This is a genomic window from Streptomyces sp. NPDC026377 (assembly GCF_055567715.1).
Genome location: NZ_JBVHPV010000016.1, coordinates 114,006 through 169,881 on the forward strand (window position 1 = coordinate 114,006; position 55,876 = coordinate 169,881).

Annotated in this window: 43 protein-coding genes (1 of these 43 running past the window's edge); 33 read left to right on the top strand and 10 right to left on the bottom strand. The window is 72.0% G+C overall.

Going from position 1 to position 55,876, the window contains the following annotated elements:
* The 8 genes from ACZ4MU_RS27975 to ACZ4MU_RS28010 all read left to right on the top strand — a co-directional run.
* A protein-coding gene (locus tag ACZ4MU_RS27975; protein ID WP_467881790.1) for an aldehyde dehydrogenase family protein crosses the window boundary here: on the top strand, positions 1 to 1,269 show its 3' portion. 177 nt of this gene lie to the left of the window's left edge; the window shows 1,269 of its 1,446 coding nt (coding positions 178–1,446); its start codon lies off the left edge, out of view; it ends in the stop codon at positions 1,267 to 1,269.
* 182 nt (positions 1,270 to 1,451) lie between these two features.
* Complete coding sequence (locus tag ACZ4MU_RS27980) at positions 1,452 to 3,377, top strand: acyl-CoA dehydrogenase family protein (RefSeq protein ID WP_467881792.1); 1,926 nt, start codon at positions 1,452 to 1,454, stop codon at positions 3,375 to 3,377.
* A 132-nt stretch (positions 3,378 to 3,509) separates the two neighbouring features.
* Positions 3,510 to 4,760 carry a 1-deoxy-D-xylulose-5-phosphate reductoisomerase gene (gene dxr, locus ACZ4MU_RS27985; protein ID WP_467881794.1) on the top strand — a complete coding sequence of 417 codons (1,251 nt, stop codon included), beginning with the start codon at positions 3,510 to 3,512 and terminating at the stop codon, positions 4,758 to 4,760.
* A complete protein-coding gene (locus tag ACZ4MU_RS27990; RefSeq protein ID WP_467881796.1) occupies positions 4,757 to 6,055 on the top strand; it encodes a M50 family metallopeptidase in 1,299 nt (432 codons plus the stop codon). Before dxr ends, ACZ4MU_RS27990 begins: the two co-directional genes overlap by 4 nt.
* 182 nt (positions 6,056 to 6,237) lie before the next feature.
* Positions 6,238 to 7,395, top strand: a complete 1,158-nt coding sequence (ispG, locus tag ACZ4MU_RS27995; protein ID WP_467881797.1) for a flavodoxin-dependent (E)-4-hydroxy-3-methylbut-2-enyl-diphosphate synthase — start codon at positions 6,238 to 6,240, stop codon at positions 7,393 to 7,395.
* Positions 7,396 to 8,103: 708 nt separating this feature from the next.
* A complete protein-coding gene (locus tag ACZ4MU_RS28000; RefSeq protein WP_467881866.1) occupies positions 8,104 to 8,946 on the top strand; it encodes a GNAT family N-acetyltransferase in 843 nt (280 codons plus the stop codon).
* A 39-nt stretch (positions 8,947 to 8,985) separates the two neighbouring features.
* On the top strand, positions 8,986 to 9,552 hold the full coding sequence (locus ACZ4MU_RS28005; RefSeq protein ID WP_467881798.1) for a GNAT family N-acetyltransferase: 567 nt from the start codon (positions 8,986 to 8,988) through the stop codon (positions 9,550 to 9,552).
* 72 nt (positions 9,553 to 9,624) lie between these two features.
* Positions 9,625 to 11,325: a proline--tRNA ligase gene (locus ACZ4MU_RS28010; protein ID WP_467881800.1), complete on the top strand. Its 1,701-nt coding sequence runs from the start codon at positions 9,625 to 9,627 to the stop codon at positions 11,323 to 11,325.
* A gap of 671 nt (positions 11,326 to 11,996) precedes the next feature.
* Here ACZ4MU_RS28010 and ACZ4MU_RS28015 read toward each other — a convergent pair.
* The 3 genes from ACZ4MU_RS28015 to ACZ4MU_RS28025 are packed head-to-tail and all read right to left on the bottom strand — an operon-like array spanning position 11,997 to position 13,864.
* Positions 11,997 to 12,896 carry an aminoglycoside phosphotransferase family protein gene (locus ACZ4MU_RS28015; protein ID WP_467881801.1) on the bottom strand — a complete coding sequence of 300 codons (900 nt, stop codon included), beginning with the start codon at positions 12,894 to 12,896 and terminating at the stop codon, positions 11,997 to 11,999.
* Between the two features lie 18 nt (positions 12,897 to 12,914).
* Positions 12,915 to 13,358: a ferritin-like domain-containing protein gene (locus tag ACZ4MU_RS28020; protein WP_467881803.1), complete on the bottom strand. Its 444-nt coding sequence runs from the start codon at positions 13,356 to 13,358 to the stop codon at positions 12,915 to 12,917.
* On the bottom strand, positions 13,358 to 13,864 hold the full coding sequence (locus ACZ4MU_RS28025) for a hypothetical protein (protein ID WP_467881868.1): 507 nt from the start codon (positions 13,862 to 13,864) through the stop codon (positions 13,358 to 13,360). The genes ACZ4MU_RS28020 and ACZ4MU_RS28025 overlap by 1 nt, the downstream gene beginning before the upstream one ends.
* A 174-nt stretch (positions 13,865 to 14,038) precedes the next feature.
* On the opposite strand from ACZ4MU_RS28025, the gene rimP reads away from it, so the two are divergent.
* The 9 genes from rimP (at position 14,039) to ACZ4MU_RS28070 (ending at position 26,106) form a co-directional block, all read left to right on the top strand.
* Complete coding sequence (gene rimP, locus ACZ4MU_RS28030; protein WP_467881805.1) at positions 14,039 to 14,536, top strand: ribosome maturation factor RimP; 498 nt, start codon at positions 14,039 to 14,041, stop codon at positions 14,534 to 14,536.
* Between the two features lie 2 nt (positions 14,537 to 14,538).
* Complete coding sequence (nusA, locus tag ACZ4MU_RS28035; protein WP_467881807.1) at positions 14,539 to 15,531, top strand: transcription termination factor NusA; 993 nt, start codon at positions 14,539 to 14,541, stop codon at positions 15,529 to 15,531.
* Between the two features lie 130 nt (positions 15,532 to 15,661).
* Complete coding sequence (locus tag ACZ4MU_RS28040; RefSeq protein WP_467881808.1) at positions 15,662 to 15,940, top strand: YlxR family protein; 279 nt, start codon at positions 15,662 to 15,664, stop codon at positions 15,938 to 15,940.
* 148 nt (positions 15,941 to 16,088) lie between these two features.
* Positions 16,089 to 19,208 (top strand): translation initiation factor IF-2, encoded by a 3,120-nt coding sequence (gene infB, locus ACZ4MU_RS28045; protein ID WP_467881809.1) that lies wholly within the window; start codon positions 16,089 to 16,091, stop codon positions 19,206 to 19,208.
* A 139-nt stretch (positions 19,209 to 19,347) separates the two neighbouring features.
* Positions 19,348 to 19,641, top strand: coding sequence for a DUF503 domain-containing protein (locus ACZ4MU_RS28050; protein ID WP_467881810.1), 294 nt, complete (start codon positions 19,348 to 19,350; stop codon positions 19,639 to 19,641).
* 38 nt (positions 19,642 to 19,679) lie between these two features.
* Complete coding sequence (rbfA, locus tag ACZ4MU_RS28055) at positions 19,680 to 20,141, top strand: 30S ribosome-binding factor RbfA (protein ID WP_467881811.1); 462 nt, start codon at positions 19,680 to 19,682, stop codon at positions 20,139 to 20,141.
* Positions 20,138 to 21,043 carry a tRNA pseudouridine(55) synthase TruB gene (gene truB, locus ACZ4MU_RS28060; protein ID WP_467881813.1) on the top strand — a complete coding sequence of 302 codons (906 nt, stop codon included), beginning with the start codon at positions 20,138 to 20,140 and terminating at the stop codon, positions 21,041 to 21,043. The genes rbfA and truB overlap by 4 nt, the downstream gene beginning before the upstream one ends.
* 273 nt (positions 21,044 to 21,316) lie before the next feature.
* Positions 21,317 to 25,087, top strand: a complete 3,771-nt coding sequence (locus ACZ4MU_RS28065) for a trypsin-like peptidase domain-containing protein (RefSeq protein ID WP_467881815.1) — start codon at positions 21,317 to 21,319, stop codon at positions 25,085 to 25,087.
* A 62-nt stretch (positions 25,088 to 25,149) separates the two neighbouring features.
* Entirely contained in the window at positions 25,150 to 26,106 is a 957-nt protein-coding gene (locus ACZ4MU_RS28070) for a bifunctional riboflavin kinase/FAD synthetase (protein ID WP_467881816.1), read from the top strand.
* Positions 26,107 to 26,222: 116 nt separating this feature from the next.
* Here the strand turns inward: ACZ4MU_RS28070 and ACZ4MU_RS28075 are convergent, their stop codons facing one another.
* The 3 genes from ACZ4MU_RS28075 to eccE all read right to left on the bottom strand — a co-directional run bounded on the left by ACZ4MU_RS28075 (position 26,223) and on the right by eccE (position 31,623).
* The gene (locus tag ACZ4MU_RS28075) at positions 26,223 to 29,336 is read right to left on the bottom strand and encodes an SCO5717 family growth-regulating ATPase (RefSeq protein ID WP_467881818.1); all 3,114 of its coding nucleotides are present in this window, start codon (positions 29,334 to 29,336) and stop codon (positions 26,223 to 26,225) included.
* A gap of 245 nt (positions 29,337 to 29,581) precedes the next feature.
* Positions 29,582 to 30,343, bottom strand: a complete 762-nt coding sequence (locus ACZ4MU_RS28080; protein ID WP_467881819.1) for a hypothetical protein — start codon at positions 30,341 to 30,343, stop codon at positions 29,582 to 29,584.
* Positions 30,343 to 31,623, bottom strand: a complete 1,281-nt coding sequence (gene eccE / locus ACZ4MU_RS28085) for a type VII secretion protein EccE (RefSeq protein WP_467881820.1) — start codon at positions 31,621 to 31,623, stop codon at positions 30,343 to 30,345. The genes ACZ4MU_RS28080 and eccE overlap by 1 nt, the downstream gene beginning before the upstream one ends.
* Before the next feature lie 207 nt (positions 31,624 to 31,830).
* Here eccE and eccB point away from each other — a divergent pair, with 207 nt between their 5' ends.
* From eccB to ACZ4MU_RS28120, 7 genes are all read left to right on the top strand, one after another.
* Positions 31,831 to 33,378: a type VII secretion protein EccB gene (gene eccB / locus ACZ4MU_RS28090; RefSeq protein WP_467881822.1), complete on the top strand. Its 1,548-nt coding sequence runs from the start codon at positions 31,831 to 31,833 to the stop codon at positions 33,376 to 33,378.
* 23 nt (positions 33,379 to 33,401) lie between these two features.
* Complete coding sequence (gene mycP / locus ACZ4MU_RS28095) at positions 33,402 to 34,721, top strand: type VII secretion-associated serine protease mycosin (protein WP_467881870.1); 1,320 nt, start codon at positions 33,402 to 33,404, stop codon at positions 34,719 to 34,721.
* A 197-nt stretch (positions 34,722 to 34,918) separates the two neighbouring features.
* Positions 34,919 to 35,422, top strand: a complete 504-nt coding sequence (locus ACZ4MU_RS28100) for a hypothetical protein (protein WP_467881823.1) — start codon at positions 34,919 to 34,921, stop codon at positions 35,420 to 35,422.
* A gap of 13 nt (positions 35,423 to 35,435) precedes the next feature.
* Entirely contained in the window at positions 35,436 to 36,797 is a 1,362-nt protein-coding gene (locus tag ACZ4MU_RS28105) for a WXG100 family type VII secretion target (protein WP_467881825.1), read from the top strand.
* 39 nt (positions 36,798 to 36,836) lie between these two features.
* On the top strand, positions 36,837 to 38,051 hold the full coding sequence (locus ACZ4MU_RS28110) for a S8 family serine peptidase (RefSeq protein ID WP_467881827.1): 1,215 nt from the start codon (positions 36,837 to 36,839) through the stop codon (positions 38,049 to 38,051).
* A gap of 33 nt (positions 38,052 to 38,084) precedes the next feature.
* Positions 38,085 to 38,450 (top strand): WXG100 family type VII secretion target, encoded by a 366-nt coding sequence (locus ACZ4MU_RS28115; protein WP_101390467.1) that lies wholly within the window; start codon positions 38,085 to 38,087, stop codon positions 38,448 to 38,450.
* Positions 38,451 to 38,531: 81 nt separating this feature from the next.
* Positions 38,532 to 38,840: a WXG100 family type VII secretion target gene (locus tag ACZ4MU_RS28120; RefSeq protein WP_467881830.1), complete on the top strand. Its 309-nt coding sequence runs from the start codon at positions 38,532 to 38,534 to the stop codon at positions 38,838 to 38,840.
* A gap of 104 nt (positions 38,841 to 38,944) precedes the next feature.
* Here the strand turns inward: ACZ4MU_RS28120 and ACZ4MU_RS28125 are convergent, their stop codons facing one another.
* The gene (locus ACZ4MU_RS28125; protein WP_358834518.1) at positions 38,945 to 39,178 is read right to left on the bottom strand and encodes a DUF397 domain-containing protein; all 234 of its coding nucleotides are present in this window, start codon (positions 39,176 to 39,178) and stop codon (positions 38,945 to 38,947) included.
* Positions 39,179 to 39,270: 92 nt separating this feature from the next.
* Positions 39,271 to 43,218: a type VII secretion protein EccCa gene (gene eccCa / locus ACZ4MU_RS28130; protein ID WP_467881832.1), complete on the bottom strand. Its 3,948-nt coding sequence runs from the start codon at positions 43,216 to 43,218 to the stop codon at positions 39,271 to 39,273.
* Positions 43,219 to 43,390: 172 nt separating this feature from the next.
* Between eccCa and eccD the strand changes: the two genes are divergently transcribed.
* The 6 genes from eccD to ACZ4MU_RS28160 all read left to right on the top strand — a co-directional run bounded on the left by eccD (position 43,391) and on the right by ACZ4MU_RS28160 (position 50,511).
* A complete protein-coding gene (eccD, locus tag ACZ4MU_RS28135; RefSeq protein WP_467881834.1) occupies positions 43,391 to 44,863 on the top strand; it encodes a type VII secretion integral membrane protein EccD in 1,473 nt (490 codons plus the stop codon).
* 224 nt (positions 44,864 to 45,087) lie between these two features.
* Positions 45,088 to 45,378 (top strand): 30S ribosomal protein S15, encoded by a 291-nt coding sequence (rpsO, locus tag ACZ4MU_RS28140; protein ID WP_344078972.1) that lies wholly within the window; start codon positions 45,088 to 45,090, stop codon positions 45,376 to 45,378.
* Between the two features lie 282 nt (positions 45,379 to 45,660).
* Positions 45,661 to 47,877, top strand: a complete 2,217-nt coding sequence (locus tag ACZ4MU_RS28145; protein ID WP_365111164.1) for a polyribonucleotide nucleotidyltransferase — start codon at positions 45,661 to 45,663, stop codon at positions 47,875 to 47,877.
* Complete coding sequence (locus ACZ4MU_RS28150) at positions 47,874 to 49,253, top strand: M16 family metallopeptidase (RefSeq protein ID WP_467881836.1); 1,380 nt, start codon at positions 47,874 to 47,876, stop codon at positions 49,251 to 49,253. Before ACZ4MU_RS28145 ends, ACZ4MU_RS28150 begins: the two co-directional genes overlap by 4 nt.
* A 49-nt stretch (positions 49,254 to 49,302) precedes the next feature.
* The gene (gene dapB / locus ACZ4MU_RS28155; protein WP_467881838.1) at positions 49,303 to 50,055 is read left to right on the top strand and encodes a 4-hydroxy-tetrahydrodipicolinate reductase; all 753 of its coding nucleotides are present in this window, start codon (positions 49,303 to 49,305) and stop codon (positions 50,053 to 50,055) included.
* 15 nt (positions 50,056 to 50,070) lie between these two features.
* Entirely contained in the window at positions 50,071 to 50,511 is a 441-nt protein-coding gene (locus ACZ4MU_RS28160) for a tetratricopeptide repeat protein (RefSeq protein WP_467881840.1), read from the top strand.
* A 73-nt stretch (positions 50,512 to 50,584) separates the two neighbouring features.
* On the opposite strand, the gene ACZ4MU_RS28165 is transcribed toward ACZ4MU_RS28160, so the two are convergent.
* Entirely contained in the window at positions 50,585 to 51,136 is a 552-nt protein-coding gene (locus tag ACZ4MU_RS28165) for a hypothetical protein (RefSeq protein WP_467881842.1), read from the bottom strand.
* A gap of 126 nt (positions 51,137 to 51,262) precedes the next feature.
* A complete protein-coding gene (locus ACZ4MU_RS28170; RefSeq protein ID WP_467881844.1) occupies positions 51,263 to 51,502 on the bottom strand; it encodes a hypothetical protein in 240 nt (79 codons plus the stop codon).
* Between the two features lie 216 nt (positions 51,503 to 51,718).
* Between ACZ4MU_RS28170 and thyX the strand changes: the two genes are divergently transcribed.
* From thyX to ACZ4MU_RS28185, 3 genes are all read left to right on the top strand, one after another.
* Positions 51,719 to 52,459: an FAD-dependent thymidylate synthase gene (gene thyX, locus ACZ4MU_RS28175; RefSeq protein WP_358836853.1), complete on the top strand. Its 741-nt coding sequence runs from the start codon at positions 51,719 to 51,721 to the stop codon at positions 52,457 to 52,459.
* Positions 52,460 to 52,659: 200 nt separating this feature from the next.
* Positions 52,660 to 53,559: a 4-hydroxy-tetrahydrodipicolinate synthase gene (dapA, locus tag ACZ4MU_RS28180; protein WP_467881846.1), complete on the top strand. Its 900-nt coding sequence runs from the start codon at positions 52,660 to 52,662 to the stop codon at positions 53,557 to 53,559.
* A gap of 133 nt (positions 53,560 to 53,692) precedes the next feature.
* Complete coding sequence (locus ACZ4MU_RS28185) at positions 53,693 to 55,378, top strand: ribonuclease J (RefSeq protein ID WP_467881847.1); 1,686 nt, start codon at positions 53,693 to 53,695, stop codon at positions 55,376 to 55,378.
* Positions 55,379 to 55,876 lie beyond the last annotated feature (498 nt).

Here is a 55,876-nt window from a genome sequence, read left to right on the forward strand (position 1 = left end):
CCCGCGCACGTACGCGCCGCCGCCCTGGACCACGTCTCCAAGCGCCTCACCGAGCGCACCGAGGAGATCGCCCAGCTCATCTCCGCCGAGAACGGCAAGCCCATCAAGTGGGCCCGCGGCGAGGTCGGCCGCGCGGTCTCGGTGTTCCGGTTCGCGGCCGAGGAGGCCCGCCGCTTCAACGGCGGCGAGGCCCAGCGCCTGGACACCGACGCCGGCGGCCAGGGCCGCTTCGCGCTGACCCGCCGCTTCCCCAAGGGCGTCGTCCTCGGCATCGCGCCGTTCAACTTCCCCCTGAACCTGTGCGCCCACAAGGTCGCCCCGGCCATCGCCGTCGGCGCGCCGATCATCCTCAAGCCCGCCCCGGCGACTCCGCTGTCCGGCCTGATCCTCGGCGAGCTGCTCGCCGAGACCGAGCTGCCCGCCGGGTCGTGGAGCGTCCTGCCGGTCGCCAACGACAAGATGCCGGCCCTGGTCCAGGACGAGCGCCTGCCGGTCATCTCCTTCACCGGCTCCGACAAGGTCGGCTACGCGATCATGGATTCGGTGCCGCGCAAGCACTGCACCCTGGAGCTCGGCGGCAACGGCGCGGCCGTCGTCCTCGCCGACTTCGCCTCGGAGGAGGACCTGGACTGGGCGGCGACCCGTATCGCCACCTTCTCCAACTACCAGGGCGGCCAGTCCTGCATCTCCGTGCAGCGCGTGATCGCCGACGCGGCCGTCTACGACCGGCTGCTGCCGAAGATCGTCGCGGCCGTCGAGGCCCAGGTCACCGGTGACCCCTCCGACGCCTCCACCGACGTCGGCCCCCTCGTCAGCGAGGACGCCGCCAAGCGCGTGGAGTCCTGGGTCGACGAGGCCGTCTCGGCCGGCGCCGAGCTGCTCGCGGGCGGCAAGCGCGACGGCGCCTCCTACGCCCCGACCGTCCTCACCGAGGTCCCGGCCGACACCACCCTCGCCTGCGAGGAGGTCTTCGGGCCGGTCCTCACCGTGCAGAAGGTGGACGGCGAGGAGGCGGCCTTCGCGGCCGTCAACTCCTCCAAGTACGGCCTCCAGGCGGGCGTCTTCACGCACAACGTGCAGACCGCCTTCCGCGCCCACCGCGCCCTGGAGGTCGGCGGCGTGATCATCGGCGACGTCCCCTCGTACCGCGCGGACCAGATGCCGTACGGCGGCGCCAAGGCCTCCGGCGTCGGCCGCGAGGGCGTGCGCTACGCCATGGACGACTACACCTACGAGCGCGTGCTGGTCCTCACCGGCCTCGCCCTCTAGGACGTACGCCACCGAGGTCCGCACCTCACCGACACGGCCGGAGCCCATCGGCGGGCTCCGGCCGTTTCGTGTCCCGGGGGTGGCTGGCCCCGCGGGAATCGGGTACATACGGACGAGTAGCACTGTCCGGTAACGGGGTGCGCGTGCGCCCCGCACAACGTCGCGGCGAGGAGAACCCCTCAATGACCGCACCACACGGCACACCCAAGGTCTCGGAGCGCGAGGCGCGCCGGGTCGCCGAAGCCGCGCGCGAGCAGGACTGGCGCAAGCCGAGCTTCGCGAAGGAACTCTTCCTCGGGCGTTTCCGGCTCGACCTCATCCACCCGCATCCCCTGCCCGCGGGCGAGGACGCCGAGCGCGGCGAGGCGTTCCTCGCCAAGCTGCGGGACTTCTGCGAGACGAAGATCGACGGCGCCCTCATCGAGCGCGAGTCGCGCATCCCGGACGAGGTGATCAACGGGCTCAAGGAGCTCGGCGCCCTCGGGATGAAGATCGACACCAAGTACGGCGGCCTCGGCCTCACCCAGGTGTACTACAACAAGGCGCTCGCCCTGGCCGGTTCCGCCAGCCCCGCGATCGGCGCGCTGCTCTCGGCGCACCAGTCGATCGGCGTACCGCAGCCGCTGAAGCTCTTCGGCACCCAGGAGCAGAAGGACACCTTCCTGCCGCGCTGCGCCCGTACCGACATCTCCGCCTTCCTGCTCACCGAGCCCGACGTCGGCTCGGACCCGGCACGGCTGGCCACCTCGGCGGTCCCGGACGGCGACGACGGTTACGTCCTGGACGGCGTGAAGCTGTGGACCACCAACGGCGTCGTCGCGGACCTGCTGGTCGTCATGGCCCGGGTGCCGAAATCCGAGGGGCACAAGGGCGGCATCACCGCCTTCGTGGTCGAGGCGGACTCGCCCGGCGTCACCGTGGAGAACCGCAACGCCTTCATGGGCCTGCGCGGCATCGAGAACGGGGTGACCCGCTTCCACCAGGTCCGCGTCCCCGCCTCGCACCGCATCGGCCCCGAGGGCGCCGGGCTGAAGATCGCTCTGACCACCCTGAACACCGGCCGCCTCTCGCTGCCCGCGATGTGCGTCGGCGCGGGCAAGTGGTGTCTGAAGATCGCCCGGGAGTGGTCGGCGGCGCGGGAGCAGTGGGGCAAGCCGATCGCCCGGCACGAGGCCGTCGGAGCCAAGATCTCCTTCATCGCGGCCACCACCTTCGCCCTGGAGGCGGTGCTCGACCTGTCCTCGCAGATGGCCGACGAGGACCGCAACGACATCCGCATCGAGGCGGCCCTCGCCAAGCTCTACGGCTCCGAGATGGCTTGGCTGATGGCCGACGAGCTGGTCCAGATCCGCGGCGGCCGCGGCTTCGAGACCGCCGACTCGCTGGCCGCCCGGGGCGAGCGGGCCGTACCGGCCGAGCAGATCCTGCGCGATCTGCGCATCAACCGGATCTTCGAGGGCTCCACCGAGATCATGCACCTGCTGATCGCCCGCGAGGCCGTGGACGCCCATCTGTCGGTCGCGGGCGACCTGATCGACCCGGACAAGAAGCTGCCCGACAAGGCCAGGGCGGGCGCGAACGCCGCCGCCTTCTACGCCCGCTGGCTGCCCAAGCTGCTCTCCGGACCCGGCCAACTGCCGAACTCCTACAGCGAGTTCGAGGGGCTGGCGCAGCACCTGCGGTACGTGGAGCGGTCCTCGCGCAAGCTGGCCCGCTCCACGTTCTACGCCATGTCGCGCTGGCAGGGCCGGATGGAGACCAAACAGGGCTTCCTCGGCCGGATCGTGGACATCGGCGCCGAACTGTTCGCGATGAGCGCCGCCTGCGTACGGGCGGAGCTGCTGCGCACCAGCGGCACCCACGGCCGCGAGGCGCACCAGCTGGCCGACGCCTTCTGCCGCCAGGCCCGCATCCGGGTGGACGAGCTCTTCGAGCGGCTGTGGACCAACACCGACGACGTCGACCGCAAGGTCGTCACCGGGGTGCTGGCCGGGTCGTACACCTGGCTGGAGGAGGGCGTCGTCGATCCGTCCGGCGACGGCCCGTGGATCGCCGACGCGACCCCGGGGCCCGCCCGGCGGGACAACGTCCACCGCCCGATCCGCTGACCGCACCGGGCCGTTGGGACACCGAGGGGGCCGCGCTCCCCGGTGTCCCGGCGCCCCCCGGAACACCCCCGCGCGGCCCCCACACGGGGGAGTGCTGTCCCGGCGCGCAGCGGATGCGGCAAGAATGGGGGGATGAGCGACAGCCCAGCCCCCCTCGCCGACCCGCATATCGCCTTCGATCCCGCCGAAGGCCGCCGGGACATCGTCGTCCTCGGCGCCACCGGGTCCATCGGCACCCAGGCCATCGACCTGGTGCTGCGCAACCCCGACCGGTTCCGCGTCACCGCGCTCGCCGCGTCGGGCGGACGGGTCGCGCTCCTGGCCGAGCAGGCGCGCCGGCTGCGGGTCCGCGCGGTCGCGGTCGCCCGGACGGACGCGGTGCCCGCGCTGCGCGAGGCGCTGAAGGAGAGCTACGGCACCGAGCCGCTGCCCGAGATCCTCGCCGGGCCCGAAGCGGCCACCGAGCTCGCCGCCTCCGAGTGCCACACCGTCCTCAACGGCATCACCGGCTCCATCGGCCTCGCGCCCACCCTGGCCGCCCTGGAGGCGGGCCGCACCCTGGCGCTGGCCAACAAGGAGTCGCTGATCGTCGGCGGTCCCCTGGTGAAGGCGCTCGCCAAGCCCGGCCAGATCATCCCGGTCGACTCCGAGCACGCCGCCCTCTTCCAGGCCCTTGCCGCCGGCACCCGCGCCGACGTACGCAAGCTGGTGGTCACCGCCTCGGGCGGCCCCTTCCGCGGCCGTACGCGCGCGGAGCTGGCGGGCGTGACCCCCGAGGACGCCCTCGCGCACCCCACCTGGGCGATGGGCCCGGTGATCACGATCAACTCGGCCACCCTGGTGAACAAGGGCCTGGAGGTCATCGAGGCCCACCTGCTGTACGACATCCCCTTCGAGCGCATCGAGGTCGTCGTGCACCCGCAGTCGTATGTGCACTCCATGGTCGAGTTCACCGACGGCTCCACGCTCGCCCAGGCCACCCCGCCCGATATGCGCGGCCCGATCGCCATCGGCATCGGCTGGCCCGAGCGGGTGCCCGACGCGGCCCCCGCCTTCGACTGGACCACGGCGTCGAGCTGGGAGTTCTTCCCCCTGGACACCGAGGCCTTCCCCTCGGTGGGACTCGCCCGGCACGTCGGGAAGCTGGGGGGCACGGCCCCGGCGGTGTTCAATGCCGCGAACGAGGAGTGCGTGGACGCTTTCCTCGCGGGACGGCTGCCGTTCAACGGAATCATGGATACGGTCACAGAGGTCGTGGCCGAGCACGGCATCCCCGCCGCGGGAACCCCACTCACGGTCTCGGACGTCCTGGAAGCGGAGACCTGGGCACGTGCCCGGGCCCGGGAACTCGCGGTGAAGGCGACAGCGGAGGCGCGCGCATGACGATTCTGATGACGGTTCTCGGCATAGTCGTCTTCGTGGTCGGCCTGCTCGTCTCGATCGCGTGGCACGAACTGGGCCACCTCTCCACGGCCAAGATGTTCGGCATCCGCGTGCCGCAGTACATGGTCGGCTTCGGCCCGACCATCTGGTCGCGCAAGAAGGGCGACACCGAGTACGGCATCAAGGCGGTCCCGCTCGGCGGCTACATCCGCATGATCGGCATGTTCCCGCCCGGTGAGGACGGGCGGATCACCGCGCGCTCCACCTCGCCCTGGCGCGGCATGATCGAGGACGCCCGCTCGGCGGCCTTCGAGGAGCTCCAGCCGGGCGACGAGACGCGGCTGTTCTACACGCGCAAGCCGTGGAAGCGCGTGATCGTGATGTTCGCCGGGCCGTTCATGAACCTGGTCCTCGCCGTGGCGATCTTCTTCGGCGTGATGATGACGTTCGGTGTCAACACCCAGACCACCCAGGTGGGCAAGGTCTCCGACTGCGTGATCTCGCAGAAGGAGCAGCGCGACACCTGCAAGGCCTCCGACCCGGTGGCCCCGGCGAAGCAGGCCGGTCTGAAGGCGGGCGACAAGATCGTCGCGTTCAACGGCGAGAAGGTCGGCGACTGGTCGGCGCTGCAGAAGCACATCCGCGACACGATCGGCCCGGCCACGATCACCGTCCAGCGCGACGGCAAGCCGCTCGACCTGCACGCCAGCCTGATCAAGAACGACGTGGCGAAGATCGACGGCTCCGGCAACTACACCTCCGGCACCACCTCGGCGGGCTTCCTCGGCTTCAGCCCCGCCACCGGCATCGTCCAGCAGTCCTTCGGCGAGTCCGTGGACCGGATGGGCGACATGATGCGCTCCGGGGTGAAGTCGCTGGTCGCGATCCCCTCCAAGGTCCCGGACCTGTGGAACGCGGCCTTCAACGGAGAGGACCGCAAGGCCGACTCCCCGATGGGCGTGGTGGGCGCGGCCCGGGTCGGCGGTGAGGTGTTCACCCTCGACATCCCGCCGGAGAACCAGATCGCGATGATGCTGTTCCTGGTCGCGGGGTTCAACCTCTCCCTGTTCCTCTTCAACATGCTGCCGCTGCTGCCGCTGGACGGCGGGCACATCGCGGGCGCGTTGTGGGAGTCGCTGCGCCGCACGGTCGCGCGCGTCTTCAAGCGCCCCGACCCGGGCCCGTTCGACGTGGCCAAGCTGATGCCGGTGGCGTACGTGGTGGCCGGCATCTTCATCTGCTTCACCCTGCTCGTGCTGGTCGCGGACGTGGTGAACCCGGTGAAGATCTCCTAGCGGTCGTACGGGAGCAGGGGAGTACGCAGTACGGGACGGCCCGGGCGCGCAACGTGCCCGGGCCGTCCCTTTCGGTGAACCGCGGGGCACGGTGTGCTCGTGCGGCCCGGGGTGCCGTAACCTCGAAGGCTGGAGCCCGCCGATCTCGGGACCTTGATCCACACCTTGGGGTTGCACAGCAGATGACTGCGATTTCACTGGGAATGCCGTCCGTTCCGACCAGGCTGGCCGAGCGTCGCAAGAGCCGTCAGATCCAGGTGGGATCCGTGGCGGTCGGCGGTGACGCGCCTGTGTCGGTGCAGTCGATGACGACGACGCGGACGTCGGATGTCGGGGCGACGCTTCAGCAGATCGCGGAGCTGACGGCGTCGGGGTGTCAGATCGTGCGGGTGGCGTGTCCGACGCAGGACGACGCGGACGCGCTGGCGACGATCGCGAAGAAGTCGCAGATTCCGGTGATCGCGGATATTCACTTCCAGCCGAAGTACGTGTTCGCGGCGATCGACGCCGGGTGCGCGGCCGTGCGGGTGAACCCGGGGAACATCAAGCAGTTCGACGACAAGGTGAAGGAGATCGCGCGGGCGGCGAAGGACGCCGGGACGCCGATCCGTATCGGCGTGAACGCGGGTTCGCTGGATGCGCGGCTGCTGAAGAAGTACGGGCGGGCGACGCCGGAGGCTCTGGTGGAGTCGGCTCTGTGGGAGGCGTCGCTGTTCGAGGAGCACGATTTCCGGGACATCAAGATCTCGGTGAAGCACAACGACCCGGTGGTGATGGTCGAGGCCTACCGGCAGCTGGCGGCCCAGTGCGACTATCCGCTGCACCTGGGGGTGACGGAGGCGGGGCCTGCGTTCCAGGGGACGATCAAGTCGGCGGTGGCGTTCGGGGCGCTGCTGAGCCAGGGGATCGGGGACACGATCCGGGTGTCGTTGTCGGCGCCGCCGGCGGAGGAGATCAAGGTCGGGATGCAGATCCTGGAGTCCCTGAATCTGCGCCAGCGCCGCCTGGAGATCGTGTCCTGCCCCTCGTGCGGGCGGGCGCAGGTGGATGTGTACAAGCTGGCTGAGGAGGTCACGGCGGGCCTGGAGGGCATGGAGGTGCCCCTGCGGGTCGCGGTGATGGGGTGTGTGGTGAACGGGCCCGGTGAGGCGCGTGAGGCCGATCTGGGGGTGGCCTCCGGCAATGGCAAGGGGCAGATCTTCGTGAAGGGGGAGGTCATCAAGACGGTCCCGGAGTCGAAGATCGTGGAGACGCTGATCGAGGAAGCGATGAAGATCGCGGAGCAGATGGAGCGGGACGGGGTCGGCTCGGGAGACCCCCAGGTGTCCGTCACGGGGTGAGCCCCTCCCCGCCCGTTCCCTGAACCCTCCGGGAAGGCGCTTTTCCCGGTGGGTACGCCCCCGGCCCCGCAGTGGGGCTCAGCCCCGGCCCCACGGTGGGGCTCACCCCGGCCCCACCGCGGGCCACGCCCTTGCCCCCTGGTGGGACCCGCGGCATCCGCACCCAGCTCCGGGGCTGCGCCCCAGCCCCCGCCCTTCGCCTGCGGACCGTGCTGGGCTGCTCGCGCAGTTCCCCGCGCCCCTGAGCCCGTGTTTGGCTGCGGGGGTGTGAGGGGCTGGTCGCGCAGTTCCCCGCGCCCCCTGAAACCCGCCTTCGGCTGCCGGTCGTGGTGGGTTGCTCGCGCAGTTCCCCGCGCCCCTGAGGCACCCAGGGGCGCGGGGAACTGCGCGAGCAAGCCACCACCGGGGCCGCAGACGAAGACGGGGCCCTTCAGGGGCGCGGGGAACTGCGCGAGCGACCCACCACCGGCCCGCAGACGAAGCCCGGGCCTGCCAGGGGCGCGGGGAAGTGCGCGAGCAACCCCCGCCGGGCCGCAGACGTACCCCGGCCAAGACAGCGCCCCCACCGGGCCGCAGACGTACCCCGGGCCAAGACAGCGCCCCCACCGGCCCGCAGCCGAACCCCGGGCACAAGAGGGCCTCCGCATCAACCCCACCCCTCCGGGTACAGTGCGGAGATCAGCAGACCGTATGGTGAGGCCCCACGTGTTGACGCAGACCACCACCCGGGTCCTCGAACCCGGTGACCTCGGCGCGGCGCTCGCCGTTCTGGAGAGCGAGCCGGTCGCCAACGCCTTCGTGGCCTCGCGCGTCCAGGTCGCCGGCCTCGACCCCTGGCGCCTCGGCGGCGAGATGTGGGGCTGGTACGCCGGCGGCAGACTCCGCTCCCTCTGCTACTCCGGCGCCAACCTCGTCCCCATCTGCGCCACCCCCGAAGCCGTCCGCGCCTTCGCCGACCGCGCCCGCCGCACCGGCCGCCGCTGCTCCTCCATCGTCGGCCCCGCCGAGCCCACCGCCCTGCTCTGGAAGCTCCTGGAGCCGCACTGGGGCCCGGCCCGCGACGTCCGCTCGCACCAGCCGCTGATGGTCACCGAGCGCATGCCGGACGACATGGAGCCCGACCCGTACGTCCGCAGGGTCCGCAAGGACGAGATGGACGTGATCATGCCCGCCTGCGTGGCCATGTTCACCGAGGAGGTCGGCGTCTCCCCGATGGCGGGCGACGGCGGACTCCTCTACCAGGCGCGCGTCGCCGAGCTCGTCGGATCGGGCCGCTCCTTCGCCCGCGTCGAGGACGGCAAGGTCGTCTTCAAGGCCGAGATCGGCGCCGCCACCCCGCGCGCGTGCCAGATCCAGGGCGTCTGGGTCGCCCCCGAGTACCGCGGCCAGGGCCTGTCAGTCACCGGCATGGCCGCCGTCCTGCGCTACGCCCTCGCCGATGTCGCCCCCGTCGTCAGCCTCTATGTGAACGACTTCAACACCGCGGCCCGCGCCTGCTACCGCCGCGTCGGCTTCCGGGAGACCGGGGCTTTCATGAGCGTGCTCTTCTGACACTCTCGCCCGGGAGCCGTCGGACAGTAGGGTGCGGCCATGGCACCTTCCTTTGGAGGCGGCCCCCGGAACCCCGAGGTGACGGTGGCACCCCTCGACCTCGCCACCCGTGTGGACGACGCCCTCGCCGTGCAGGCGGTCGCCTTCGGGCTCAGCCCGGAGGAGGTCGGCGTACGCCGCCACATCGTGCTGCGCCACCTCGCCTGCCCCGGCGCGCGCGCCCTGGGCGCCACCACCCCCGACGGGACGCTGGTGGGGTTCGTGTACGGGATGCCCAACGACCGCGCCCACTGGTGGTCCACGGTCGTCGAACCGTATCTGCGCCACAACGGCGCCGGCGCCTGGCTCGACGACTCCTTCGTGATCACCGAACTCCACGTCCACCCCTCCCACCAGGGCCGGGGCATCGGCCGCGAGCTCATCACCCGCATCACCGACAGCGCCACCGAGCCCCGGTCGATCCTCTCCGCGATCGACACGGAGAGCCCCGCACGGGCGCTCTACCGCGCGCTGGGCTACCTCGACCTCGCCGGGCAGGTCCACTTCCCGAGCGCGTCGCGACCGTACGCCGTGATGGGGGCGCACCTGCCGCTGCGGCGGCCGTAAACCGATTTCCACGCGCGCGTGGGGCGCGGATAACCTCCTGGCACCACCCGTGTACGTACAGGAGAGATCCCCATGGCAGCCGCCCAGGTCCAGCGCATGTCCCGTCTGATGGTCAAGACACTGCGCGACGACCCGGCGGACGCCGAGACGCTCAGCCACAAGCTGCTGGTCCGCGCCGGATACGTACGGCGCAACGCGGCCGGCATCTGGACCTGGCTGCCGCTCGGCAAGAAGGTCCTGGACAACATCTCGGCCATCGTGCGCGAGGAGATGGACGCCATCGGCGCCCAGGAGGTGCTGCTGCCCGCGCTGCTGCCCAAGGAGGCGTACGAGGCGAGCGGCCGCTGGGACGAGTACGGCGATCTGCTGTTCCGCCTCAAGGACCGCAAGGGCGGCGACTATCTGCTCGGGCCCACCCACGAGGAGATCTTCACCCAGACCGTCAAGGACCAGTGCACGTCCTACAAGGACCTGCCGGTGATGCTCTACCAGATCCAGACCAAGTACCGCGACGAGGCGCGGCCCCGCTCCGGCGTGCTGCGCGGGCGCGAGTTCCAGATGAAGGACTCGTACTCGTTCGACACGACGGACGAGGGCCTGGCCGAGTCGTACGCGCTGCACCGTGAGGCGTACCGGAAGATCTTCGCGCGCCTCGGGCTCGACTACCGGATCGTCTCGGCGGTGTCGGGGGCGATGGGCGGCTCGGCGTCGGAGGAGTTCCTGGCTCCGGCCGCCGCCGGGGAGGACACCTTCGTGGACTGCCCGGCGTGCGAGTACGCGGCGAACACCGAGGCGGTGACCTTCGCGGCGGCGCCCGTGGACGCGTCCGGGGTCGGCCCGGTCGAGGAGCTGGACACCCCCGACACCCCCACGATCGAGTCCCTGGCCGCCCACCTCGGCGTGCCCGCCTCGGCCACCCTCAAGAACCTCCTGGTCAAGGTGGACGGCGAGATCGTGGCGGTCGGCGTGCCCGGGGACCGCGAGGTTGACCTCGGCAAGCTCGGCGAGCACCTGGCGCCGGCCGTGGTGGAGCTGGTGACGGCGGAGGACTTCGCGGACCGGTCCGACCTCGTGCGGGGCTATGTCGGCCCGCAGGGGCTGGAGAAGGTCCGCTACATCGCCGACCCCCGGGTGGCGCCGGGGACGGCGTGGGTGACGGGCGCCAACAAGGCGGACACGCACGCCCGCAACGTCGTGTGCGGGCGTGACTTCGAGGTCGACGAGTACCTCGACGTGGTCGTCGTCCAGGAGGGCGACCCGTGCCCCGCGTGCGGCGCGGGGCTGCGGCTGGACCGGGCGATCGAGATCGGGCACATCTTCCAGCTGGGGCGTAAGTACGCGGACACCTTCCAGCTCGACGTCCTCGGCCGGCAGGGCAAGCCGGTGCGGGTGACGATGGGGTCGTACGGGATCGGCATCTCGCGGGCCGTGGCCGCGCTGGCCGAGCAGACCGCCGACGCGCACGGGCTGTGCTGGCCCGCGGAGGTCGCGCCGGCGGACGTCCACGTGGTGGCGGCGGGCAAGGCGCTCCAGACGGAGGTGGCGCTGGACGCGGCGGAGCGGCTGGCGGCGGCGGGGCTGCGGGTCCTGGTCGACGACCGGGCCGGGGTGTCGCCCGGGGTGAAGTTCACGGACGCGGAGCTGCTGGGGGTGCCGAAGATCCTGGTGGCGGGGCGGCGGGCCGGGGAGGGTGTGCTGGAGCTCAAGGACCGGCGGACGGGGGAGAGGGAGGAGATGTCGGTGGAGGACGCGGTGGCACGGCTGCGCGGCTGACCCCCCGCCGGGGCCCGCGTCCCCGACCCCCTCACAGCGGGGCCTGCGCCCGCCGCACCCCGCTGCGTCACCTGCGGGCGGGCGGTGGGCTGCTCGCGCGGTTCCCCGCGCCCCTGTCCGGCCGGGAGTTCGTCTGCGGCCCGGGGGAGGGTTGCTCGCGCCGTTCCCCGCGCCCCTGGGGGTTGGTTGTCTGCGGGTGAGTGGGGGGTGCGCGCGCAGTTCCCCGCGCCCCTTGAGGGGCCGGTGGTTGTCCGGCGGGTTCGGTGGGGGCTGGTCGCGCAGTTCCCCGCGCCCCTGGGGGGTCCGGGGTCGGGGGACCGAGCGCCAGCCCCAGCACCTTCCACGGCCCCGAACTCCCTGCGGCCGGACGGAGACTGGCCGCGCAGTTCCCCGCGCCCCTGATAGGCCGGGGATTCGTCTGCGGGCCGGTGGGGGCTGGTCGCGCAGTTCCCCGCGCCCCTGATAGGCCGGGGCGCGGGGACCGGACGCCAGGCCACAGCGCCCCTCACAGCCCCCCGAACCCCGTCCCCGCCAAGGGGCGCGAGGAACTGCGCGAGCAACCCTCCACCGGCCCGCAGACGAATCCCCGGCCGGACAGGGGCGCGGGGCACTAGGCGAGCAACCCTCCACCGGGCCGCGTGCGAAGTCCCGGGCCGTTCGGTCGCTCGGCCCTACAGCCAGCCCGCGAACTCCAGCAGGACTTCCGCGTCCTGGGTGCGGCCCGCCGCTCGGGCGCGCAGGCCCGACTCCACCGCTCGGAACAGGGTCCACCCGTGCAACCGCACCGGGTCGACATCCAGCGCGTCCGCGAGTTTGTTCACCCGGCGGCGCGCCACCGACGCTCCGCTGGGGGCCGCGATCAGGTCCTCCACCCGGTCGCGCACCAAGCGCGCCAGGTCGTAGGCCCGTTCGCCCACCAGCGGCTCCGGCCCCACCGTCAGCCACGGGGAGCGCTCGGCCGAAAGGACCTTGCTCTGACGGAAGTTGCCGTGCAGGAGCAGCTCCTCCGGCGGGGCGGCGGTCAAGGTGGCGCGGGCGTCCAGGGCCGCCTCCGCCAGCGGCGTGAGCTCGGAGGGCAACTCACCCCGCATCGGCGCCGACTGACGCTCCGTCCGCTCCGCCACCGACTCGAACGCGTGGCCCGCCGGCGGCTCCACCCACAGGCGGCGCAGCGTCCCCGCCGCCTCCAGCAGCGCCTTCGCCTCGGGAAGCGAGCGCAGGGACACCTCGGGGTGCAGACGTTCCAGCAGGAGGGAGTCCTGGTCCGAGTCCGCGTCCAGGAGCTGCGCCGCGCCCCAGCCGCCCCAGTGCCGCAACGCCTCCCGCTCCAGCTCCGGCCGCGCCTCGGCGGGCGCCAGCTTCAGGGCCGCGGGCGTACCGTCCTCGCACCGTACGAGCAGGACCAGGCTGCTGCGGCCACCGGGCGCCTGCACCCGCTCCACCGTCAGCCCGCGCCCCGCCACCGCCGCGTCCGCGAGCTCGGGCAGCCGCCCCAGCCAGCGCGCGGCGACGGCGTCCCCGTACGTCTCGCCGAGCGCGCGCACCAGCCGCTCGGACGGTTCGAAAGCCATACGTGCGTCGTCCCTTGGTCAGCTACCGGTCGGGCCCGGACGTTCGGCGAGCCCCGGAAAGGCTACGCTGCCGCCCCGCCACCGCCCCGCCCGCACCGCCGCCTCCCGCAGCGCGGCCGCCGCCTCCTGGCGCAACGGGCCCTCGGCCGCGCGCACGAGGTCGGAGTAGACCCCGGCCACCCGGTCCTCCAGCTCGGCCGCGAGCCGCACGGCGGCCGCCGCGTCCGGCACCGGGAACGGCAATGCGTACGCGGGCGCCGACGCGACCGGTGTGGCGCCCAGGTCGCGCACGGTCCGGGCGAGCGCGTCGCGCCGGGCGCGGTGGGCGGCGTACGCCTCCCGGGCCTCGGCCCCGCGCGGCTCCTCGACACGGCCGCCGAGCACCCCGTACCCGTACACCGCCGCGTGCTCCGCGGCGAGCGCGGCCTGGGCCGCCTCCAGGGCGGGCATCGAGGCCGGCATCAGGATCCCTCCCGCCGGGTCAGCAGATACGCGTGGACCGCGCCCGCCGCCGCCACCGAGGCCAGCAGCCGGGCGAGTTCGGGCGGCGCCCCGGCGAGCGCCGCCATGTGCTCGTCGGAGACCCGGCGCGCGGTGGCCGCCAGCTCCCCCAGCGCCTCGGCGGGGTCGGCGGGGACGGGCGAGGCGGGTGCGGAGGGGCGCGGGCGGGTGCCCGCGAGCGCCGCCGCGTGCCGCGCCGCCTCCTCGCGCAGCGGGGCGAGCCGGTCCCGTACCGCCGGATGGCGCAGCGACACCGCCTCGTACCGGTCGCGCAGCGCCGCGCTCGCCGCCGCGGTCCGCAGGCGCAGGGCCGCCTCGTTGCGCGCCGCCCGTGCGCGTTCGCGCTCCCGCGCGCTTCGGCCGCCGTCCTGTGCGCCGTCTTCGGAGCAGGCGGACAGCAGCCCGGCCGCGGCGGCCGCGCCGGTCGCCGCGAGGGCGGCTCTGCGGGAGGTCACCGTCCTGCTCACCGGCACGTCTGTCTCCCCTGCGGGCTCCGGGCCCGGGGGCCGCCATGTGATCACCGCAGGCGAGCGTACCCGCGCCCAGCCCCCGGTGGACGGCAACACCCCCCGGGACCGGATACCCTTTGATTCGACACGCGACGAACCCACAACAGCACACGCGGCCGAGGAGTCACCCGGATGAGCACGACCCAGAGCGAGAGGCTGCGCGGACTGCTGGAACCGCTCGTCAGCGCCAAGGACCTCGATCTCGAGGAGATCGAGGTGTCCCGGGCAGGACGGCGCCGTATGCTGCGGATCGTCGTGGACTCCGACGAAGGCGTGGAGCTGGACACCTGTGCCGAGCTGAGCCGCGCCGTCTCCGACGCGCTCGACGAGAGCGACGTGATGGGTGACGAGGAGTACGTCCTCGAAGTCACCTCTCCCGGCGCCGAGCGCCCCCTCTTCGAACCGCGCCACTACGTCCGCGCCACCGGGCGGCTCGCCCGGCTGACGCTGCACGACGGCACCGAGCTGGTCGCGCGCGTCATCAGCGCCGACGAGGAGGGCGTGGACCTGGAGGTCCCGGGTGTGAAGGGCCGCAAGGCCACCGCCCGCCGCCTCGCGTACTCCGAGATCGCCAGGGCGCGTGTCGAAATCGAGTTCAACCGCAAGGACAAGAAGGAAGAGGAGGCGTAGCCATGGACATCGACATGAGTGCCCTGCGGGGTTTGGTACGGGAGAAGGAGATCTCCTTCGACCTGCTGGTCGAGGCCATCGAGTCGGCCCTCCTCATCGCCTACCACCGCACCGAGGGAAGCTTCCGCCGCGCGCGCGTGCAGCTCGACCGCGAGAACGGTCATGTGACCGTGTGGGCGAAGGAAGACCCGGCCGACCTGGAAGAGGGCCAGGAGGCCAAGGAGTTCGACGACACCCCGACCGGTTTCGGCCGGATCGCCGCCACCACCGCCAAGCAGGTCATCCTCCAGCGTCTGCGCGACGCCGAGGACGACATCACCTTCGGTGAGTTCGCCGGGCGCGAGGGCGACGTGATCACCGGTGTCGTCCAGCAGGGCAAGGACCCCAAGAACGTCCTGGTCGACATCGGCAAGATGGAGGCCATGCTCCCCGTGCAGGAGCAGGTCCCGGGCGAGGAGTACGTCCACGGACTGCGCCTTCGTACGTATGTCGTACGGGTGGCGAAGGGCGTGCGCGGTCCCTCGGTGACCCTGTCGCGCACCCACCCCAACCTGGTGAAGAAGCTCTTCGCCCTGGAGGTGCCGGAGATCGCGGACGGCTCGGTGGAGATCACCGCCATCGCCCGCGAGGCCGGCCACCGCACGAAGATCGCCGTCCGTTCGACGCGCTCGGGCATCAACCCGAAGGGCGCCTGCATCGGCCCGATGGGCAGCCGGGTGCGCAATGTCATGGCGGAGCTGCACGGTGAGAAGATCGACATCGTCGACTGGTCGGACGACCCGGCCGAGATGGTGGCGAACGCGCTCTCCCCGGCCCGGGTCTCCCGCGTCGACGTCGTCGACATGGCGGCCCGTTCCGCCCGGGTGACGGTCCCGGACTACCAGCTCTCGCTGGCCATCGGCAAGGAGGGCCAGAACGCCCGCCTCGCCGCGCGGCTCACCGGCTGGCGCATCGACATCCGGCCGGACACGGAGCAGCCGTCCGAGCAGGACTGACCAGACGGCCTCGGGGTCCGGGAACAGACCGGGCCCCGCTGCTGTTGCCCCCATGGTGATCTTTTAGGACAACGACCGTTCGATTTTTGCCCCAAAGGGGTGAGGTCGGTACGGGGAGGTAGACTTAAACGTGTCTGGCCGGACGCCTGCCCGCGCATGCCCCGAACGCACCTGTGTCGGGTGCCGGGAGCGAGCGGCCAAGACCGATTTGCTGCGCATCGTGGAGGTCGAGGGCGCTTGCGTCCCCGATCCTCGCGGTACGCTGCCCGGCCGGGGTGCGTACGTTCACCCCGCCTCGGTCTGTCTGGACCTGGCGGTCCGCCGCCGGGCGCTCTCCCGGGCCTTCAGGGTCAAGGAGCAGCTGGACAGCGAGGCCGTGCGTGAGCACGTCGAGCAGGCAGCACCGTAAGAAGAAGCACGGCACGGAACACCGTGCGGTCAGGTACCTCGCGAGTTGGAAGTAGGTCGAGATTGCGATGAGCACTCGATGAGTACGCGATGAGTACGCCCATGAAGTAGCGACGGTCCGGCGGTAACCCGGACCTAAAAGGAGCGAAGTGGCTAAGGTCCGGGTATACGAACTCGCCAAGGAGTTCGGAGTGGAGAGCAAGGTCGTCATGGCCAAGCTCCAAGAACTCGGTGAATTCGTCCGTTCGGCGTCCTCGACGATCGAGGCCCCCGTTGTACGCAAGCTGACCGACGCTTTGCAGGGACCCGGCGGCAACGCCGGCAAGTCCGCCGCGAAGCCCGGCGCGCCCCGCAAGGCCGCGCCCGCCAAGCCCGCCGCGCCCTCCCCGGCGCAGGCGGCACGTCCCGCTGCCCCCAAGCCCGGCGCCCCGGCCCCCAAGCCGGCCGCCGCCGAGGCCCCCAAGAGCAGCACCCCGTCCACGGCGCCGGCCCCCGGCCCGCGTCCGGGCCCCAAGCCCGCGCCGGCCAAGCCCGCCCCGGCGGCTCCGGTCCCCGCGGCCGAGTTCTCGGCTCCGGCGGCGGCCCAGGCCCCCGCGCCGCAGCAGCAGCAGGCCCCGCGTCCCGCGGGTGCCACTCCCGGCCCGCGTCCGGCCGCCCGTCCCGCCGCCTCCGGCGGTCAGGGCGAGCGTCAGGGCGGCGAGCGCCAGGGCGCCCGTCCGGGTGCCCCGCGTCCGCAGGGCCAGGGCGCCCCGCGTCCGGGCGGTTCCCGTCCGGCCGGCCCGCGTCCCGGCAACAACCCCTTCACCTCCGGCGGCTCCACCGGCATGGCGCGTCCGCAGACGCCCCGTCCCGGCGGCGGCGCTCCGCGACCGGCCGGGGGCCACGGCGGCGCCGGTGCCCCCGGTGGCGCCCCGCGTCCGCAGGGTGGTCCCGGTGGCGCTCCGCGTCCGCAGGGCCAGGGTGCTCCCTCCGGGCGTCCCACCCCGGGCGGCATGCCCCGTCCGCAGGGAGGCGCCCCGCGTCCGGGCGGTGCCCCGGGCGGTAACCGTCCCAACCCCGGCATGATGCCGCAGCGTCCCGCCGCGGGCCCGCGTCCCGGCGGCGGCCCCGGTGGCCGCGGCCCCGGTGGCCCCGGTGGCCGTCCGGGTGGCGCCGGCCGTCCCGCGGGCGGCGGCTTCGCCGGCCGTCCGGCAGGTCCCGGCGGCGGCGGTCGTCCCGGTGGCGGCGGTGGCTTCGGCGGCCGTCCCGGCGGTGGCGGTGGCGCTCCCGGTGGTGGCGGCGGCTTCGGCGGAGGCCGTCCCGGCTTCGCCGGTCGTCCCGGCGGCCCCGGTGGCCGTGGCGGCACGCAGGGTGCCTTCGGCCGTCCCGGCGGGCCCGCCCGTCGCGGTCGCAAGTCCAAGCGTCAGAGGCGCCAGGAGTACGAGGCCATGCAGGCCCCGTCCGTGGGCGGCGTGATGCTGCCTCGCGGCAACGGCGAGACCGTTCGCCTGTCGCGCGGTGCGTCCCTCACCGACTTCGCGGAGAAGATCAACGCCAACCCGGCGTCGCTGGTCGCGGTCATGATGAACCTCGGCGAGATGGTCACTGCCACGCAGTCCGTCTCCGACGAGACCCTCCAGCTCCTCGCGGGCGAGATGAACTACCAGGTTCAGATCGTCAGCCCGGAGGAGGAGGACCGCGAGCTGCTCGAGTCCTTCGACATCGAGTTCGGCGAGGACGAGGGCGGCGAGGAGTACCTCGTGGCGCGTCCGCCGGTCGTCACCGTCATGGGTCACGTCGACCACGGAAAGACCCGACTGCTCGACGCGATCCGCAAGACGAACGTCGTGGCGGGCGAGGCCGGTGGCATCACCCAGCACATCGGTGCCTACCAGGTCGGCACCGAGGTCAACGGTGAAGAGCGCAAGATCACCTTCATCGACACCCCCGGTCACGAGGCGTTCACCGCCATGCGTGCCCGTGGTGCCAAGTCGACCGACATCGCGATCCTCGTGGTCGCGGCCAACGACGGCGTCATGCCGCAGACGATCGAGGCGCTCAACCACGCCAAGGCCGCCGGCGTCCCGATCGTCGTCGCGGTCAACAAGATCGACGTCGAGGGTGCGGACCCGGTCAAGGTCCGCGGTCAGCTGACCGAGTTCGGTCTGGTGGCCGAGGAGTACGGCGGCGACACCATGTTCGTCGACATCTCCGCCAAGCAGGGTCTGCACATCGACTCCCTGCTCGAGGCCGTCGTCCTCACCGCCGACGCCTCGCTCGACCTGCGGGCCAACCCGGAGCAGGACGCGCAGGGCATCGCGATCGAGGCCCACCTCGACCGCGGCCGCGGCGCCGTCGCCACCGTCCTCGTCCAGCGCGGTACCCTCCGCGTCGGCGACACGATGGTCGCCGGTGACGCCTACGGCCGAGTCCGCGCCATGCTCGACGACAAGGGCGAGAACGTGGAAGAGGCGGGTCCCTCGACCCCGGTCCTCGTCCTCGGTCTCACCAACGTCCCGGGCGCCGGCGACAACTTCCTGGTGGTCGACGAGGACCGTACGGCCCGTCAGATCGCCGAGAAGCGGGCCGCCCGCGAGCGCAACGCGGCCTTCGCCAAGCGCACCCGCCGGGTGTCCCTCGAGGACCTCGACAAGGTGCTCAAGGCCGGTCTGGTCCAGGACCTCAACATCATCATCAAGGGCGACGCGTCCGGTGCGGTGGAGGCTCTCGAGTCCTCGCTGCTCCAGCTCGACGTCGGTGAAGAGGTCGACATCCGCGTCCTGCACCGCGGTGTGGGTGCGGTCACCGAGTCCGACATCGACCTGGCGATGGGCTCCGACGCCATCGTCATCGGCTACAACGTCCGTGCGGCCGGCCGTGCCGCGCAGATGGCGGAGCGCGAGGGCGTCGACGTCCGGTACTACTCGGTGATCTACCAGGCCATCGAGGAGATCGAGGCGGCCCTGAAGGGCATGCTGAAGCCGGAGTACGAGGAGGTCGAGCTCGGCACCGCGGAGATCCGCGAGGTCTTCCGCTCGTCCAAGCTCGGCAACATCGCGGGTGTCCTCATCCGCTCCGGCGAGGTCAAGCGGAACACGAAGGCCCGCCTCCTCCGGGACGGCAAGGTCATCGCGGAGAACCTCAACATCGAGGGTCTGCGCCGCTTCAAGGACGACGTCACCGAGATCCGCGAAGGCTTCGAGGGCGGTATCAACCTCGGAAACTTCAACGACATCAAGATCGACGACGTCATCGCGACGTACGAGATGCGCGAGAAGCCGCGCGGCTGATCGTCGCAGGTGAGCCGGGGCCGGTCGGCGGAGCTTATTTCCGTCGATCGGCCCCGGCCGTTGCGTGTACGGTTCTGATGTCCCCGCCAAGTCGTTGGCGGGGCCATCTACCCCGGACCGGCGGGACATCCGGACACACATGTATGTGGGGACACTGTCCTTCGACCTGCTTCTCGGCGACGTACGGTCGTTGAAGGAGAAACGCTCCGTCGTCCGGCCGATCGTGGCCGAGCTCCAGCGCAAGTACGCGGTGAGCGCGGCGGAGACAGGCGACCAGGACCTCCATCGCAGGGCCGAGATCGGCCTGGCGGTGGTCTCCGGTGACACGGGGCACCTGACGGACGTACTGGACCGGTGCGAGCGTCTGGTCGCCGCCCGGCCGGAGGTGGAGCTGCTGTCGGTGCGACGCAGGCTCCACAGTGACGAAGACTGAACACCGAGCCAGAGCACGGCAAAGAAGGAGAAGGACCAGTGGCCGACAACGCGCGGGCGAAGAAGCTGGCGGACCTCATCCGGGAGGTGGTCGCCCAGAAGCTGCAGCGCGGCATCAAGGACCCGCGCCTCGGTACGCACGTGACCATCACGGACACCAGGGTCACCGGCGACCTGCGGGAGGCCACGGTCTTCTACACGGTCTACGGTGACGACGAGGACCGGGCCAGCGCGGCCGCCGGACTGGAGAGCGCCAAGGGCATCCTGCGCTCCGCGGTCGGGGCCGCGGCCGGCACCAAGTTCACGCCGACCCTGACGTTCGTGGCGGACGCCCTCCCGGAGAACGCCAAGACGATCGAGGACCTCCTCGACAAGGCGCGGGCCTCGGACGCCGCGGTGCGCGAGGTCTCCTCGGGCGCCAAGTACGCCGGCGACGCCGACCCGTACAAGAAGCCCGGCGAGGACGACGACGAGGACGACGAGGGTACCGCCGCCGAATGAGCACCGTAGAGAAGACGCCGGACGGCCTTGTCATCGTCGACAAGCCGTCCGGCTTCACTTCGCACGACGTCGTCGCCAAGATGCGCGGGATCGCCAGGACCCGCCGCGTGGGCCACGCGGGCACGCTGGACCCGATGGCGACGGGCGTGCTCGTCCTGGGCGTCGAGCGGGCCACCAAGCTGCTCGGGCACCTCGCCCTGACCGAGAAGGAGTACCTCGGTACGATCCGCCTCGGCCAGGACACCGTCACCGACGACGCCGAGGGTGAGATCACCTCGTCCACCGACGCCTCGAAGGTGACCCGCGAGGGCATCGACGCCGGGGTCGCGGCGCTGACCGGCGCCATCATGCAGGTCCCGTCGAAGGTCTCGGCCATCAAGATCGACGGCAAGCGCTCCTACGCGCGCGTGCGCGGCGGCGAGGAGTTCGAGATCCCGGCCCGGCCGGTGACCGTCTCCTCCTTCACCGTCTACGACGTGCGCGAGGCCGTCGCCGAGGACGGCACCCCCGTGGTCGACCTGGTCGTCTCGGTGGTCTGCTCCTCCGGTACGTACATCCGCGCCCTCGCCCGCGACCTGGGCGCCGGGCTCGGCGTCGGCGGACATCTGACGGCCCTGCGCCGCACCCGGGTCGGCCCCTACGGTCTGGACGCGGCCCGCACGCTCGACCAGCTCCAGGAGGAGCTGACCGTGATGCCGGTCGCCGAGGCGGCGGCCGCCGCGTTCGCCCGCTGGGACGTGGACGAGCGACGCGCCGGGCTGCTGCTGAACGGGGTGCGCCTGGACATGCCCGAGACGTACGTCAGCGGGAAGCCGGTCGCCGTGTACGGGCCGGGCGAGCGGCTGCTGGCGCTGGTGGAGAGCCAGCGGGGCAAGGCGAAGAGCCTGGCGGTGTTCGGCTAGGGCGTGCCGTTCGGGCCCTGCCGGTTCCGGCGCCGGGCGCTCGCGCGTGCGGACCTCCGAGACCGGGCGGGATGCGAAAGTCACGCCCGAGGGGTCCCGGCCACGGCCGGGACCCATCCCGTGTTCCCAAACCCGGGGCGGGCTCCTGAGGAGCCCGCCCCAGGTGTTTTCACCCGGCGGGGCAGGCGCTCGTAGTGAAAGAGGGGAGCACTGGGGGGCGCTTTCGCTCGGCGTTCTTCTCGGGCGGATCATCCCAGAACTACCGTTTCGGACATGCGACGCGGGGACGGTGACGGGGGCCGGGAGACACTGGTACGGATCTGTGATCTGGCGGGACGTACCCGGGGGACGGGCTTCGTCGCCGATGACCGCGGCACCGTGGTCACCAGCCACGAGGTGGTGGACGGGCTCACCCGGGTGGTGCTGCACGCCCCCGGCGAGCGGACCTGCCTCGCCGAGGCCGACGCCGTCACCCCGCTGCCGGAGGCGGGGCTCGCGCTGGTGCGCACCGAGGGACTGGACGTGCGCCCCCTGCCCGTTGCCGCCCGGGAGACGGTCGCGCCGGGCACGTATGTGCGGATCGCCGCGCACGGCTGGCGCGAGGCGCGGGTGCTCGGCGAGTCGCCCGTCACCTACACCGCCACCGACCGCTTCCACCTCCTCGGCTCCGCCCTGGAGCTGGCGATCGGCACCGAGGGCGCCGACGCGCTGCGGCTCGGCGGCGAGGCCGCGGGCGGGCCGGTCCTGGACGCGGCGACCGGTGCGGTGCTCGGGGTGCTCGGGACCGCGCTGCACGCCGCGCACCGGGCGGCCGGGTTCGCGGTGCCGCTGCGGCCCGACGGCGGCCCGCTCCAGGAACTGCTGCGGCGCAACGCCTCGACCGTCCCGGGGTACGGAGAGGACCTCAACCTGGCGGGCGCGCTCCAGCTCACCGCGACCTCCGTGGGCTCGGCCGGCGGCCCCGGCGAACGGCGCGAGCCGGTCGAACGGCGGCTCACCGTACGACACTTCGCCGACTTCGCGGCCGGAACCGCCCGTGTCCTCGGCCTGGTCGGCGACCCCGGCACGGGCCGCACCACCGAACTCGCCGCCCTCGCCGCCCGCCGCGCCCGGGGCGCCGAACCCGCCCCCACGGTGTGGCTGCGCGGCGCCGATCTGCGCGCGGGGGACGCTTCGGTGGCCGACGCGGTGGCACGGGCGCTGCGGCAGGCGGGGCGGATCGTGGCGGCCGCGGGGGCGCCCGGCGACATGGAGTGCGCCACCCCGGAGCGAGTGGCCCGCCTCGCCTCCGACGCCGGACGCCCCCTGCTCGTCCTGCTGGACGGACCCGAGGAGATGCCGCCCGTCCTCGCGCACCGGCTGCCCGAGTGGACGGCCGGGACGGCCGCCTGGCTGGCCGGGACCGGGGCGCGCCTGGTGGTCGCCTGCCGCCCCGAGCACTGGGAGCAGGCCGGGGCGCTCTTCCCGCCCGAGGTGCTGTACCCGGCCGAGGCGCCCCGGCTGCCGCCCGCCGTGCGGATCGGTGACCTCTCCCGCAAGGAGGCGGCCCGGGCCCGGGAGCGGTACGGCATCCCCGACGACGCCCTGGCCGACGGCGCCGGGCGCCATCCGCTGACCCTGCGGCTGCTCGCCGAGGTGCGCGAGGCGCTGCCGGGCGAGGTGCCGGGCCACCCCGGCCGCGAGGACGTCTTCGCCGCCCATCTGGACCTGATGTGCCTGCGCATCGCGGTACGGCTGGCCGCGGCCGGGCGCCCCGCGCCGCGCGGGGCGGCCGTGCGGCGCCTCGCCGCCCGGGTCTCCGGCCGGGTCCACGAGGCGGCCCGGCGGTGCCTGGGCCCCGGCCAGGGCGAACTGGACCGCGAGAACTTCGAGGAGATCTTCCCCTGGCGCACCGGCTGGGCCTCGGCGGTCCTGACCGAGGGCCTGCTGGTCCCGGCGGGCTCCGGCTACCGCTTCGCGCACGAGGAGCTCGCGGACTGGCTCCAGGCCGCCCACCTCGACCTGGGCGCGGCCCTGCACGCCCTGGTCCACCGCTGGTGCGAGGACGCACCCGGCAGCGAGGACCCCGCCCCGGCCCGGCTGCCGTCCCGCCCCGGCACGAGCGGCCCGGGCGACGCGACGCGGTACGTACCGCCCCCGCCCGGATCGCGCGGCGCCCGGGGAGCGGACCCGCAGGATGCCCCGCCCCCGTGGACGCCCCCCGGGCCGCCGTCCCCCGGTGTCGTCCCCGACCAGCGCCGCGCACCGCGCCGGGAGGACGGCGGACGGGGCAGGCGCCCGCGCCAGGGACCGCCGCCGCCCGCGCCCGGCGCGCGCTCTGCGCCGCCGTGCGACGAGCCCCGCACCCTGCCCGTCCCCCGCCACCGCATCGGCCCCGTCCTGCAGGCCCTGCTGCTCCTCGACCGCGAGCAGGGGGCCGACCGGCTCGCCCCGCACCTGGCCGGGCTGGTGGACGCACTCGACCGGCTCGCGGCCGGGGCCGGGACGGCCGCGCCGGACCGGGCGGAGGACGCCGGCTGGTGGGCGGTGCACCTGCTCACCCAGACGCTGCTGCGGGTGCCCGAGCCCCGTTCGTACCTCGGTGTGCTGCGGCTGCTCGCGGACCGGATCAGCGAACGGTCGGTGCGCGAGGGCGGGCCCGGGCGCCTCGGCGGGCTCGGCACGTTCGGGCCGTGGTTCTGGCAGCGGCTGCGCATCGGCGACGACCGCCGGATGGAGCTGATGCGGCGCCTGGTCCCCGCCGACGGGGCGCCGGGCCACGCGCCCGGCTGGGAGCGGTACCTCGACGCCGTGGACCGGCGCCTGGCGGCTGAGCCCCGGAGCGTACAGCCGCTGCTGTGCCGGTGGTTCACCGACGAGCGGCCGCTGCCCGCGCCGCCGGGCGCCGAGCTGCGCCCGACCGTCGCCGCGGCCGCACAGGCCCTGCTCTACGCCCGCCGCTCACTCGCCGTCGACGACCTCACCGAGGCGCTGGTGGCCACGGCGCACCCGCGCGCCGACGAACTCCTGGCCGCGCTCGCCGAGGACGAGCCGTCCGCGCTCTGCCGGGCCGTGGACCGCTGGGCCCACGACGACCGGCCCGAACGACGGGTGGCCGCCGCCGCGTACGGGCCGCGCGTCGCGCCGTACGCCACCACCGGCGCCGACCGCGACCTGCTGCGCTACGCGGCGCTCGCCCTGCTCGCCAGGCCCGCCGACACCCCGCTGCACGGCGCCGCGCTCGGCCTGCTCGTCCGCGACCCGTGCACCCGCGCGCACCACCTCGACACCGCGCTCGCCCGGTACACGGACGGCGACCTGGGACTGCCCTCCTCCGCGCTCCTGGCCGCCCTCGCCACCCACCCCGAGCCGGTCCTCGCCGCCTTCCAGACGCGTCTGGACCAGCGGGGTGACGCCGCCGCCGAGGTGCTGGCGGCGCTCGCCGAGATCAACACGCCCGCGCTCGCCCGCCGCGCGGCCGCCCTCGTCCGGCACTACGTGGACCGCCACCCCGAGGGCGCGGCCCACACCGCCGCCTTTGTGGAGCGGCGCCTCGAGTACGGCCCGGCGGCGCGCGCCGTGCTCTTCCCGCTGGTCACCTCGGTACTGCGGGGCTGTTCCCCGCATGTGCGGCAGGCGCTGGCGCCGGTGCTCGCCGCGCCCGGCAGCCGCACCTCGCGCCCCCTGCGGGCCGAACTCCTGGACGTCCTGCTCGAATACGAGCGGTACGAGTCGCGGGACCCGGCGGTGCTGCACGCCCTGCTGCGGGCCGCCGCCCTCGGCGCGCCCGAGCGGCCCGAGGCACGCACCCGCGACCTGGTCCACCGCACGGGGCTGCTCCTGGTACGGACCCCCGAGGGCGCCTGCTGCTTCGACCGGCGCGTGGTGGAGCTGGCCAGGGAGGTGCCGGAATTCGCCGTTCAGGTCGCGGGCTGGCTCGACCAGGCACCCCACGAGTGGTCGGCCGTGATCGGGCCGAGCGCCCGCCGTATGGTCGAAGGGCTTGCGGTGCCCATGCCGATGAGGGCCGAACACGCCGGGCATGGCAGTCTTAGACCTGTGTGAGAGGACACCTCTCACGTACACGGGTTCGGATTCGGGCGAGTTTCGGGCGAGGAGCGGTCACAGTGCAGCGCTGGCGTGGCTTGGAGGACATTCCCCAGGACTGGGGACGCAGCGTCGTCACCATCGGCTCCTACGACGGGGTGCACCGCGGGCATCAGGTGATCATCGGGCGGGCCGTGGCGCGCGCCCGCGAGCTGGGCATTCCCTCCGTCGTGGTGACCTTCGACCCGCACCCCAGCGAGGTGGTGCGCCCCGGCAGCCACCCGCCGCTGCTCGCCCCGCACCACCGGCGCGCCGAGCTGATGGCGGACCTGGGCGTGGACGCGCTGTTGATCCTCCCCTTCACCAGCGAGTTCTCGAAGCTGTCACCGGCCGAGTTCGTGGTGAAGGCGCTCGTGGACAAGCTGCACGCGCGCGTGGTCGTCGAGGGCCCCAACTTCCGCTTCGGCCACAAGGCGGCCGGCAACGTGGACTTCCTGGCCGAGCTGGGCGAGACGTACGACTACGAGGTGGACGTCATCGACCTCTTCGTCAGCGGCGAGGCGGGCGGCGGGCAGCCGTTCTCCTCGACCCTGACCCGGCGCCTGGTCGCCGAGGGCGACGTGGCGGGCGCTGCCGAGATCCTGGGCCGCCCGCACCGGGTCGAGGGCGTCGTGGTGCGCGGCGCGCAGCGCGGCCGCGAGCTGGGCTACCCGACGGCGAACGTGGAGACACTGCCGCACACCGCGATCCCCGCGGACGGGGTCTACGCGGGCTGGCTCACCGCCAACGGCGAGCGGATGCCCGCCGCGATCTCGGTCGGCACCAACCCGCAGTTCGACGGCACCGAGCGCACGGTCGAGGCGTACGCGATCGACCGCGTCGGCCTCGACCTGTACGGGCTGCACGTCGCCGTCGACTTCCTCGCCTATGTGCGCGGCCAGGAGAAGTTCGTGTCGATCGAGGCGCTGCTGGAGGCGATCGGGCGCGATGTGAAGCGCTCGACGGAGCTGATCGAGGCGCACGAGGCACAGGCGTAACCACCGGCAGGGCCCCGGCCCGCCGGTGCCGGGCGCGGCCGCGCGTCCCGCCGTACCGCACACCGAAGGGCCCGTACCGTCGCCAAGACGGTACGGGCCCTTCGGTGTTGCCGCTCCTACTGCTGAGGCGGCTGCTGCTGCCAGCCCTGCGGCGGCTGCTGGCCGCCGTACGGCTGGGGCGGCTGCGGCTGCTGGGGGGCATACGGCTGCGGCTGGGCCTGCCCGGGGAAGGGCTGGCCGGGTGCGGGCTGCCCCGGGGCCTGCTGGCCGGGGGTCTGCTGGCCCGGGATGTGCGGCTGGCCGGGGACGGGCTGGCCGGGCTGCGGCGCGTACTGGCCCGGCATCGGCGGAGCCATGTGCGGCGGCGGGTTGACCCCGTCCCCGGTCCAGAGCCCCTGCTGCTGCTGGGCCCGGACGAAGTCCTCGGCCACCAGCGCCGACAGGTGGAAGTACGCCTCGCGCGTCTTCGGCCGCATCATGTCGAGGTCGACCTCGGCGCCCGCCGCCAGATGCTCGTCGAACGGGACCACCACGACCCCGCGGCAGCGCGTCTGGAAGTGCTGGACGATGTCGTCCACCTTGATCATCTTGCCGGTCTCGCGGACCCCGGAGATGACGGTGAGCGAGCGCTGGACCAGGTCCGCGTAGCCGTGCGCGGAGAGCCAGTCCAGGGTCGTGGACGCACTCGACGCGCCGTCCACCGACGGGGTGGAGATGATGATCAGCTGGTCCGCGAGGTCGAGGACGCCGCGCATCGCCGAGTACAGCAGACCCGTACCCGAGTCGGTGAGGATGATCGGGTACTGCTTGCCGAGGACGTCTATCGCCCGCCGGTAGTCCTCGTCGTTGAACGTCGTGGACACGGCCGGGTCGACGTCGTTGGCGATGATCTCCAGACCCGACGGCGCCTGCGAGGTGAACCGGCGGATGTCCATGTACGAGTTGAGGTACGGGATCGCCTGGACGAGGTCGCGGATGGTGGCCCCGGTCTCGCGGCGCACCCGGCGGCCGAGCGTGCCCGCGTCCGGGTTGGCGTCGATCGCCAGGATCTTGTCCTGCCGCTCGGTCGCCAGCGTCGCGCCCAGCGCCGTGGTGGTCGTCGTCTTGCCGACACCGCCCTTGAGGGAGATGACCGCGATCCGGTAGCACGACAGGACGGGCGTCCGGATGAGGTTGAGCTTCTGCTGCCGCTCGGCCTCTTCCTTCTTGCCGCCGAACTTGAAGCGGGAGGAGCTGCCCGGGTTGCGGCTGCTCTTGGCCTTCTGCTTGTTGTTGCGCAGCAGCCGGTCGGAGGAGAGCTCCACGGCCGCGGTGTACCCGAGCGGCGCGCCCGGCACGGACCGCTCGCGCTGGTCGTGCGCGACGGGGGAGGGCCACCCGGCCCCCGTGCGCGGGTCCACCGGCCCGGCGGGCGGCTGGGCCTGCGGCAACGGCTGGGGCTGGGGGTGCGCCTGGGGCTGAGGCTGGGGTTGCGGCTGGGCCTGCGCCGACGATTGCGGCTGGGCCTGCTGCTGGGGGAAGCCGTAGCCGCTCTGGGGCGAGTGAGGGGCCTGGGGGGCCTGCGGCGCGGGCGAGTTCTGGGCCGGGATCGGGTTAGGGGCCGGAGTCGAGGTCTCGGTCGGCTGCGGGAACCCGTAACCGCCTTGCTGGGCCGGGGCGTTGGGCGCGGCGGCCGGGGCCGGGGTGCCCTGCGTGTCGGGGTGCGGGAAGCCGTACGCACCTTGCGGGCCAGGGGTGTTGGGCGCGGACGCCGGGGCCGGGGTGCTTTGCGTGCCGGGGTGCGGGAAGCCGTACGCGCCTTGCGGGGCAGGGGTGTTGGGGCCCGGAGCGGGGGTGCCCGGCGTGGCCGGGTGCGGGAAGCCGTAGCCGCCCTGGGGGGCCGGGGCGTGGGGCTGGGGCGCCGGGAAACCCGGCTGGCCGGTCGGCGGTCCCTGCTGCGGCGCCGGAACGTTCGGCGTACCCGGAGCCTGCGGCTGGTCGCCCTGCGGCATCGGCCACCCGGGCTGCCCGGCCTGGGGCTGGGGCTGGTGTGCCGGTACGGGCCACTGCGGCGCCGCTGCCGGCACGGCGGGCTGGTACGCGGGCGGCAACGGCGGCAACCCGGGCTGCTGCACAGGCTGTTGGCCCGGCTGCGGACCGGACTGCTGGGCCTGCGCGGCCCACGGCTGATCGGCCGGGGCGACCGGCGCGTCCTGGGGAGCGGCGTCCTGCGGGGCCGTGCCCTGCGGGGCCGCGTCCGTCACCGCGGGTACGGCGTCGGCCGGTTCAGCGGGGACTGCGGGGGCCGCCACCGGCGCGGCGGTCACGTAGTCACCGGAGTCGGCGGCCCCACCCGGGCCCCGGTCCTCACCCGGGCTCTGGTCGGTGGGCGCGACCGCCGTGCCCTCGCTCCGCTCGGCGGCAACGGCAGCGGCGGCCTCCGATTCACCCGAAGGCGTGTCGGTGTTCTCCGTCGTGCCCTCGGAGCTCTCCGGACCGGAGTCCGAGGCCTCGGGCTCAGTCCGACCCGTACGGCCAGCACCGGCACCCGTATCCGAACCGGTACCGGTCTCCGCCGGGGAGTCTGCGGTCTGGGCAGCGGTCATTCCGGCCTCAGCCTCAGCCTCGGCCCCGTCCTGGACCCCAGCCGCTTCGGCGGGCTCGTCGTCCACGGCCGGCGCGCGGGCCGCAGTCGCGTCCGCTACGGCAGCGGTCTCCCCGGCCACGGCCACGGGGGCGCCGGACGCCTCATCCGTACCCGTACCTGCACCCGTACCTGTACGCGTATCCGTGCCCGCCTCCGAGGCCGCCGCGTCGGCCTTGGCGGCGTCGGCCTTGGCGGCGTCCGCCTTGGCCAGTCGCTCCGCGAGCTCCCGCTTCAGCGAGCCCGGCGAGAACCGCATCGTCGCGCCGCTCTCGATGTCCCCGCCCCCGAACGGTTGCGGCTCGGCCGACGCCTGGGGAACGGGAGCCGGAGCCTCGGCCGGGGCGGGACCCGGCGCGGGCGCCCCCGTCGTCCAGGTGGGCTGGAAGCCGCCGCTGGAGGGCAGCCCGGGCACCGCCACGGGCGGCCCCGCGGGCGGCGGGGGAGGCGGCGTCGCCGCGTCCGCGCTGGGCGCAGCGTTCTGCGTGTACCAGGCGGGCGGGGTGTAGTCGATGGTGAACTCACCCGTGGGCTCGGGATCGGCGTCGGACCGATTCTCGTCGCGCGCGTTCCCGCCGGTGCGGAACTGGTCCTGATCGCTGTTCACCGGATTCCTTTCGTTCGCAGGCCGTCCCAGCCTAATCGCCGACAACTCCGCACCGGCAGGCCCGGCCACCCCTCACCGACTGTCCCCTCCATCACGACGTGCCCGTGGGGCTGCCGTCAAGTGACGGCGGGCGGCGTCGTGCGGCCGGAGTGCGAACGAACCGTTCACGCTCCCCGCTCAGGGCCGGTCGTACCTGCTCGTACTCTCTGTGTTTTTCGTGGCGGCACGCGCGCGGCGCGGGCCGCTCAGTCCATCCGCCGGGCGGAGCCGAGCAGTCCGGTCTCCGCGTCCGTGGCCTGGGTCATCACGAACTGGCGGTCGCGGGCGCTGCACCACAGGGTGACCCCGTCCGCCAGCGTGGACAGCGACTCCGTCTCGGCCTGCGGGAGGTGCATGATCCGCCCGATCTGCGCGGCCTCGTCCGGCGAGACCCGCTGCACACCGACCAGGTCCGACTTCTCCAGCAGCCGGGGCGCCACGGGACTCAGATACGGCAGCAGCGTCAGCACCGACTGCCACGGCCCCGAGACCACCCGCCCGCGCGGCGGCCGCATCCCGCAGTCGCGGACGACCACGACCGGCGATCCGGCGGAGGCGCCCTGCGGCGGCACCCGGCCCACGTCGTGCAGCGCGATGCACTGCTGGCCGCCGCCGGCCGCCTGGGCGAGCGCCGTCCAGGCGGGGGCCCGGCCGGTCTCCACGGTCACGCGCGCGCCCGTGGCCGCCGCCCGCAGCGCGAGCACCTGCGCGGTCCACAGGCCGCCGATCAGCGTCACGTCGTACGCCGTCGGGCGGTTGATGCCGAGGACCGACGGGCGGCCCGACGCGTCCACGCCTATCACCATGCCGTCGTCACCGACGGGCAGGGCCAGCGCCTCCACCTGGTCGGCGGCGAGCGCGTGCCGGTCGCGGCGCGGGCCGAGGAGGCCGAAGCCCAGCCGGGCGCGCCCTCTGCGGACCTCCGGAGAGGCGGGCACGGGAGCGGGAGAGACAGAGGACGTGGTCATCAGCGCGCACCCCCGAGCGGCAGTGTGGCCAGCATGCCCGGCAACTGTTCGCGGTCCAGGCGGACCAGGCCGGTCTTCACTCCGCGCGCGGTGCGCTCCAGCTCCCGGCGGGCGGTGACGAGTTCTTCGTCGCTGCGGCCGGTTATCCGGACGTGGCCGGTGAGCGTGATCTCCTGGCGGTCGCCGGCGGCCAGCGTCAGACTGAAGGTGGTGGCGAGCGCGGGGAGCGAGGTCAGCAGGGCGACCAGCTGCGGCATCGAGGCTCCAGGGCCGCCCAGTTGGGGCCAGCGGCCCACCCAGTACGTCGTGTGGCGGCGGTCGTCGCAGCGCCAGGTCCTGGCCGTCTCCTGGGTGCGCCGCCCCGGGGTGCCCGCGCGGCCCGCCTGGGTGATCGCCATCGGGTTGGCGCAGGTCGAGGTGGCGATGGCGCCGGTCAGCTCCTGCTCGGTGAGGACGGTCGCGCGGAACCCGGCGCCGGTGAGCCGGCTCGCCAGCTGGTCCGCGGCGCGCACCAGGCACTTCTGGGCGCCGGTCAGTCCGCCGCCGCGCGCCGCCACCGCCTCCGCGCACAGCTCGGGGTCGAGTTTGAGCGCGATCCAGGTGATGCGCACCGCGGGCGAGCCCGTCTGGGCCTGGAGCGGCGCGTAGTTACGGGCGGCCACCGACTGCTGCGGCAGGTGCGGAGCGGGCGCGGGCTGGGTGTGCTGGACGATCTGGGCGGACTCCAGACGGATTCCGTCGACGTCCAGCGCGTCCCGTACGAGCGCGACCGGCAGCGGGCGGGTGCCGCGCTCCGGGCGCAGCGCCGTGGCGTCCATCTCCACCTGGAGCACCGCGGTGAGGAAGGTGCCGTCGCCCACCATGCCGACAGGGCGGCGGTCGCGGTCGCCGAACGTGTACGTCCGCAGCGCCGGGTCGCACTCCACCACCGGGGCGAAGCCCGGTTCGGTGCCCGGCGGGACCGGCAGGCTCGCCGCCCTGCGGGTACGCGCGCGCAGGGCGAGCACTGTGCCCAGCCACTCGGGCAGGGAGCGGCGGTGGCGGCGCACCACGGCGAGCAGCACCAGCAGCGCGGCGACCACACCGGCGGGCACCAGCATCAGCGTGTCGATCACCCATGCCACGAGCAGCACCGCGGCGGCGAGCTCCACCAGCACGAGTTGTTGCAGTCGGAACGACCCGAAGTGTCCTGGCCGGGCTTTGAGGCGGGGTGCGGAGGCTCCCGGGGCGGGGGCCGAAGGACCGGTGGCGGCAGGCCGCACACGCGTCGCGGACGTCATCACTCCACCACCCCCCAATCGTGCGCAAGCACCCAAAACATCCGGATTCCCCCAGCTCGGCAAGGGGTCTTGACGGCGGCTTCACCCTACCCGCCCCACAGGCCCCCTCGGTCAACAGGCATAGTAGGGGGCCGGTCTGACAATCGAGGCCCGGGGACCGCAGGACCAGGTCCGATCAGGGGGCCGCGCGGGGAGAGACAGAGGCGCATGGCATCACGGCGGGACGAGCTCAACGCGTACACCTTTGCGAAGAAGCGCACGGTGGCGGCGTTTCTGCAACCGTCTCCCACGGGCACGGAGGAGGGCGCCCCGCGCCCGCTCAAGGCCATCGTGCCCAGTGTGATCGTGGCCGCGCTCTGCCTCGCCGGGTTCGGGGCCTGGGGGATGTTCAAGCCGAAGGCGCCGCAGGGCTGGGACACCCCCGGAACCAAGGTGATCGTCGGCAAGCAGTCCACCACCCGTTACGTCGTGCTCTCCACCGGCAAGGGCAAGGACAAGAAGGTCCTGCTCCACCCGGTGCTCAACCTGGCCTCCGCGCGACTGCTCCTCGATCCGGCGAAGTTCGACGTCATCCAGGTCAGCGACGACATCCTGGATTCGGGCAAGCTCGCGCGCGGCCCGATCCTCGGCATCCCGTACGCCCCGGACCGGCTGCCCGCCGCGAGCGAGGCCGGCAAGGCCAAGCGCTGGGCGGTCTGCGAGCAGCCGGGCGGTGGCAAGGACTCCGTCCAGAAGGCGGCGTTCGTCTTCGCCGACCGGGACTTCAAGCTGACCGACGACAAGCGCCGGCTCACCGGCGGCCAGGTGATGTACGTCCAGGGCCAGAAGAACCAGGCCCGGTACGTGGTCGACGCCAAGGGCACCAAGTACCTGGTCAAGGGCGCCCCCGGCGACCTGCTCGCCCGGACGCTCTTCGGCGCCGACGAGAAGCCGCAGCAGGTCACCGACGACTGGCTGGCCACCCTCGGCGACGGCACCCCGATCGACTTCCCCGCGATCCCCGGCCCCGTCGGCTCCCCGGCGGGCACCGGCGGCGGACTCTCGCCGCAGGAGGACAAGGTCGGCATGGTGCTGAGCGCCCAGACCGGCGCGGGCCCCCAGCAGTACGTGGTGCTCAAGGGCAAGGTCCAGCCCGTCTCCGACTTCACGGCCTGGCTGGTGCTCAACTCCCCGCAGACCACGAAGCTCGGCATGCACGGCGACGTCAGGGAGGTCAACGCGGCCGACATCGCGCCCACGCCCGAGTACTTCGGCGCCACCAACAACTGGCCCGAGAAGAAGGCGAAGCAGGTGAACGCGGGCAGCGCCGGGGCGGGCGCGCGCAACACCGTGTGCAGCGTGCTGCGCAAGGTCGACGACAAGGGCAACACCACGCTCTCCACCTGGGCGGGCACCGAGTACCCGGCGGCCATCACCGCGGGCGGCACCAGCACGTACGTCACCCCCGGCACGGGCCTGCTCTACACCCAGGTGCAGGGCCGCCAGACCCGTCCCGACGGTTCGCTCTTCCTGGTGACCGACACCGGACTGCGGTACGCGGTGCAGGCCAACGGCGACAGCGACGCCGCCCGTTCGGACATCGGCGCCGGCGACCAGCAGAAGCCGGACGACGGCCGCCCCGAACCCAGCCAGGCGCAGCAGCGTCTCGGATACGAGAAGGTCACCCCGGCGCTCGTCCCCATCAACTGGTCGGAGTTCCTGTCCAAGGGCCCGCGGCTCGACACCAACAGCGCCCGCCAGCCCCAGGGCTCGTAGGGAAGGACGGACCTGTCGTGTCGATGCTGAAGCCCTACGGGACGTCGAAGCCGTACCGGAAGCCGGTGCTGATGGGCGCGGCCACGGCCGTCGCCGCGCTGACGCTCACGCCCCCGGCGTACGCGTCCTCCGCGCCCGCCCCTTCCGTCGCGCCCGCGCCCGGGCTCGACGGCAGCGGCGAGTGCACCTTCCCCATGAAGAAGCAGATCGAGGGCCGCCCCTGGTCGCTCCAGCGGGTGCTCTTCGACGAGCTGTGGCAGGACACCAAGGGCAAGGGCGTGCGGGTCGCGGTCATCGACACCGGCGTCGACATCGCCAACCCGCAGCTCAAGCCCGCGGTCGACGCGAAGAGCGGCGCCGACTACCTCAAGCCCGAGAAGGAGGGCGGCGGCGAGCAGAACGACAAGCGCGGCAAGACCGGCGGCACGGTCGACGAGGTCGGCCACGGCACCAAGGTCGCGGGCATCATCGCCGCCCGCCCCCGCGCGGGGACCGGCTTCGTGGGCCTCGCTCCCGAGGCCACGATCATCCCGATCCGCCAGAACGACGAGAAGAACAGCGGCAAGACGGACACGATGGCGAAGGCGATCGACCACGCCATCGACCAGCACGCCGACGTGATCAACATCTCGCAGGACACCACCGAGCCGCAGGGCCCCAACTCGGATCTCGCCAGGGCCGTGCGGCGCGCCCTCGACAAGCAGATCGTGGTGGTCGCCTCGGCGGGCAACGACGGCATGGACGGCAAGCTGAAGGAGACCTATCCGGCGGCCTTCCCGGGCGTGCTGGCGGTCGCCTCCTCGGACCGCAACAACGAGCGCGCGGTGTTCTCGCAGCCGGGTACGTTCGTCGGGGTAGCGGCGCCGGGCGTCGACATCGTCTCGACCGTGCCCGGCAACGGCCAGTGCTCGGACAACGGGACGAGCTTCTCGGCCCCCTACGTGGCCGGGGTCGCCGCGCTGCTGCGTGCCAAGTACCCGTACGCGAAGACGAAGTGGACGGCCGCGCAGATCATCGCGCGGATCGAGCAGACGGCGGAGCGGTCCGTCAACGGGCACGACAACTTCGTCGGCTGGGGCGTGGTCGACCCGGTCCGCGCGGTGACCGACGACTCGCCCCCCGAGGAGGCCGCGCACCCGGACCCGGGCCCGCCCAGGGCCCAGGCCCCGGACGTGACCGCGCTGGCGCTCTCCGAGACGCCCCAGGAGCGCAACGAGCGGTACGCCACCTACGCGTTGGGCATCGCCGCCCTGCTCGTGGCGGTGGTCGCGGGCACGGCGACGGTGATCCGGGACGTGCGGCGGCGGGGTGCGCGCGGGGTGCCGGAGCCGGAGAGGTTCTGAGAGAACCGAGAGGTTTTCGGGACGAGTCTGCGACATCTTTGAGTACGGATACTCATTCGGCTCCGAATCCGGAGTGACTAGAGTGATCACATGCTTCGCGTGCTTCACGAGTGTGACGCGTGCGCACGACGCGGCGACTGAGCTTTTGCGGTACCGGTGGCAGAACGGTGCCGGCGGGGAATTCACGGGGAGGAACAGTGGCCGAGCCGAACGGTGGCGGCAGCGGCGGCAAGCCGGACCTGGGAGTCGACGGGGTGAGCCTCGCCGACTTCAAGGGCCGCATGGAGGAGTTGCTGCGCAGCCTGGAGAAGTCCCCGGCGCGCCACACCAAGATCGCCGACCAGCGGGTGCAGCCGGAGGCGTACGGCAAGGGCTTCGCGGCCGCGGGCGAGCTGCACAAGGCGTACGACAAGGTCCGTACGAACCTGGAGCGGCTCACCAAGATCTTCGGTGAGCAGATCGAGGGCATGGGCATCGCGGTGCACATCGCGGACAAGGGCTACGGCGGGATCGACGCGGACGAGGCCCAGCGCTACCAGGCCATCCGCAAGGAGACGGAGAAGTACTACGAGACTCCGGCGGCGGCGGGCGGTACGAAGCCCGGTTCCGGCAAGGACGGCCACGGTGGCCAGGGCAACGAGGGCGGCCAGGGCGGCCAGGGCGGCCACGGGAACGACGCCGACTCCGGCGGTCTGAAGTAAAGGGGGCATGACGATGGCTACGGACGAATTCGAGGGCATGTCCCTGGAGGCCCTGCACGCGATGCTCGCGTCGGCGAAGCCGGCGGAGCTGACCGGCGCGGCCGAGACGCTGGCCGCCGCGGCGCCCGACATCGCGGACATCGCACGGGACCTGCGCTGGTACATGGAGCAGGTCAAGTGGCACGGCGCTGGTGGCGACGCGTTCCGCGAGTGGGGCCGCGGGATGGTGGCGCAGACGCTGGTGCTGAGCGAGTACGCCGGTGTCGTCGGCGAGGAGATGGCCCGCGCGGGCCAGGCCCTGACCGAGGCGAAGGCGGCACTCCCGCCGACGGACGGCGTGTGCTACGCCGACCCGGAGAAGGAGAAGGCGCGGCTGAAGGCGCTGGGGCCGAAGACGAACGAGGCGATCAACCAGCTGAACCGGTTGTCGTCGTACTACGACGCGTCCAAGGCCCGGATCACGGCTCAGCCTGAGCCTAAGTTCGCGCCGTTGCCGGTCCAGCGCAGTGGCGAGGAGTCGGCCTACGGGACGAGTTCGTCCTACGGCGGCACCTCCACCGCGCACAGCAGTGGCGGCGGTTCCGTCGGCGGAACGTCCTACGCTCCGGCTGGCTCGACGGGGCACCACACCATGGCCAGTAGTGGAGTAGTGGCTCCTGGGTCCATGGTTACGACACCGTCTGTCGTGCACCAACCGGTAGGGACCACGATCGACTCCGTCACCGTGGCTCCGCCGCCGGAGGCGACGACGCGTCCCGTCGGGCCCGCTGTTCCGACTCCGGCACCGAGCGGGACGGGGCCTGTCGTCACTCCGCCGTTGGTCCTGCCCGGCCTGTCCGGCAAGGACGTTCTTGGCCGGCCTTCCACCACGGCGCGGGTGAGTGCGCCGGGGACGGGCCCAAGCGGTAACTCGCGCGTTCCGGGCATCGCTCGTCCGAGTGGTCTTCCCGGCACCACGCGCGGCATCACCGCCGAGGGCATCACCGGCGGCCGTCCCATGCCCGCCACCGGCCGTGGCTCGACGCCCCGGCTCCCGATGGGCACGGTCGTGGGCGAGGAGCGCGCCGGTACCGGCATGGGCCGTGGGCCCATGGGCGGCGGCATGGGCCACGGCCCCGGCGGCGCGCCGCGTGGCGCCACCGGTACGGGCGGTCGCAGGCTGGCCTCCGAGCCGGGTGGAACTGTGGGGGCCCCGCGTGCGTCTCTCGGCGGGCGTGGTGAATTCACCCCCGGCGGTACGGGGTTGGTGAACGGCAACAAGCGAGGCACGGACCGGCGTCGTACGACTTCTTCCGAGGCCCCCGACTACCTGGTCGAGGACGAGGAGACGTGGGCGATGGACGATCGCAAGGTCGTCCCGCCGGTCATCGACTGACGTACGCAAACCATCGCCGCTCAAGGAGTCCGCAGTCCCATGTTCAGCTCAGTCCGCGCAGTGCGCAGCCGCTCGGCACTTCTCGGTGCCGCACTGGCTGCGGCGCTGGCCTGCTCGGTCGGCACGGCGCCGACGGCGCTGGCCGACGACATGCGGTCCAAGCAGTGGTATCTGGACGCGATGGACGCGGAAGCCATCTGGAAGGTCAGCACGGGGTCCGGGGTCACGGTGGCGGTGGTCGACAGCGGTGTCGACGAGGCCGTTCCCGAACTCCGGGGCCGTGTCCTCCCGGGCAAAAACATCGACAAGCCGTCGCAGAGCGCCCGTGAGGACACCAATCGGCACGGGACGAACATGGGCCTGCTCATCGCGGGGAGCGGTGCGCAGGGCGGCGTCAAGGGGCTCGCTCCCGGCGCCACGATCCTGCCTGTGAAGGCCTACGACAACGTCCTGCCGGGGCTGAAAGTGGTCTCGTCGGGCATTCGCGCCGCTGCGGATACCGATGCCAAGATCATCAACGTGTCGTTGGGCGGGGCGCCCAACGACACGGAGGACGCCGAACTCAAGTCCGCGGTCGACTACGCCCTCCAAAAGGGCAAACTGATCTTCGCGGCCGCCGGCAATGACGAGCTCAACCGTATCGACCACCCGGGTGCCTACCCAGGTGTCGTCGCGGTGAGCGCCATTGACTCCAAGGGCAAGTTCGCTCAGTGGTCGAACCACGGTGCCGGCGTCGGGCTCGCGGCCCCCGGGGATGAGATGCCGGGGTACTGCACGCGCGGCAACGGCTACTGCAAATCCAACGGCACCAGCCAAGCCACCGCAATCACCTCCGCCACAGCCGCCCTCATCTGGTCCGCCCACCCCGACTGGACCGGCAACCAGGTGCTGCGCGTGATGATGGAGACCGCCGGGCACAACGGCAAGGTGCCGAGCCAGTACATCGGGTACGGCACCGTCCGCCCCGCCCAGGTCCTGCTCAAGGGCAACGGGAACCCCGGCCCCGCCGACGTCAACCCGCTGCTCGCCGCCCGGGGCGCCGGCACACCCACGACTTCCCCCTCTCCCGCAGACACAGCAGACAAGGGGGCAGGCAGTGGCGACCAGGAGAAGCCGCAGGCCGGCAAGGCCGCGGACTCGGCGTCCGAGGACAAGGACTCCGCGCCCTGGACCGTCATCGCCATCATCGCCGCGGTCGTCGTCCTCATCGGCGGCGCCGTCGCGGCGGTACGTGTACGCAACAAGCGAGCGTGAACACTCGCTCGGACACTCACGAGAGGGAAGAGAATGAGCTCCAATCCCGGTGGTCAGAGCATTGGCTACGAGGCCGTCACCAAGGCCAAGAACGCCATTGAGGAAACCGCCCACGACATGAGCCAGCAGATCCGCGTGCTGGCCGACGCGATCGCCACGGTCGGCGCGGGGTGGACCGGTTCCGGTGCCGACCAGTTCAAGATCGCTCAGGACACGCTGAACACGCGTCACGACGACATCCGCCGCAAGCTGGACGTCCTCTACAACGCCGTGATCGGTACGAAGAACCTCAACCAGCAGAACGACGAAGAGGTCGACGCCGCGTTCCGGGCGATCAACGCCCAGGGCGGTGCCACCAGCGGCGGCGTGCCCAACACCTCCGGCATCAACGGTCTCTAGGCAGCACCGCCGGGCAGCCCGCGGGTTGCCCCGGCGTACGCACGCAGCCCCACCACACTTCAGACTTCACGAGGAGCAGACATGGGTGACTTGGGTCCCGACCTCAAGATTCGGTATGAGAACGTCCAGGAGATCGCGAACAGCATCCGCGCCATCTCCAAGCGCATCATGGACGACCTCGCCCGTATGGAATCGGCCGTCAACGTCGTCGCCAGCACCTGGGACGGCGAGGCGCACGGTCAGTACCTGAAGGTCCAGAAGGACTACCGGCGCGACGCGCACGACATCCAGCAGACGCTGGAGAAGATCGCCAAGACGATCGAGCACGGCAAGGCCAGCTACCACCAGACCGACGTCAAGGCGTCGCGGCTGTTCACCGAGGCCTACTGAGCCCGCTGACCGCAGCGGACGGGCGCAGTAAAGGGGGTCACGCCCGATGGGCGTGACCCCCTTTCGTCTGCGCCCCGCGCGCTCCCCGCGCGCCCCCCGCGCGCTCAGCGCAGGTCGAACTCGCCGTCGCGCGCGCCCAGAACGAACGCCGTCCACTCCGCCTCCGTGTACCGCAGCACGGTGTCCGGGTCGAGGGACGACCGCATCGCCACCGCCCCGCCGGGCAGATGGGCGATCTCCACGCGCTCCGCCTCGTTCTCGGTGCCGGGCGCGCTCACCCACTCCGCGCCCGAGATGTCCAGGGCGTACAGCTCTTCCTTCTCACGTTCGCTGCCCATGTCGCACGTTCCCTTCGAAGTTCAGTGCCTGTCAGGGTAGTTGGAGCGGGCGGTTCGCACCGCCCGTTCCTCCCTTCTGTCACCCCGGCCCGTCACTGCTCCGGGAGCCAGCCCAGCTGCACCAGCGGGGTGCCGCGCTTGCGCGAGACGAAGTAGCCGCGGCCCTGCGGCATCGGACGCGGGCGGACGTTGCCGAGGACGTCGCCCTCGTTGGGGTCGCCGGACAGGACCACGCCCTGCGCGCCGAGCTCCTTGATGCGCTGCATGAACGACTCGTACATCGAGCGGGACGCGCCCGCCGAGCTGCGGGCGATGATGAAGCGCACGCCAACGTCGCGGGAGAACGGCAGGTTCTCCACCATCACCGAGAGCGGGTTGCCCGCGTTCGTCGAGACCAGCTCGTAGTCGTCGACGATGATGAAGACCTGCGGTCCGGTCCACCAGGACCGGTCGCGCAGCTGCTGCGGGGTGACGTCCGGCGGCGGCTGGCGGCGCACCATGAGGTCCGCCAGCGCGTTCATGTGCATCTCCAGCGCGCTGGACAGCGGCGCGTACTCCAGCAGGTGGGTGTCGGGGACCGCGTCCAGGAGCGAGCGCCGGTAGTCACCTACGACGATCTTCGCCTCGTCCGGCGAGTACCGCTCGGAGATCTTCTGGGCGAGGTGGCGAAGCAGCGCCGTCTTGCCCGACTCGCTCTCACCGAAGACCAGGAAGAACGGGTCGGTCTCGAAGTCGACGAACACCGGCTCCAGATTGGTCTCGTCGATGCCGATCGCCACGCCGTGCTGCGGGTACTCGAAGCCCTTCGGCAGCTGGTCGGCGGGGAGCCGGCGGGGGAGCAGGCGGACGGTGGGGGCCGCCGGGCCCTGCCAGGCATCCTTGGCCGCCCGGACGAACGCCTCGGTCGCCTGGGAGAGCGTCTCGGGGTCGCAGGAGCCGTCCATGCGCGGCAGCGCCGACATGAAGTGCAGCTTCTCCGCGACCTGGCCGCGGCCCGGCATGCCCACCGGCACGTTGGCCGCGACCTTGCGGTCGAACTCGGAGTCCATGGAGTCGCCGAGCCGCAGCTCGAGGCGGCCCAGGATCTGGTCCTTGAGCGCGGCGCGCACCTCCATGTAGCGGGAGGCGGTGAGGACGACGTGGATGCCGTAGCCGAGACCCCGGCTCGCGATGTCCTGGACGACGCCGTCGAGCATCTCGTAGTCGCCCCGGAAGGCGCCCCAGCCGTCGATGACCAGGAACACGTCGCCCCAGGCCTCGCCCGGCAGGTCGCCGGCCGCGCGGCGGCGGCGGTAGGTGCCGATGGAGTCGATGCCGTTGGCGCGGAAGAACTCCTCGCGCCGGTTCAGCACGCCCGCGACCTCCGCCACCGTACGCCGCACCCGCTCGGGGTCCAGACGCGAGGCGACGCCGCCCACGTGCGGCAGGCCGGAGACGGCCGACAGACCGCCACCGCCGAAGTCCAGCCCGTAGAACTGCACTTCGTTCGGGGTGTGGGTGAGCGCGAACGAGGAGATCATCGTGCGCAGCAGCGTCGACTTGCCGGACTGCGGGCCGCCGACGATCAGCATGTGGCCGGCCGCGCCGGAGAAGTCGCGGTAGAGCACCTCGCGGCGCTGCTCGAAGGGCTTGTCGATGAGGCCGAGCGGCACGATCAGCCCGCCGGGGCGGGTGTACTCCGTCGCGTTGAGCCCGCGTTCCGCCGTCGTCGCGATGCCCGGCAGCAGTTGGTCAAGCGAGGGCGCGTCGTCCAGCGGCGGCAGCCACACCTGGTGGGCCGGCACGCCCTGCCCCTCCAGGCGCCGCACGATCACGTCGAGCACCGTGTCGGCCAGCGCGTCGTCCTCGCCGCGGCCCGTGACGGCCGCCGGGTCCGGCGCCGCGTACACCACCGGCACCGGGGCGGCCGTGAACACCGCGGGACGCCGCTCGATCGGCAGCGGGCCCACGGTCAGGTCCGGGCCGCCCGAGCGGTAGGTGCCCGACACGTACGCCGCCTTGAAGCGGACCATCTCGTCCGTACCGAACTTGAGGTAACCCGAACCCGGCACCGACGGCAGGTGGTAGGCGTCCGGCACGCCCAGCGCCGTACGCGACTCGGCCGCCGAGAAGGTCCGCAGACCCACGCGGTAGGAGAGGTACGTGTCGAGGCCACGCAGCTTGCCCTCCTCCAGGCGCTGCGAGGCCAGCAGCAGATGCACGCCCAGCGAGCGGCCGATGCGGCCGATCTGGATGAACATGTCGATGAAGTCGGGCTTGGCGGTGAGGAGTTCGGAGAACTCGTCGATCACCAGGACCAGCGAGGCCAGCGGCTCCAGCGGGGCGCCCGCGGCGCGCGCCTTCTCGTAGTCGTGCATGTTGGCGTAGTTGCCCGCCGAGCGCAGCAGCTCCTGTCGGCGCTGGAGCTCGCCGCGGATGGCGTCGCCCATGCGGTCGACCAGGGTGAGGTCGTCCGCGAGGTTGGTGATGACCGCCGCCACGTGCGGCATCTGGGACATGCCGGTGAAGGTCGCGCCGCCCTTGAAGTCGGCGAGGACGAAGTTCAGCGTCTCCGAGGTGTGGGTGACCGCGAGGCCGAGCACCAGGGTGCGCAGCAGCTCCGACTTGCCGGAACCGGTGGCGCCCACGCACAGGCCGTGCGGGCCCATGCCCTCCTGGGCCGCCTCCTTGAGGTCCAGCATGACCGGCTGGCCGTCCTCGCCCACACCGATCGGCACCCGCAGCCGCTCGGCCGTCGAGCGCGGCCGCCAGGTGCGCGCCACGTCGATGGAGCCCGCGTCGCCCAGGTTCAGCAGGTCCGTGAAGTCCAGGTTGGCCAGCAGCGGCTCGTCGTCGTCCCCACCGCCCATCTGGAGCGGCGCGAGCTGGCGGGCCAGCGCCTCGGCGGCCGGCAGCGACATCTGGTCGGGCACACCCTCGTACGCCATCCCGAAGCCCGACTCCAGGCGCAGCCGGTTCGGGCGCACGACCACCGACAGGCCCCCGCGCGGCTCGTCGAGCTCACCCGGCACCACCTCGATGATGGTGACGCCCTGGAGCCCCTCGGCTGCGGCGAACGCCGAGTCCGGCGGCACCATCCCGCCGTCGAGGACCACCACCAGGTGCGGCTGGTCCAGGACCGGCTGGTTGTCCCGGCTGAACCGGGGCCGCCCGTCCAGCCTGCTGTGCAACAGCAGCTCCAGCTCACCGAGGTCGTCGCCGAACAGGCGCTTGGTACCGGCCCCGTCGACCTGGCCGGGGACCTGGGTGTGTGGCAGCCACTTCGTCCAGTCCCAGCGCGCCACCGCGCCCGGCGCCGCCACCACGGCGACCATCAGGTCGTCGGGGGAGTGCAGCGTCACCAGCTGGGCCACCAGCGCGCGCGCCGCCGACTGGGCGGCGTCCGGGTCGCCGGAGACCGTCACGTGGTAGAAGGCGCGCATCGAGACCGCCATCGGCAGCCCGTCCAGCGAGCCGTGCACCGCGAGGAACTGCTGCATCGCGCCCGCGCACAGCGGCTCCAGCTCGTCCACCGGAGCCGTCTCCGGCGCTATCAGCGGGGTCGCGAGCTGCTGGGCGCCCAGACCGATCCGGGCCTGCCCGAAGTCGTCGTCGCCGACCCGGCGCTCCCAGACCCGCGAGCCCTCCGCGACCACCGACCACAACTGCTCGGGCGCCGGGTGCAGATACAGCTGCGCGTCGCGCTGGCGCCGCGCGGTCTTGCGCACCGCGCGCCGCGTCTGGGCCAGGTACTTGAGGTAGTCGCGCCGGACATCGGCCATTTGCCCCTGCGCACCCTTGCGGAACTTCACCAGCTGCGCGATGACCATGGCCAGGGTGGACACCAGCATCAGCGCGCCCATGATCTTCATGAACGGCGCCGAGTTGGGCATGAAGAAGAACACCACCGACGAGCCCATGCCGAGCATCGGCAGGAGCTGCATCAGCATCGACTCCTGCTGTCCGCGCGGCAACTCCGGCGGCGCCTCCAGGCGCAGCTCGTCCGAGGACACTTCGGGCGGCAAGGACCGCGGCGGGCGTTTGACGACGATCTGGCTCACCGGAGCATCAATCCCTCGATACGGACGGTCACTTGCGTTCCGGCGCCCCCGTGACCGCTCGTTTCAGGGGCTCCCTCCGCACGACGGTGATCCTACTTGCAGCCTGTGACACCGGAGCCCGGTAGGGTGGCGCGCGCAGTGTGCGCAACCGCGAATCAGGGGGTCCGAGGACGTGAGTACGACCGCAGCGACAGGCTTCTGCCGGGTCACGGTGGTGGCGCCCGACAGTCGCATCGATGTGGCCCTCCCGGAGGACATCGCCGTCGCGGACGTCTATCCGGAGATCCTCCGGCTCACCGGGCAGACCCAGCCCGCGGGGGCGCCGACCGGCTACCACCTGGTGCGCCGCGACGGCACCGTCCTCGACGGCGCCCGCACCCTCGCCGCCCAGCAGGTCCTCGACGGGGAGCTGCTCAGCCTGCGCCCCTTCGCCGAGTCGCTGCCGCCCGCCGTCTTCGACGACGTCTCGGACGCCGTCGCCTCGGCCGTCACCCGCGACCGCCATCTGTGGAGCGACGACCTGCTGCGCTGGGCGGGCCTGGCCGGCGGCGTCCTGCTGCTCGTCCTGATGGGCTTCGTCCTCTGGTACGCCGATCCCGTCGACCACGACATGCACGGCCTGCCCGGCATCATCGCGGGCTCCGCCGGACTGCTGCTCACCGCCTTCGCGGGGGTGCGGGCCCGGGTCTACTCCGACCGCGCCAGCGCCGTGGCCCTGGGCCTGGGCGCGCTGCCCCTGCTGCTGATCGCGGGCTCCGGCATCATCGGCCCGGACAGCGGCGACGGACCCGGCAAGCTCCAGTTCCTGCTCGGCTGCGTCACCGTCCTGATGGCCTCGGTGTCCCTGGTCGTGCTGACCCCGAGCGGTGACGCCCCGTTCGTGGCGGCCACCTTCCTCGCCGCCACCGGCACCCTCGCCACCTTCGTGGCCATCCTCACCGAGTCCAGCGCCACCCGGACGGCCGCGGTCTGCGCCCCGGTCGCCATCGGCCTGGTCGCCTTCCTGCCGGGCCTGTCCGCCCGCTTCGCCCGGCTCCCCATCGGGTACGCCTCCCCGCGCAGCGCCGCCGCCGACGACTTCGGCGCCGAGCCCAGCACCGCCCCCGACGCCCGCCCCGTCGACGCCGAGCGCATCGCCGCCCAGGCCCGCCGCGGCCACGAGATGCTGCTCGGCCTGGTCGGCGGCTGCGCCGCCACCGTGGTCGGCTCCGCCGCCGTCCTGGGCTTCTCGCACAGCGTCTACGGCCAGCTCCTCGCCCTGATGGCCGGGCTCGCCATGCTGCTGCGCGCGCGTCTGTTCCGTTACACCTCGCAGGTCGTCTGCGTCCTGGTGGCCGGGATCGCCGCGATCGCCCTGCTGGTCCTCGGCCTGTCCCTGAACCCGCCCGGCGACCTGCTGTACGACTTCGTCCGCTACGGCGACCGCGGCTCCCTCGACATCCGTACGGTCTGGCTCTCCGCGGCCGTCGCGGCGGGCGCCGCCCTGATCACCGCGATCGGCCTGGTCATCCCGAAGAAGGGCCTCTCGCCGTTCTGGGGCCGTACCCTCGACCTCGCCGAGGGCGCCGTGCTGCTCTCGCTGGTCCCGCTCTGCCTCGCCGTCCTGGACGTCTTCGACCGGGCCCGCTCGCTCACCAGCGGCTGACCGGCCCGTACGGACGCCTCCGGGGACACGCCCGGGGGCCGGGGACCCCCGATCGGACGAGTCCCGGCGTACTGGTACGCTGTGTGACGGCCGTTTGTGTACGCGTCTTCGGATCTCTTCTGGAGGCTGCGCCCAGCGGATCCCCGCCTCCCGAGTAACGGAAGCTCCCCTGAGACCAAGACCAGGGGCACTCGGTGGCACATCAAGACTACGAGGAGTACCGAGTGTCTCTCGACGCCGCTACGAAGAAGCAGATCATGTCCGAGTTCGGCCAGAAGGAGGGCGACACCGGCTCCCCCGAGGTCCAGGTCGCCATGCTCTCCCGCCGCATCTCGGACCTGACCGAGCACCTCAAGACCCACAAGCACGACCACCACTCCCGTCGTGGTCTGCTGATCCTGGTGGGCCAGCGCCGCCGCCTGCTGCAGTACCTGGCCAAGAAGGACATCCAGCGCTTCCGTACGCTGGTCGACCGCCTGGGCATCCGCCGCGGTGCGGCCGGCGGCGCCAAGTAAGTCGCCGTGAAGGGAGCGGTTCCCACCTACGAGGGGGCCGCTCCCTTTGCTGTACGTGCGCGACGTACCGGACGCTCAGTAGTCTGGTCGTAGGACGCACCGCAGAATAATGAGGGAGAAGCCTCCTCCCGCCGCCGGTCCTCGGTAGTGGCCTCCGGGGAGAGAACGCCCCCGGATGCTTCGATCGAAGACCGGCCCGCAGCACAGGAGCGCTTCTCCGCTGACCGTCCCCCCGCCACACGGGCCCGGGGACGAAAGACGATGAGTATGGAGAAACCACTGGTGGAGAACGAGACCCACTACGCCGAGGCCGTCATTGACAACGGTTCCTTCGGCACCCGCACGATCCGCTTCGAGACGGGCCGCCTGGCCAAGCAGGCCGCCGGCTCCGCCGTCGCGTACCTGGACGACGACACGATGGTCCTCTCGGCCACCACCGCGTCCAAGAAGCCCAAGGACCAGCTCGACTTCTTCCCCCTGACGGTGGACGTCGAGGAGCGGATGTACGCGGCCGGCAAGATCCCCGGCTCCTTCTTCCGCCGTGAGGGCCGCCCCTCCGAGGACGCGATCCTCACCTGCCGGCTGATCGACCGCCCGCTGCGCCCGTCCTTCAAGAAGGGCCTGCGCAACGAGATCCAGGTCGTCGCCACGATCATGGCGCTCAACCCCGACCACCTCTACGACGTGGTCGCCATCAACGCCGCCTCCTGCTCCACGCAGCTGGCCGGCCTGCCCTTCTCCGGCCCGATCGGCGGCGTCCGCGTCGCGCTGATCCGCGGCCAGTGGGTGGCCTTCCCGACGCACACCGAGCTCGAGGACGCCGTCTTCGACATGGTCGTCGCGGGCCGCGCCCTGGAGGACGGCGACGTCGCGATCATGATGGTCGAGGCCGAGGCCACCGAGAAGACGATCCAGCTGGTCAAGGGCGGCGCCGAGGCGCCGACCGAGGAGGTCGTCGCCGCCGGTCTGGACGCCGCGAAGCCCTTCATCAAGGTGCTCTGCAAGGCCCAGGCCGAGCTCGCCGCCAAGGCCGCCAAGCCGACCGGCGAGTTCCCGGTCTTCCTCGACTACCAGGACGACGTCCTGGAGGCGCTCACCGCCGCGGTCAAGGGCGAGCTCGCCCAGGCGCTGACCATCGCGGGCAAGCTGGACCGCGAGGCCGAGCTGGACCGCGTCAAGGAGCTGGCCGCCGAGAAGCTCCTGCCGGCCTTCGAGGGCCGCGAGAAGGAGATCTCCGCCGCGTACCGCGCGCTGACCAAGAAGCTGGTCCGCGAGCGCGTCATCAAGGACAAGGTCCGTATCGACGGCCGCGGGATCACGGATATCCGTACCCTGGCCGCCGAGGTCGAGGCCATCCCGCGCGTGCACGGCTCGGCGCTGTTCGAGCGTGGCGAGACCCAGATCCTGGGCGTCACCACCCTCAACATGCTCCGTATGGAGCAGCAGCTGGACACCCTCTCCCCGGTGACCCGCAAGCGCTACATGCACAACTACAACTTCCCGCCGTACTCCGTCGGTGAGACCGGCCGCGTGGGCTCGCCCAAGCGCCGCGAGATCGGCCACGGCGCGCTCGCCGAGCGCGCCATCGTGCCGGTGCTGCCGACGCGCGAGGAGTTCCCCTACGCGATCCGCCAGGTGTCCGAGGCCCTCGGCTCCAACGGCTCGACGTCGATGGGCTCGGTCTGCGCCTCCACCATGTCGCTGCTGAACGCCGGTGTGCCGCTCAAGGCCCCCGTCGCCGGTATCGCCATGGGTCTGATCTCCCAGGAGATCGACGGCAAGACGCACTACGTCGCCCTCACCGACATCCTCGGTGCGGAGGACGCGTTCGGCGACATGGACTTCAAGGTCGCCGGTACGAAGGAGTTCGTCACCGCCCTCCAGCTCGACACCAAGCTGGACGGCATCCCGGCCTCCGTCCTGGCCGCGGCCCTCAAGCAGGCCCGCGACGCCCGCCTCCACATCCTCGACGTGATGATGGAAGCGATCGACACGCCGGACGAGATGTCCCCGAACGCCCCGCGGATCATCACCGTCAAGATCCCGGTGGACAAGATCGGTGAGGTCATCGGCCCCAAGGGCAAGATGATCAACCAGATCCAGGAGGACACCGGCGCCGAGATCACGATCGAGGACGACGGCACCATCTACATCGGTGCCCAGGTCGGCTCGCAGGCCGAGGCCGCCCGTGCCACGATCAACGCGATCGCCAACCCGACCATGCCGGAGGTCGGCGAGCGCTACCTGGGTACGGTCGTCAAGACCACCACCTTCGGTGCCTTCGTCTCCCTGATGCCCGGCAAGGACGGTCTGCTGCACATCTCGCAGATCCGCAAGCTCGCCGGTGGCAAGCGCGTGGAGAACGTCGAGGACGTGCTCGCGGTCGGCGCCAAGGTCCAGGTCGAGATCGCCGAGATCGACTCCCGCGGCAAGCTCTCCCTGATCCCGGTCGTCGAGGGTGAAGAGGGCGACGAGACGAAGGACGACACCGACAAGTGACGTCCCGTAGCTCCAAGGCGACGGCCCGCACCTCCTCGGAGGCGCGGGCCGTCGCCCGTACCCAAACGCTTCTCAAGGGCGCGAACGGCATCGGCACCGTCCGCCGTACGACCCTGCCCGGCGGCCTGCGCGTCGTCACCGAGACCCTGCCCTCCGTACGGTCGGCGACCTTCGGCATCTGGGCCCAGGTCGGCTCCCGTGACGAGACGCCCACGCTCAACGGCGCCACGCACTACCTGGAGCACCTCCTGTTCAAGGGCACGCGCAAGCGCAGCGCCCTCGACATCTCCGCCGCGATCGACGCGGTCGGCGGCGAGATGAACGCCTTCACGGCGAAGGAGTACACCTGCTACTACGCGCGCGTGCTCGACACCGACCTGCCGCTGGCGATCGACGTCGTATGCGACATGCTGAGCGGCTCTCTCATCCTCGAAGAGGACGTGGACGCCGAGCGCGGTGTCATCCTCGAAGAGATCGCGATGACGGAGGACGACCCGGGCGACTGCGTGCACGACCTGTTCGCGCACACCATGCTCGGCGACACCCCGCTGGGCCGCCCGGTCCTCGGCACCGTCGACACGATCAACGCGCTGACCCGGGCGCAGATCGCCCGCTTCTACAAGAAGCACTACGACCCGCGCCACCTGGTCGTGGCCGCCGCGGGCAACGTCGACCACGCCACCGTCGTACGCCAGGTCCGCAGGGCCTTCGAGAAGGCCGGCGCGCTGACGCGGACGGACGCGGTCCCGCTCGCCCCGCGCGACGGCGTCCGCACCCTGAAGACGGCCGGCCGGGTCGAACTCCTCAACCGCCGCACCGAGCAGGCGCACGTCGTCCTCGGCATGCCGGGCCTGGCCCGCACCGACGAGCGCCGCTGGGCGCTCAGCGTGCTGAACACGGCCCTGGGCGGCGGCATGTCCTCCCGTCTCTTCCAGGAGGTACGGGAGAAGCGCGGCCTCGCCTACAGCGTGTACTCGTACACCTCGGGCTTCGCCGACTGCGGTCTGTTCGGCGTGTACGCGGGCTGCCGGCCCAGCCAGGTCCACGACGTCCTGAAGATCTGCCGGGACGAACTGGACCGGGTCGCCTCCGAGGGGCTGTCGGACGAGGAGATCGGCCGTGCGATCGGCCAGCTCTCCGGCTCGACCGTCCTGGGCCTGGAGGACACGGGCGCGCTGATGAACCGCATCGGCAAGAGCGAGCTGTGCTGGGGCACCCACATGTCGGTCGACGACATGCTGGCGAAGATAGCCGCGGTCACCCCGGACGACGTGAGCGAGGTGGCCCGTGATGTGCTGGGCCGGCGTCCCTCGCTGGCCGTCATCGGCCCGCTGAAGGACAAGCAGGCCGACCGCCTCCACGAAGCGGTCTCCTGATCCGTACGCAATCCGTACGCATGTGTACGCAAGGACGTGAGGAAGCAAGATGAGCAAGCTGCGCGTGGCGGTTCTCGGCGCCAAGGGCCGCATCGGTTCCGAAGCGGTACGGGCCGTGGAAGCGGCCGAGGACATGGAGCTGGTGGCGGCGCTGGGCCGGGGCGACAAGCTGGAGGCCCTCGCGGACGCGGGCGCCGAGGTCGTGGTCGAGCTGACCACGCCCGCCTCGGTGATGGGCAACCTCGACTTCTGCGTGCGCCACGGCATCCACGCGGTCGTCGGCACCACCGGCTGGACCGAGGACCGCCTCGCGCAGCTCACCACCTGGCTGGACGGCTCGCCGTCCACCGGTGTGCTCATCGCGCCGAACTTCTCCATCGGCGCCGTCCTGACCATGAAGTTCGCGCAGCTCGCGGCCCCCTACTTCGAGTCGGTGGAGGTCGTGGAGCTGCACCACCCCAACAAGGTGGACGCGCCGTCGGGCACCGCCACGCGCACCGCGCAGCTCATCGCGGCGGCCCGCGCCGAGGCGGGCGTCGGGCCCGCGCCGGACGCCACGGCGACCGCGCTGGAGGGGGCGCGCGGCGCGGACGTCGACGGCGTCCCCGTCCACGCGGTCCGGCTGCGCGGTCTGCTGGCGCACCAGGAGGTCCTCCTGGGCGCCGAGGGCGAGACGCTGACGATCCGTCATGACTCGCTCCACCACAGCAGCTTCATGCCGGGCATCCTGCTCGGCGCGCGCCGCGTGGTGACCACTCCGGGCCTGACCTTCGGCCTGGAACACTTCCTCGACCTGAACTGAGCTGGACTGCCGGTCATGCGCGCAAAGATCACTTACTTCGTCACGGCCGCCGTCCTGGTCTTCTACTTCGTCCTGGTCGGCAGCCGGGGCGTGATGCTCATCCAGGACGGCAAGCTGATCACCGTCACCATGGGGCTCGCCGTCCTGGTACTGCCGCTGATCGGCATCTGGTTCCTCTGGGCCAACACCCGCTTCGTGACCCGGGCCAACGCCCTCGCCGCCGAGCTGGAGGCCGAGGGCGGCCTGCCGGTGGACGAGCTGGTCCGCACGCCCGCCGGCCGTATCGACCGCGACTCCGCGGACGAGGTCTTCGCCCGCCGCAAGGCCGAGACGGAGGACGCGCCGAACGACTGGCGCTGCTGGTTCCGCCTTGCCGTGGCCTACCAGGACGCCCGCGACACGCCCCGCGCCCGCAAGGCCATGCAGCGGGCGATCTCGCTGCGGGAAGCGCAGTAGCACCGGAGCCGAGCACACCCGTACGCGGACGCTCCGGCGCCGCACCCGGTACGCCGCGGGGCCCGGCACGCGGTCAGACGCGCCCGTACTCCGCGGCCCAGGCCTCCACCGTGTCGGCGGCCCGGTCGAACGCCTCGACGCGCGACAGGAAGTCCGCGTCGTGGTCGGTGAACAGCGCGCCGAGCGGGGCGCCGGCGCTCCGGGTGACGAGCAGCGCCTGGCCCTGCACGGTCCTGGGCAGCCCGAGCCACCGCACCGGCTGCTGAACCGTGCGTACGTTCTCGATCTGCGGCCACGGCACCGTGGCGGTGCTCAGGAAGCGGACCCGTCGCAGCCCGGCCCGGCTGACCCAGACACCCATCCGCAGCAGCCGCAGCGCCGACGCGATCGCCAGGAGCGCGACGACCAGCACCACGAGCGCTTCGACCGGGCCGCCCGTGAAGGCGATGATCACGGCGGCGAGCAGCACGAACGAGGCCAGGAGCAGCAGTACCGCGGCCGCCGCGACCCGGTAGGGGCCCGGCCGGTAGGGACGCCGCCAGCGGTCGTGGTCGTCGAAGGGCAGCGCGATGTCGTCGTCGGTCGCATCGAATACGCGGTCGGCCGTCAGGAAGGGCAGGGGCACGACTGATCCTCACTCACAAGCACGCTCGATTGCTGTGCCCGGTGAGGCTACCCAGGAGGCCGTCCAACGACCACTTCCGGGGGGCCATGGGGGTGCCTCCCACGCCATTCGGACGACAGGGGACGGTCAGCGGCCGTCCGCTGCCTGGGGCTGCTGGGAGTGGGTGGGCGACTGCTCCGGCTCCAGCGCTGGCATGCCGAACAGGAGCGAGCCCGCGAGCCCGGCGGCCACGGTGAGCCCGACCAGCGTACGGCCCACTATTCGGCCGACACCGGCACGCTCGCGGGGCGGCGGGGTGACGTTGCTGCGGAAGCGGTCGGCATCGGCGACGAACGCGAAGGGGACGGGCTCACGCCGGCGAAACATGAGGGGCTGCTCCTTGTCTGTGGTGCTGTGCGTGGGGCTGTCTCTGAGGTGGTGCTCGAACTGCGGTGCGTCTACTGGTACAGACGCACGGAGTTGAGGATTGGTGCCCGAATTCCCCGAATTGGCCGAACAATTCTGTGACGGATCGTCAGGGCGGGCGTTGTCGGTGCCGGGCCGTAGAGTGGTCGCCGCCGTACCAACTGGAAGGACCCGCCGGTGACCGACACCCCCGCCGCAGACCTCAAGCCCAGCTTCCGCAGTGACGTCACCGTCGAGCTGGTGAAGCACACCGCCGGCGACTCCGACGTGCTCTGGGCGGCCCGCGTCTCGACCGCGGGCGAGCAGTCCCTGGAAGAGCTCCAGAAGGACCCCGAGCGCTCCCGTGGCCTGATCAACTACCTGATGCGGGACCGGCACGGCAGCCCCTTCGAGCACAACTCGATGACGTTCTTCATCAGCGCCCCGATCTTCGTCTTCCGCGAGTTCATGCGGCATCGGGTGGGCTGGTCGTACAACGAGGAGTCGGGCCGCTACCGGGAGCTCCAGCCGGTGTTCTACGTGCCGGGAGCCGACCGCAGGCTCGTCCAGCAGGGCCGCCCCGGGAAGTACGAGTTCGTCGAGGGCACCGAGGCCCAGCAGGAGCTGACCGCCCGCGCGATGGAGGACTCCTACCGCCAGGCGTACGAGGCGTACCAGGAGATGCTGGCGGCGGGCGTCGCCCGCGAGGTCGCCCGCGCCGTGCTCCCGGTCGGCCTGTTCTCGTCGATGTACGCGACGTGCAACGCCCGCTCCCTGATGCACTTCCTGGGCCTGCGCACCCAGCACGAGCAGGCGAAGGTGCCGTCCTTCCCGCAGCGGGAGATCGAGATGGTCGGCGAGAAGATGGAGGAGCACTGGGCGAAGCTCATGCCCCTCACCTACGCCGCCTTCAACGCCAACGGCCGCGTAGCCCCGTAAGTGGCGCGAATCTGCCGGTAACGGCACGGATGTGCGAATACCTCGCGCAAAGTGTCCGTATTGCGGCGTTTCGTGAAGTTCATCTAGGCTGATCAAACGGACCCGGCACTGCTTGAACCCCCGAGCAGGCAGTGCCGGGCTCCCTCTGCCACGTCCCCCGAGGGGACACCCGGCGCTGAGCAGCGAGTAGCGTGTTACCCATGGCTCCGATCTCCACTCCGCAGACCCCCTTCGGGCGGGTCCTCACCGCCATGGTCACGCCCTTCACGGCGGACGGCGCACTCGACCTCGACGGTGCCCAGCGGCTGGCCGTCCACCTGGTCGACGCAGGCAACGACGGACTGATCGTCAACGGCACCACCGGCGAGTCCCCGACCACCACCGACGCGGAGAAAGACCAGCTCGTACGGGCCGTACGGGAAGCGGTCGGAGACCGGGCCCACGTCGTCGCGGGGATCGGCACCAATGACACGCGTCACACCCTGGAGCTGGCACGTGCGGCCGAGCGCGCCGGCGCACACGGCCTGCTCGCCGTGACGCCGTACTACAACAAGCCCCCTCAGGAGGGCCTGTACCGGCACTTCTCGGCCATCGCCGACGCCACCGAGCTCCCGGTGATGCTCTACGACATCCCCGGCCGCAGCGGCGTCCCGATCAACACCGAAACCCTCGTGCGCCTCGCCGAGCACCCGCGTATCGTCGCCAACAAGGACGCCAAGGGCGACCTCGGCCGTGCCAGCTGGGCCATCGCCCGCTCCGGTCTCGCCTGGTACTCCGGCGACGACATGCTCAACCTGCCGCTGCTCTCCGTGGGCGCCGTCGGCTTCGTCTCGGTCGTCGGCCATGTGGTTACGCCCGAGCTGCGCGAGCTCCTCGACGCCTACCTCTCGGGCAACGTCCAGAAGGCCACGGAGATCCACCAGCGGCTGCTCCCGGTGTACACGGGCATGTTCCGTACCCAGGGAGTGATCACCACCAAGGCCGCCCTGGGCCTCCAGGGACTGCCCGGCGGCCCGCTGCGACTGCCGATGATCGACCTGACGGCGGACGAGACCGCCCAGCTCAAGGTCGATCTCGCGGCCGGCGGGGTACAGCTTTAGCTCTCACGGGGTAAAGCTGTCATCACAGACTTCACAACTGAATACGCAGAACCAAACAGACAACAGCAAGTGCACGAATGTCATGCGCGCCACGTGCCTACCGGTACGTGGCGTGCGTGGTGAGGAGAGTCTTTTGAGTCATCCGCATCCTGAACTCGGTACCCCGCCGAAGCTTCCCAAGAACGGCCTGCGCGTCACGCCGCTCGGTGGCCTCGGTGAAATCGGCCGGAACATGACGGTCTTCGAGTACGGCGGCCGCCTGCTCATCGTCGACTGCGGCGTCCTCTTTCCCGAGGAGGAGCAGCCCGGCGTCGACCTGATCCTGCCGGACTTCAGCAGCATCAGGGACCGCCTCGACGACGTCGAGGGCATCGTGCTCACGCACGGCCACGAGGACCACATCGGCGGCGTCCCCTACCTCCTGCGCGAGAAGCCGGACATCCCGCTGATCGGCTCCAAGCTGACCCTCGCGCTGATCGAGGCGAAGCTCCAGGAGCACCGCATCCGCCCGTACACGCTGGAGGTCGTCGAGGGCGACCGCGAGCGCCTGGGCCCCTTCGACTGCGAGTTCATCGCCGTCAACCACTCCATCCCGGACGCCCTCGCGGTGGCCATCCGCACCCCCGCGGGCCTGGCCGTCGCCACCGGCGACTTCAAGATGGACCAGCTCCCGCTCGACGGGCGCCTCACCGACCTGCACGCGTTCGCGCGGCTGAGCGAGGAGGGCATCGACCTCCTCCTCTCCGACTCCACGAACGCCGAGGTCCCCGGCTTCGTACCGCCGGAGCGGGACATCTCCAACGTCCTGCGCAACGTGTTCGCGAACGCCGACAAGCGGATCATCGTGGCCAGCTTCGCCAGCCATGTGCACCGCATCCAGCAGATCCTCGACGCCGCCCACGAGTACGGCCGCCGGGTCGCCTTCGTCGGCCGCTCGATGGTCCGCAACATGGGCATCGCGCGCGACCTCGGCTATCTGCGGGTCCCCGCGGGCCTGGTCGTCGACGTCAAGGCGCTCGACGACCTGCCGGACGACGAGGTCGTGCTGGTCTGCACCGGTTCGCAGGGCGAGCCCATGGCCGCGCTGTCCCGCATGGCCAACCGCGACCACCAGATCCGGATCGTCCCGGGCGACACGGTGATCCTCGCGTCGTCCCTGATCCCGGGCAACGAGAACGCGGTCTACCGCGTCATCAACGGCCTGACCCGCTGGGGCGCGAACGTCGTCCACAAGGGCAACGCCAAGGTGCACGTCTCGGGCCACGCCTCGGCCGGCGAGCTGCTGTACTTCTACAACATCTGCAAGCCGAAGAACCTGATGCCGGTCCACGGCGAATGGCGCCACCTGCGGGCGAACGCGGAGCTCGGAGCCCTCACCGGTGTCCCGAAGAACCACATCGTCATCGCCGAGGACGGCGTGGTCGTCGACCTGGTCGACGGCGCCGCGAAGATCGTCGGCAAGGTCCAGGCCGGTTACGTGTACGTGGACGGCCTCTCGGTCGGCGACGTCACCGAGACCTCCCTCAAGGACCGCCGCATCCTCGGGGACGAGGGCATCATCTCGGTCTTCGTGGTCGTCGACTCGTCGAGCGGCAAGATCGTGAGCGGCCCGACGATCCAGGCTCGCGGCTCCGGCATCGAGGACTCGGCCTTCAGCCCCGTGGTCTCGAAGGTCGAAGAGGCGCTGAACAAGTCCGCGCAGGACGGCGTCGTCGAGCCCCACCAGCTTCAGCAGCTGATCCGCCGCTCGGTCGGCAAGTGGGTCTCGGACACCTACCGCCGCCGCCCGATGATCCTCCCTGTGGTCGTCGAGGTCTGACGACCCGTCGGGTACTGACGGCGTACGCCCGGAGCGGGGCCCCCGATTTGCATCGGGGCGCTCCGCTCCAGTACGTTTACAACTCCTCCAGACGGGAACCCGGTACCTTCGTGTACCTCCCGCGTCCATGACGCGGGGTCAGGGAACCCGAACGGGAGGGAAATTCCGACTCAGAACTTCTGATAATGTCGGAACCGCCGGAAAGGGAAACGCGAAAGCGAAAACCTGGAAAGCGAATCCCGCCGACAGGGAATCGGACACGAAAGAGTCTGATAGAGTCGGAAACGAAGGAAGCGCCCGGAGGGCCCGGAAACGGGAACGAAGGAAGCGTCCGTACCTTGAGAACTCAACAGCGTGCCAAAAGTCAACGCCAGATTGACAACCCCGGCCTGCCAGTGATGGCGGGTTGGAGGTTCCTTTGAAAAGTCCTGCCGGCCCTTGTGGCGGGTAGGCAACGAACACAGCGAGGACGCTGAGGACGACTGGTCTTATTCCGAC

Coding starts and splice junctions, on each gene's coding strand:
- ACZ4MU_RS27980 (WP_467881792.1), top strand. CDS start 1,452: ATGACCGCACCACACGGCACACCCAAGGTCTCGGAGCGCGAGGCGCGC.
- dxr (WP_467881794.1), top strand. CDS start 3,510: ATGAGCGACAGCCCAGCCCCCCTCGCCGACCCGCATATCGCCTTCGAT.
- ACZ4MU_RS27990 (WP_467881796.1), top strand. CDS start 4,757: ATGACGATTCTGATGACGGTTCTCGGCATAGTCGTCTTCGTGGTCGGC.
- ispG (WP_467881797.1), top strand. CDS start 6,238: ATGACTGCGATTTCACTGGGAATGCCGTCCGTTCCGACCAGGCTGGCC.
- ACZ4MU_RS28005 (WP_467881798.1), top strand. CDS start 8,986: ATGGCACCTTCCTTTGGAGGCGGCCCCCGGAACCCCGAGGTGACGGTG.
- ACZ4MU_RS28010 (WP_467881800.1), top strand. CDS start 9,625: ATGGCAGCCGCCCAGGTCCAGCGCATGTCCCGTCTGATGGTCAAGACA.
- ACZ4MU_RS28015 (WP_467881801.1), bottom strand. CDS start 12,896: ATGGCTTTCGAACCGTCCGAGCGGCTGGTGCGCGCGCTCGGCGAGACG.
- ACZ4MU_RS28020 (WP_467881803.1), bottom strand. CDS start 13,358: ATGCCGGCCTCGATGCCCGCCCTGGAGGCGGCCCAGGCCGCGCTCGCC.
- rimP (WP_467881805.1), top strand. CDS start 14,039: ATGAGCACGACCCAGAGCGAGAGGCTGCGCGGACTGCTGGAACCGCTC.
- nusA (WP_467881807.1), top strand. CDS start 14,539: ATGGACATCGACATGAGTGCCCTGCGGGGTTTGGTACGGGAGAAGGAG.
- ACZ4MU_RS28050 (WP_467881810.1), top strand. CDS start 19,348: ATGTATGTGGGGACACTGTCCTTCGACCTGCTTCTCGGCGACGTACGG.
- truB (WP_467881813.1), top strand. CDS start 20,138: ATGAGCACCGTAGAGAAGACGCCGGACGGCCTTGTCATCGTCGACAAG.
- ACZ4MU_RS28065 (WP_467881815.1), top strand. CDS start 21,317: ATGCGACGCGGGGACGGTGACGGGGGCCGGGAGACACTGGTACGGATC.
- ACZ4MU_RS28080 (WP_467881819.1), bottom strand. CDS start 30,343: ATGACCACGTCCTCTGTCTCTCCCGCTCCCGTGCCCGCCTCTCCGGAG.
- eccE (WP_467881820.1), bottom strand. CDS start 31,623: ATGACGTCCGCGACGCGTGTGCGGCCTGCCGCCACCGGTCCTTCGGCC.
- eccB (WP_467881822.1), top strand. CDS start 31,831: ATGGCATCACGGCGGGACGAGCTCAACGCGTACACCTTTGCGAAGAAG.
- mycP (WP_467881870.1), top strand. CDS start 33,402: ATGCTGAAGCCCTACGGGACGTCGAAGCCGTACCGGAAGCCGGTGCTG.
- ACZ4MU_RS28105 (WP_467881825.1), top strand. CDS start 35,436: ATGGCTACGGACGAATTCGAGGGCATGTCCCTGGAGGCCCTGCACGCG.
- ACZ4MU_RS28110 (WP_467881827.1), top strand. CDS start 36,837: ATGTTCAGCTCAGTCCGCGCAGTGCGCAGCCGCTCGGCACTTCTCGGT.
- ACZ4MU_RS28115 (WP_101390467.1), top strand. CDS start 38,085: ATGAGCTCCAATCCCGGTGGTCAGAGCATTGGCTACGAGGCCGTCACC.
- ACZ4MU_RS28120 (WP_467881830.1), top strand. CDS start 38,532: ATGGGTGACTTGGGTCCCGACCTCAAGATTCGGTATGAGAACGTCCAG.
- ACZ4MU_RS28125 (WP_358834518.1), bottom strand. CDS start 39,178: ATGGGCAGCGAACGTGAGAAGGAAGAGCTGTACGCCCTGGACATCTCG.
- dapB (WP_467881838.1), top strand. CDS start 49,303: ATGAGCAAGCTGCGCGTGGCGGTTCTCGGCGCCAAGGGCCGCATCGGT.
- ACZ4MU_RS28160 (WP_467881840.1), top strand. CDS start 50,071: ATGCGCGCAAAGATCACTTACTTCGTCACGGCCGCCGTCCTGGTCTTC.
- ACZ4MU_RS28170 (WP_467881844.1), bottom strand. CDS start 51,502: ATGTTTCGCCGGCGTGAGCCCGTCCCCTTCGCGTTCGTCGCCGATGCC.
- dapA (WP_467881846.1), top strand. CDS start 52,660: ATGGCTCCGATCTCCACTCCGCAGACCCCCTTCGGGCGGGTCCTCACC.